The sequence below is a fragment of the Pseudomonas sp. NPDC089569 genome, from assembly GCF_050280625.1.
In the GTDB taxonomy this organism is placed as follows: Bacteria; Pseudomonadota; Gammaproteobacteria; order Pseudomonadales; family Pseudomonadaceae; genus Aquipseudomonas.
On record NZ_JBNNVQ010000012.1, the window covers coordinates 1 to 57,671 of the forward strand.

52 protein-coding genes and 1 pseudogene (1 of these 53 running past the window's edge) are annotated in these 57,671 nt (G+C 51.0%); 9 read left to right on the forward strand and 44 right to left on the reverse strand.

The genetic code is table 11. The features are described 5' to 3' along the window. Positions 1-1,417 (reverse strand): annotated as a pseudogene (locus ACQKP2_RS08105) (PD-(D/E)XK nuclease family protein); the annotation flags it as partial. A 168-nt stretch (positions 1,418-1,585) separates the two neighbouring features. On the opposite strand from ACQKP2_RS08105, the gene ACQKP2_RS08110 reads away from it, so the two are divergent. Then, positions 1,586-2,350 (forward strand): EAL domain-containing protein, encoded by a 765-nt coding sequence (locus ACQKP2_RS08110; RefSeq protein WP_427575746.1) that lies wholly within the window; start codon positions 1,586-1,588, stop codon positions 2,348-2,350. Positions 2,351-2,376: 26 nt separating this feature from the next. Here the strand turns inward: ACQKP2_RS08110 and ACQKP2_RS08115 are convergent, their stop codons facing one another. The 10 genes from ACQKP2_RS08115 to ACQKP2_RS08160 form a co-directional block, all read right to left on the reverse strand. Further along, positions 2,377-3,375, reverse strand: coding sequence for an ATPase, T2SS/T4P/T4SS family (locus ACQKP2_RS08115; protein WP_427575747.1), 999 nt, complete (start codon positions 3,373-3,375; stop codon positions 2,377-2,379). Positions 3,376-3,509: 134 nt separating this feature from the next. After that, entirely contained in the window at positions 3,510-4,025 is a 516-nt protein-coding gene (locus ACQKP2_RS08120) for a type II secretion system protein (RefSeq protein ID WP_427575748.1), read from the reverse strand. Continuing rightward, a complete protein-coding gene (locus ACQKP2_RS08125; protein WP_427575749.1) occupies positions 4,022-5,194 on the reverse strand; it encodes a type II secretion system F family protein in 1,173 nt (390 codons plus the stop codon). The genes ACQKP2_RS08120 and ACQKP2_RS08125 overlap by 4 nt, the downstream gene beginning before the upstream one ends. A 15-nt stretch (positions 5,195-5,209) precedes the next feature. Beyond that, positions 5,210-5,677 (reverse strand): type II secretion system protein, encoded by a 468-nt coding sequence (locus tag ACQKP2_RS08130; protein WP_427575750.1) that lies wholly within the window; start codon positions 5,675-5,677, stop codon positions 5,210-5,212. Positions 5,678-5,692: 15 nt separating this feature from the next. Further along, on the reverse strand, positions 5,693-7,447 hold the full coding sequence (locus ACQKP2_RS08135; RefSeq protein ID WP_427575751.1) for a GspE/PulE family protein: 1,755 nt from the start codon (positions 7,445-7,447) through the stop codon (positions 5,693-5,695). A gap of 14 nt (positions 7,448-7,461) precedes the next feature. Beyond that, a complete protein-coding gene (locus ACQKP2_RS08140; protein WP_427575752.1) occupies positions 7,462-8,121 on the reverse strand; it encodes a hypothetical protein in 660 nt (219 codons plus the stop codon). A gap of 1 nt (position 8,122) precedes the next feature. Next, entirely contained in the window at positions 8,123-8,599 is a 477-nt protein-coding gene (locus ACQKP2_RS08145; RefSeq protein ID WP_427575753.1) for a hypothetical protein, read from the reverse strand. A 19-nt stretch (positions 8,600-8,618) separates the two neighbouring features. After that, positions 8,619-9,551: a hypothetical protein gene (locus tag ACQKP2_RS08150; RefSeq protein WP_427575754.1), complete on the reverse strand. Its 933-nt coding sequence runs from the start codon at positions 9,549-9,551 to the stop codon at positions 8,619-8,621. Next, positions 9,551-11,191, reverse strand: a complete 1,641-nt coding sequence (locus ACQKP2_RS08155) for a type II secretion system protein GspD (RefSeq protein ID WP_427575755.1) — start codon at positions 11,189-11,191, stop codon at positions 9,551-9,553. The genes ACQKP2_RS08150 and ACQKP2_RS08155 overlap by 1 nt, the downstream gene beginning before the upstream one ends. 9 nt (positions 11,192-11,200) lie before the next feature. Continuing rightward, positions 11,201-12,082 (reverse strand): hypothetical protein, encoded by an 882-nt coding sequence (locus tag ACQKP2_RS08160; RefSeq protein ID WP_427575756.1) that lies wholly within the window; start codon positions 12,080-12,082, stop codon positions 11,201-11,203. Positions 12,083-12,210: 128 nt separating this feature from the next. Between ACQKP2_RS08160 and ACQKP2_RS08165 the strand changes: the two genes are divergently transcribed. After that, complete coding sequence (locus tag ACQKP2_RS08165) at positions 12,211-13,716, forward strand: HD domain-containing protein (RefSeq protein WP_427575757.1); 1,506 nt, start codon at positions 12,211-12,213, stop codon at positions 13,714-13,716. Between the two features lie 46 nt (positions 13,717-13,762). Here the strand turns inward: ACQKP2_RS08165 and ACQKP2_RS08170 are convergent, their stop codons facing one another. From ACQKP2_RS08170 to ACQKP2_RS08290, 25 genes are all read right to left on the reverse strand, one after another. Beyond that, entirely contained in the window at positions 13,763-14,227 is a 465-nt protein-coding gene (locus ACQKP2_RS08170) for a hypothetical protein (RefSeq protein WP_427575758.1), read from the reverse strand. A gap of 3 nt (positions 14,228-14,230) precedes the next feature. Next, positions 14,231-15,625 carry a hypothetical protein gene (locus ACQKP2_RS08175; RefSeq protein WP_427575759.1) on the reverse strand — a complete coding sequence of 465 codons (1,395 nt, stop codon included), beginning with the start codon at positions 15,623-15,625 and terminating at the stop codon, positions 14,231-14,233. Continuing rightward, a complete protein-coding gene (locus ACQKP2_RS08180) occupies positions 15,589-16,278 on the reverse strand; it encodes a hypothetical protein (protein ID WP_427575760.1) in 690 nt (229 codons plus the stop codon). Before ACQKP2_RS08180 ends, ACQKP2_RS08175 begins: the two co-directional genes overlap by 37 nt. Before the next feature lie 39 nt (positions 16,279-16,317). Next, entirely contained in the window at positions 16,318-17,232 is a 915-nt protein-coding gene (locus ACQKP2_RS08185) for a hypothetical protein (protein WP_427575761.1), read from the reverse strand. Positions 17,233-17,610: 378 nt separating this feature from the next. After that, on the reverse strand, positions 17,611-17,979 hold the full coding sequence (locus ACQKP2_RS08190) for a hypothetical protein (protein ID WP_427575762.1): 369 nt from the start codon (positions 17,977-17,979) through the stop codon (positions 17,611-17,613). Positions 17,980-18,098: 119 nt separating this feature from the next. Next, entirely contained in the window at positions 18,099-18,716 is a 618-nt protein-coding gene (locus ACQKP2_RS08195) for a hypothetical protein (RefSeq protein ID WP_427575763.1), read from the reverse strand. 98 nt (positions 18,717-18,814) lie between these two features. Next, positions 18,815-19,528, reverse strand: coding sequence for a hypothetical protein (locus tag ACQKP2_RS08200; RefSeq protein WP_427575764.1), 714 nt, complete (start codon positions 19,526-19,528; stop codon positions 18,815-18,817). A 72-nt stretch (positions 19,529-19,600) separates the two neighbouring features. Then, positions 19,601-20,854 carry a DUF3150 domain-containing protein gene (locus tag ACQKP2_RS08205; RefSeq protein ID WP_427575765.1) on the reverse strand — a complete coding sequence of 418 codons (1,254 nt, stop codon included), beginning with the start codon at positions 20,852-20,854 and terminating at the stop codon, positions 19,601-19,603. A 582-nt stretch (positions 20,855-21,436) separates the two neighbouring features. Further along, positions 21,437-23,440 (reverse strand): hypothetical protein, encoded by a 2,004-nt coding sequence (locus ACQKP2_RS08210; protein WP_427575766.1) that lies wholly within the window; start codon positions 23,438-23,440, stop codon positions 21,437-21,439. A 390-nt stretch (positions 23,441-23,830) separates the two neighbouring features. After that, positions 23,831-24,052, reverse strand: coding sequence for a hypothetical protein (locus ACQKP2_RS08215; RefSeq protein WP_427575767.1), 222 nt, complete (start codon positions 24,050-24,052; stop codon positions 23,831-23,833). Between the two features lie 158 nt (positions 24,053-24,210). Then, entirely contained in the window at positions 24,211-25,029 is an 819-nt protein-coding gene (locus ACQKP2_RS08220; protein ID WP_427575768.1) for a hypothetical protein, read from the reverse strand. An 11-nt stretch (positions 25,030-25,040) separates the two neighbouring features. Then, positions 25,041-26,198, reverse strand: coding sequence for an AAA family ATPase (locus ACQKP2_RS08225; RefSeq protein WP_427575769.1), 1,158 nt, complete (start codon positions 26,196-26,198; stop codon positions 25,041-25,043). Positions 26,199-26,412: 214 nt separating this feature from the next. Further along, on the reverse strand, positions 26,413-26,865 hold the full coding sequence (locus ACQKP2_RS08230) for a hypothetical protein (RefSeq protein WP_427575770.1): 453 nt from the start codon (positions 26,863-26,865) through the stop codon (positions 26,413-26,415). A gap of 70 nt (positions 26,866-26,935) precedes the next feature. Further along, positions 26,936-27,124 (reverse strand): hypothetical protein, encoded by a 189-nt coding sequence (locus tag ACQKP2_RS08235; protein WP_427575771.1) that lies wholly within the window; start codon positions 27,122-27,124, stop codon positions 26,936-26,938. Between the two features lie 83 nt (positions 27,125-27,207). Next, positions 27,208-27,579 carry a hypothetical protein gene (locus ACQKP2_RS08240; RefSeq protein WP_427575772.1) on the reverse strand — a complete coding sequence of 124 codons (372 nt, stop codon included), beginning with the start codon at positions 27,577-27,579 and terminating at the stop codon, positions 27,208-27,210. Positions 27,580-28,206: 627 nt separating this feature from the next. After that, the gene (locus ACQKP2_RS08245) at positions 28,207-28,692 is read right to left on the reverse strand and encodes a hypothetical protein (RefSeq protein ID WP_427575773.1); all 486 of its coding nucleotides are present in this window, start codon (positions 28,690-28,692) and stop codon (positions 28,207-28,209) included. Between the two features lie 62 nt (positions 28,693-28,754). Further along, the gene (locus ACQKP2_RS08250; protein ID WP_427575774.1) at positions 28,755-29,708 is read right to left on the reverse strand and encodes a PD-(D/E)XK nuclease family protein; all 954 of its coding nucleotides are present in this window, start codon (positions 29,706-29,708) and stop codon (positions 28,755-28,757) included. A 71-nt stretch (positions 29,709-29,779) separates the two neighbouring features. Continuing rightward, complete coding sequence (locus ACQKP2_RS08255; protein ID WP_427575775.1) at positions 29,780-29,932, reverse strand: hypothetical protein; 153 nt, start codon at positions 29,930-29,932, stop codon at positions 29,780-29,782. 404 nt (positions 29,933-30,336) lie between these two features. After that, complete coding sequence (locus tag ACQKP2_RS08260; protein ID WP_427575776.1) at positions 30,337-31,038, reverse strand: hypothetical protein; 702 nt, start codon at positions 31,036-31,038, stop codon at positions 30,337-30,339. 391 nt (positions 31,039-31,429) lie between these two features. Further along, entirely contained in the window at positions 31,430-32,674 is a 1,245-nt protein-coding gene (locus ACQKP2_RS08265) for a DUF7146 domain-containing protein (RefSeq protein ID WP_427575777.1), read from the reverse strand. 1,117 nt (positions 32,675-33,791) lie between these two features. Continuing rightward, positions 33,792-35,039 (reverse strand): ParB/RepB/Spo0J family partition protein, encoded by a 1,248-nt coding sequence (locus ACQKP2_RS08270; RefSeq protein ID WP_427575778.1) that lies wholly within the window; start codon positions 35,037-35,039, stop codon positions 33,792-33,794. Continuing rightward, the gene (locus ACQKP2_RS08275; protein WP_427575779.1) at positions 35,036-35,869 is read right to left on the reverse strand and encodes a ParA family protein; all 834 of its coding nucleotides are present in this window, start codon (positions 35,867-35,869) and stop codon (positions 35,036-35,038) included. Before ACQKP2_RS08275 ends, ACQKP2_RS08270 begins: the two co-directional genes overlap by 4 nt. Positions 35,870-36,116: 247 nt before the next feature. After that, positions 36,117-37,826 carry a hypothetical protein gene (locus ACQKP2_RS08280; RefSeq protein ID WP_427575780.1) on the reverse strand — a complete coding sequence of 570 codons (1,710 nt, stop codon included), beginning with the start codon at positions 37,824-37,826 and terminating at the stop codon, positions 36,117-36,119. Positions 37,827-37,892: 66 nt separating this feature from the next. Next, on the reverse strand, positions 37,893-38,750 hold the full coding sequence (locus tag ACQKP2_RS08285; protein ID WP_427575781.1) for a ParB/RepB/Spo0J family partition protein: 858 nt from the start codon (positions 38,748-38,750) through the stop codon (positions 37,893-37,895). Positions 38,751-38,809: 59 nt separating this feature from the next. Then, entirely contained in the window at positions 38,810-39,472 is a 663-nt protein-coding gene (locus ACQKP2_RS08290; protein ID WP_427575782.1) for a hypothetical protein, read from the reverse strand. Between the two features lie 126 nt (positions 39,473-39,598). On the opposite strand from ACQKP2_RS08290, the gene ACQKP2_RS08295 reads away from it, so the two are divergent. Genes ACQKP2_RS08295 through ACQKP2_RS08320 form a run of 6 tightly spaced genes read left to right on the forward strand, consistent with a single transcriptional unit; the run spans position 39,599 to position 50,477 of the window. After that, a complete protein-coding gene (locus ACQKP2_RS08295) occupies positions 39,599-39,982 on the forward strand; it encodes a response regulator (RefSeq protein ID WP_427575783.1) in 384 nt (127 codons plus the stop codon). Further along, on the forward strand, positions 39,975-40,454 hold the full coding sequence (locus tag ACQKP2_RS08300) for a chemotaxis protein CheW (RefSeq protein WP_427575784.1): 480 nt from the start codon (positions 39,975-39,977) through the stop codon (positions 40,452-40,454). Before ACQKP2_RS08295 ends, ACQKP2_RS08300 begins: the two co-directional genes overlap by 8 nt. Positions 40,455-40,475: 21 nt before the next feature. Beyond that, a complete protein-coding gene (locus tag ACQKP2_RS08305; RefSeq protein WP_427575785.1) occupies positions 40,476-42,467 on the forward strand; it encodes a methyl-accepting chemotaxis protein in 1,992 nt (663 codons plus the stop codon). A gap of 2 nt (positions 42,468-42,469) precedes the next feature. After that, positions 42,470-43,255 carry a CheR family methyltransferase gene (locus ACQKP2_RS08310; RefSeq protein ID WP_427575786.1) on the forward strand — a complete coding sequence of 262 codons (786 nt, stop codon included), beginning with the start codon at positions 42,470-42,472 and terminating at the stop codon, positions 43,253-43,255. Beyond that, entirely contained in the window at positions 43,255-49,551 is a 6,297-nt protein-coding gene (locus ACQKP2_RS08315) for an Hpt domain-containing protein (RefSeq protein ID WP_427575787.1), read from the forward strand. Before ACQKP2_RS08310 ends, ACQKP2_RS08315 begins: the two co-directional genes overlap by 1 nt. Further along, positions 49,548-50,477, forward strand: a complete 930-nt coding sequence (locus ACQKP2_RS08320) for a chemotaxis protein CheB (protein ID WP_427575788.1) — start codon at positions 49,548-49,550, stop codon at positions 50,475-50,477. Before ACQKP2_RS08315 ends, ACQKP2_RS08320 begins: the two co-directional genes overlap by 4 nt. 53 nt (positions 50,478-50,530) lie before the next feature. On the opposite strand, the gene recA is transcribed toward ACQKP2_RS08320, so the two are convergent. Genes recA through ACQKP2_RS08340 form a run of 4 tightly spaced genes read right to left on the reverse strand, consistent with a single transcriptional unit; the run spans position 50,531 to position 53,583 of the window. Further along, the gene (recA, locus tag ACQKP2_RS08325) at positions 50,531-51,580 is read right to left on the reverse strand and encodes a recombinase RecA (protein WP_427575789.1); all 1,050 of its coding nucleotides are present in this window, start codon (positions 51,578-51,580) and stop codon (positions 50,531-50,533) included. Between the two features lie 47 nt (positions 51,581-51,627). After that, positions 51,628-51,930 carry a hypothetical protein gene (locus ACQKP2_RS08330; RefSeq protein WP_427575790.1) on the reverse strand — a complete coding sequence of 101 codons (303 nt, stop codon included), beginning with the start codon at positions 51,928-51,930 and terminating at the stop codon, positions 51,628-51,630. A gap of 59 nt (positions 51,931-51,989) precedes the next feature. Beyond that, on the reverse strand, positions 51,990-52,982 hold the full coding sequence (locus tag ACQKP2_RS08335) for a twin-arginine translocation signal domain-containing protein (protein WP_427575791.1): 993 nt from the start codon (positions 52,980-52,982) through the stop codon (positions 51,990-51,992). A gap of 55 nt (positions 52,983-53,037) precedes the next feature. Further along, on the reverse strand, positions 53,038-53,583 hold the full coding sequence (locus ACQKP2_RS08340) for a hypothetical protein (protein WP_427575792.1): 546 nt from the start codon (positions 53,581-53,583) through the stop codon (positions 53,038-53,040). A 125-nt stretch (positions 53,584-53,708) separates the two neighbouring features. Here ACQKP2_RS08340 and ACQKP2_RS08345 point away from each other — a divergent pair, with 125 nt between their 5' ends. Continuing rightward, positions 53,709-54,173: a hypothetical protein gene (locus tag ACQKP2_RS08345; RefSeq protein WP_427575793.1), complete on the forward strand. Its 465-nt coding sequence runs from the start codon at positions 53,709-53,711 to the stop codon at positions 54,171-54,173. On the opposite strand, the gene ACQKP2_RS08350 is transcribed toward ACQKP2_RS08345, so the two are convergent. The 4 genes from ACQKP2_RS08350 to ACQKP2_RS08365 all read right to left on the reverse strand — a co-directional run. Beyond that, positions 54,140-54,484: a hypothetical protein gene (locus ACQKP2_RS08350; protein ID WP_427575794.1), complete on the reverse strand. Its 345-nt coding sequence runs from the start codon at positions 54,482-54,484 to the stop codon at positions 54,140-54,142. The two genes, ACQKP2_RS08345 and ACQKP2_RS08350, sit on opposite strands and share 34 nt — an antisense overlap. Positions 54,485-54,488: 4 nt before the next feature. Beyond that, the gene (locus ACQKP2_RS08355; protein WP_427575795.1) at positions 54,489-56,036 is read right to left on the reverse strand and encodes a sigma factor-like helix-turn-helix DNA-binding protein; all 1,548 of its coding nucleotides are present in this window, start codon (positions 56,034-56,036) and stop codon (positions 54,489-54,491) included. A 20-nt stretch (positions 56,037-56,056) separates the two neighbouring features. Then, complete coding sequence (gene dnaN / locus ACQKP2_RS08360) at positions 56,057-57,163, reverse strand: DNA polymerase III subunit beta (RefSeq protein WP_427575796.1); 1,107 nt, start codon at positions 57,161-57,163, stop codon at positions 56,057-56,059. Positions 57,164-57,321: 158 nt separating this feature from the next. After that, on the reverse strand, positions 57,322-57,671 hold the end of the coding sequence (locus tag ACQKP2_RS08365; RefSeq protein WP_427575797.1) for a hypothetical protein. It continues 634 nt past the right edge of the window; 350 of the gene's 984 nt are visible here — the last part of the coding sequence; its start codon lies off the right edge, out of view; it ends in the stop codon at positions 57,322-57,324.

Consider the following 57,671-nt stretch of genomic DNA (forward strand, 5'->3'; position numbering starts at 1 on the left):
TGGACACCGGTGCGACATGAGAGATACGAGGCTGGAACTGACGGGTGTCTACGATTTCGCGGAGCCACATGAACGCACGTGCATAAGCCACCGTACCGAGCTGGCCATCAAGGGTGCGGAACAGAGCTAAAGCCTCTTCCCATGCCTTCAATGTCTGAAATGCCGCGCTGTCAAGTTCGCGCTGGCCTGGCCACCCCATGCCTTCAAGAGCCAAATTGAAGTGTTCTGCCCACTCGGATGGATATCGTTCAGGGGCTCCGGTGATCTGCGCTTCCAGGTGACCGGCAAAGCGAGCACGAAAATCAGGTGCGGCCCCCCCTTTGTACGCAGCAATAGCGCGCAGAAAGTCGTTGCCGCCCATATTCAGGCCCATGTTTTGGCGTAACCAAACATCCAACAAAGCTCGGGACGCCCCTTCCGCCAAAGAGCCGCTAATCCAACGCGAACGCAGTACACGACTTAAAGACTCAAGTTCTGCCTTTTGCGGAGTAAGCGACAGGATGTCCATCGCCGCGCGAATCATCGGCTTGCTCCCAAGCGTCGCACCGCTTGAAATATCCCAAGGCGCACGAACCTCACCAGTATCACCTGCCGGCAACAGCGAGCCAGGGCTGGCATGGAGACTCAATGCCTCCAGCAAAGGAGTTTGCTGAGTGCGCAGGTCCGCAACTAGAATGGCAATCGTAGGCGCGGCCAGTGGTGTTTCAACGTATGGAGCCAGCTGTTCGCCAACCCACTTGGCAAGCTCTGAATATTCGGCCACAGCGTTATGAGCGCGAACCATTCGAGGTGTTGCTTGCTCTCCTTCGGTGGAAACCTCGATCAGTTCTGAGCCGCGGCTTTGAAGAGCCTGAAAAACTGCACGCTCAGCAGGATTCATGTCGATCATGCCGACAATTACAATCTTTTCCGGCACGTCCAGAAGGCCAGACTCGATAGCCTGGAGTAGGCGGGCAGGCAAATGAGCGCGGAACACAAACTGTTTTGCCGCGCAGACGGCATCAAGCTGCTCCTTCCATTTGAAGAACGCTTCATACTCATCCTTGAACGCGAAACGCTCACTATCCATCTGGATTTGGTACTTGTAGACCAAGGAGTACGCTTGGCTAATACGCCGCGCTGCGTTCGTGGAGGAGATCATGTTTGCTGGAAGCAGACCTGACTGGTCGATGACCGACTTGACAACGGCCAACTCCTGCACGGGATAGAGCAACTGTTCGTCAGGCATCAGGTCATGCCAAGCCGACTCCAACCAGGAGGTGATGGTTAGGATTTTGCCTTTGGCAAACCATGCCTTATTACCATCCACAGACTGCAATAACGAGGATTGCATTTTCAAATGGCGAGCAACGCGCTCGGTGGATGCGAGGATGAGGGTGCCATCAGTCAGTGCAGCCAAGTGTGTCAAGAAATTCATATAGATTTGCCTCCCTGTTCGATAAGCCCAGCATAACGACGGGTTGCTGTGCCACCAGGCCCAGGGAAGGCCGAGCTTTTATTTTGCAGAACTCAGGAAAAACGGCCAGAAAAGGATCACTCACTACCCACTATTAAGGGTGAATGCATCCATTTTGGATTTCCCAACATGAAGCCGAGTTCTGCTACACCGTTGGTGTCCCAACAGCCGGGTCTGGGGTCACCTTACTGGCTAGCTTATCAGCCAATATTTCACATCACGCCCAAGAGGCGGAACGTTATCGCGTTCGAATCCCTCCTTCGGGTGCAAATCGATGGTACCTCTCATAGCCCCGCTGAGGTGGTAGCTGCCGCAGAATTGGATGGAAGCATCGTGTCGATTGACCGCTGGGTTTTGCACGATGTAATTCGGCTCGCCATCACACGCCCCTCCCTGCATGTTTGGGTCAATGCGTCCCAGATATCCATTGGCCACCCTTCGTTTCTAGAAGATGCGATTCAATCCCTGACCGAAAGCAGGACAATCACGCGCGTGGCGTTTGAGATCACAGAGACAGCCGATATCGATGCCTCACTTCTAGCCAAGCGCCTGGCTTCGCTAAAAGTGAAGACGCTGACACTCATGGTTGATGATATTCGCGACGGGTACGCAAAGCGTTCACTACTCCAAAACGACGCCGTTGCAGGGTGCAAGCTATCGCGAGAAACAACAGTAGAGTTGCAAACATCAGAGAGGGTCCGTGCGGAGGTTCAGCGTTTGGTGAACCACTGCCGGGTCATTGGGAAGAAAGTTGTACTGGAGGGGATCGAAAACGAAACTGACTTGGCCTTAGCTACGAGTTTGGGTATTGAGTTCTGCCAGGGATATCACTTCGGATATCCCTCCGCGCCGGCGAAGCTACAGATCTATCCCGAGATGCAGCAACCAAAATAAAGGGCTACTCGAGTAGCCCTGAAGTATCACAAGCGAACGTCGCTATCATTAAGCCGGCCGCGGCGGTTGACCCACTCGGCAACCTCATCCTTTTTCAGCTTCCGAGCCCGAACCATGTCCAAAGCGACCTGGGTCATGTTCTTGCGTCCCTGACGCTGCATTTCAGACATCAATTGATTGAGACGCTCTGGTCCATCCTGAATTATCGCTTTGACCTGCGATGTCACGTAAAGAGACTCGTAGATAGGAACAGGAGGTCTTTCCTGATCGCCGTGCCGAACGATATGTTGCCACCACAACCCCCGCAACGTGCTCGGTAAAATTCGAAGGTATTTACTGTCGACCAACGCCTGCATGCGCAGAATAATATCTATCGCACTGTCAGCATGAAGCGTTGCATAGACACTGTGGCCAGTTGATGCAGCAAGGATGGCTGCGTTCGCCGTTTCAGGATCTCGGATCTCACCGACCATAATGGTCTTGCGGTTCTGACGTACAAAATCCTTGATGGCGTCAGCAAATGACTCAACATCAGTACCCACTTCACGCTGAATGACCCCAGAGCCAGGAAAAATGAACTCGATTGGCTCCTCAACGGTACCTAGTCCGCCACGTGTACGACGCCCCATTTTCTCCATCGCAGCAATCATGGTCGTCGACTTACCAGAGCCCATTTGCCCAGCAAATATTGTAAGACCGGTACCTTCGGTGAGTTGTTGAAGGATACTCCAGTCGAGGTTTAAGTCTTCCCGGAATCTCGGGACTGTAGACATCAGACGACGCATACTTACGCCCATACCAGCTACAGAACTCGCTAAAATGCATCGATAGCGGTGGCCGAGGAAAGGTTGTGTGAAGTTTGCTGAGATGGTTTTCTTTGCCTTCACCTTTTCAGCGCACATCTGATCAAAAAAATCTTGCCAGGCACCAGGCGGTGGGGTTATTGATGAGAAAAACCCTGAATTGTCCTCCATTTCAAGTGTTTTTTTGGTTAGATAGATATTGGTCGCATTCTCTGGCGACATTCTAACAACCTGCTCTTCACTTGCACTTGTGACCGCCCCCATTAAAGCCCCCTATCCAACTTAGCTCATCAAGTAAATGACGATTTGAAATTTATAATAGTATTTGTGGTAAATGTGTAATGAGTAAATGGTGCCTACCTGGTGGTTTCACCGTTCAAGTTGAGCTTTTGCGAGGTAACCCAAATCGGGCTAACAGATCTCACGGGTTTGGAAGAAACAACAACCCTAGTCTTCCCATTAATAGTGACTGTTTCCAAGCCGCCATAGTTGTCTTGTAGGAAAGGCAGATCAACGGCAACGTAACAGCGAGCAGAATCAAACTTGACAAGAATGTCAGTATTAACGGCGTTCTTAGCCGGAAGATCATAATTCTGACTAAGTAATCCTTGTAGGTCCTGAGTAGGCGACCAGTTAGGGAGAGATGGATAAGTGTGTATCATCACTCCCTGAGCATTGATGGCGCTGGACAGAACCGTTTTCCTAGCAACCTCACATACCTGCAGAACCGACCGCGCCTGTTCAATGGCTGCATCAGCTCGTCCTTGCTGCATGCGATCAAATACATCAGACATGATCACCATTGAAAGCATCCCAAGAATAGCAAGGACTACTGCAAGCTCTACAAGAGTAAAACCAGCGGATCGTCTCATGACATATGCTTTAGAGCTTGATTCAAGTTTACGATTGGCATGTAAAATCCAATCGCGAGCATGGCGATGCTAATCAGCATCAATAGAAAGCCTACAAACGAACAGGTGCTGGTAATTTTCTCAGAATAGCTGAAATAGTAAGCTTTTAGAGCATCTGTTAAGTTCTGCAAAACAACATCACGGCCATCGGGATTTTGGTCTTCAAACCCTTGGAGATTCTGGTGAATAAGATCGGGCCACTCAGGGTTTGCAAAGGCATCACTTAATTTGCGCCCCTCTGTCAATCTCTCGCTAACTTCAAGATATAAACTATGAGTCATACCCTTTGAGCGTAACTCTAAAAATTTGAAAATCTGCGGATTATTAAATCCACTTTGCTGGAGCAAATGATATGCAGTTACAAATTCCATTCCACGACTGATTTTGATTCGGTCGTTAATAAACCTTAAAAGTGGCAGATCCCTTACATTGTTCCAGATCTTATCTCTGAAGATGTAACAGGCTCCAATGGCACCACCAATCAATACAAAATACTGCGTATACAATCGGTACAAAAACATGACTAGATCACTAAGACCATTCAGTTGTAGCGGGATTCTCTGAACTACTAAAAAATCATTGATCGCACTTCCTGCAAAAAGTGGAATTGCAATAATGAATGCAAGGCCAAGAACAGAGTAAATCAAGCCCTGGCGTAAAGCCTTACTAAATTCTTTAGTCACCGCTACGCGATCTGAAAGCGACTTTGCAGCCCGGTAGAGTGCACCAGGGAGCTTACCTACCTTGTCTCCTGCATCTGCAATTTGGATCGCAGTACCATCAAAACGCAATAACTCAAAATAGTCCTTAGGTGTTTCACAAATCTCCAGTTGAGCATCTGATATTTTTAAACGCTTATAAGGCACTGATTCCTTGACAGCTTTACCGATCGTTTTTCCAGAGTTTAATTTTGAGGCAATGGTCGTCAGAAACAGCACCTGTTCAACCAATGGAAACTGACGACCTTTAAACAATGCCTTAAGGCCACCCAAATGGTCGATCGAAACCTGCTGAATGATATGAGCAGGTTGACCACATTTGATAATCGCTTGCTCGCGAGTTTGCGCATTGATCGACTCCGAACCAATAGATCCGGATTGACCGATATAGCGTACTTGCCAGTAAGGCATTGTCATTCCCCTCGATCAGTTGCAGCGATAGGCCACGTTAATACTACCGGTGCCGCTTGCAGTTGCCGACACGACGTTGTTGCTGCTTGCGAGAGCCGCTGCCATATCACCTGCTACCTTGGTGTCGGCCGAGTCAATTGTGTAGTTAACGGTTACAGTGTTCGAAGTAACAGAAGAAACCGACCAGGCGGTGTTCCAAACCGTCAGCGGAGGCAGACCACGGTCTTGTAGCAGCGCTTTCGTAATAGTTGTCGTACTGCACACGTTAGTACGCGCAACCTGTTTCGTAATTGCTGAAGGAAAATCCTTTCCCAGCAAACTGAGTGCTGTGCTGTACTTGGCGTCTTCCTTGTTCTGGAGCAAACCTGGGATAGCGTAGTAAATCAGCATTGCCAAAATTGCGAGAACAATCGCAAGTTCAACCAAAGTGAAACCACTTTGTTTTTTAATTGACTTGACAATCTTTACGTTCGGAATTTTCATCTCGACTTCCTTTGTTTATAAAATTGCTTTAAGAGTGTTTTGGTTGTTTCCTAGCGCAGGCACATCTTTCACTCCCTGCGCGCCACGAATTCGATCCGTCAAATATGGGCGAAGTGGCTTTTCAAGTTGTTCAAATCCAAGAATACCGTCTCGTACAAGGCGTAATCCGTCATCCCAGAGATCATGGAAGGAACCATTAGCAATCCCCGTACGCCGAATTACGCTCGGAGGGACACCATTCAATATCGCCTCTTGAATATCTGTGGTGATTTCCAATATTTCGAGCACCGCGTGCCGGCCTTTAAGCCCACCCGAATCAGGCCCGCACTTTTCACAACCATTGGGATTGGCCTTATAAAGACAGATATCTTTGTCCCCAGGCAATTTTGAAAATGCTGCATTACCTGAATAAAGTTCGTATCGGGATTTATCTGAATTAAAGAGATACTGTTTTTTGCAACCATCGCAAAGCTTTTTGACTAATCGTTGAGCAACAATTGCCGTAGTATTAGCTGCCAGAATATCCCGCGCAATATCCATTCTTTCCAATCGACCGATACTGTCATGTGCATTGTTCGTATGGAGAGTTGATAACAGCAAGTGTCCAGTCATGGCACCGCGAAACGCTAGATCGGCAGTTTCGTTGTCACGAATCTCACCTACTAGAATCACATCGGGATCTTGACGAAGAATCGCACGCAACCCCATTGCGAACGTCAGAAATGGCGTCACTTCTGTATGCGACATACCCTCATGTTGAATTTCAACCGGATCTTCAAGGGTTTGATAGTTCTGGTTTGGATTGTGACGATAAATATCTAAAATAATTGCGTTCAACAACGTTGTCTTGCCAGACCCTGTCGGGCCCGTCACAAGAATCATTCCATTAGGCTGATTACCAACGCGCTGTAAGATTTCGAGATTTCTTAAGCTAAGTCCAAGTTTATTGATACTCGCAAGCGAGGTGTTTGTTCCAAGCAAACGAAGTACTAATTTTGGTGTTTTTTCTGAACCGCGGGTTACCGGGTTTGAGCTGACACGAATGCCAATTTTTTTACCTTTATTAAATTCGAAGTCAAACTTTCCGTCTTGAGGTATACCTGTCTCAAGGGTCAGTTGGCTTTTTGTTTCCATTACAACTCGAACAATTGAGTCGTGGAGACTAACTGGATATGAGCGCTGCGAGAGAAGATCACCATCGATTCGATAGCGAATACTTACGCGATCACTTTGGGATGGCTGCAAATGAATATCTGAAGCATCTTTCTTTGCTGCCTCAAGTAGCATGTCTTCAATTCGTTGAAGCGCAAGCAACTTCTGCGCTTCCTTGTCAACCGGGGTCGTGTCATCGTCGTCTATATTAATCGTGCGCAGCGCTTCGAGCTTTATAGCCGAAATAACGCCTACAGCGATACCAGTACGATCAATCCCTGAGCGTCGAACAAAATCCATTGCTTGCTCGTTAACTTTCGAGTCAAGTGGGTTTGTCATGTAAACGGTATTATCATAGATAAGCCAACTATCCATGTTTGGCGGCAATGTAGCTTGCCGCCCTTCTTCTACCTCTTGAAAAACCTTCCTGTTAAGCACTTTTCCAACGGCGCTCGCAACAGCATTTTCATCATTCGCGAGCCGATTGATGTCAGGAATGATACTTTCGATGTTCTCTGCAACCGCCATAGCAGCAGCCTGGGCCGCACTAACCTTGCCTTCTTCAACAAGAACTTGAAGAATTTGCTTCTGACGCCTTAGTATCGATTCAGTTGTCATTATTTAATCTTCTATTACTTAGAAGCCCAGTTGATCGAAATTGTTTGCAACCCTTTTGGTCCCTTTAGGAATGCCTGATCAACATTAAATTTAATCAAAGTAAGGTCATTAACCTTTTCACCAATTCGAACAATGTGATCGCCCTCATTGGTACGAATAGTTACTGTCGACGCTTCAACTTTAATAAGCTGCAGGATTTGCTTCTCTTCCTCAGCTGGGGCTTTCTTCTCCGGTTCTACCGGTGCCTGAAGTTGCGGTGCACGCGCGCCGAGAGGTGGTTGGGGCCCCTGAAATGCTTGAGGTGGCAACATGCCCTGCTGATCTGACAAGAACGGCATCCCATTCGGAGCTGTCGTGGGCTGTCCAGGTCCATTACTGCCAGGCTCAAAAGGATTTGCTTCTGATGTACGGCCTTTGCTCCGAACTTCAATTGCCAGTGTCTGGATGCTCTTTACACCTAGTGGCAAGCCATCTTCATCGACAATTACGCTCGCATCAGACATTTTCTTCCATGATTCCGCCATATCGCTCTGGAGCTTTAGCTGATCGCGTCTGAAGCGCATTGTTTCGAGCTTTGACTCACGCTCTAATATCTTGTCAGCTTCGTCAGCCAACACCGAAAATGCCGCTGACAGCGTAACCAAACAAATAGCCACCTTGAATAAGTGTTTCATTTCAGGTTCCTACAACTGTTATGTTCAACTTCATGATTCCACCTGAGATCGTATAGTCGTACAGGAATGTCGGAACCTGGCTTTGGATTTCTTTTACAACTGAAAGAACTAATTGAGGCTTACCAGATATTGTCGCTGACCAGTTACGCAGTGGACCCGAGTAAGAGTGCTGCAACTCGGCTTTACCTGATTCATCCAGTGGTTTGAACTCGAGACCTACTACCTCTGCAATTGCAGTCGCTTTACGCCAAGAGCCCTCAAGCTTAGGGAGTACCTGAACCTTGTTAATTTCGTCGATATCGTGTTGGTACTGGCTATTAATGGAATCCAAACCGGCATAGTCATTCGGCAGTTTTCTAGACTCCCCAAGCACCATTGTGAGCTTCATTCCGCCCATAACTACGACTGCCAATGCAATGAGCATTGGTCCGGTAAACACAGGTTTTGAGCCAGACTTTCTTTGGTTTTTTTTGCGCACGAATCGCTGTAGCTGAAATTTAATAGCCCACCCCCTTCAACACTGGGCTGACATTAAATTGATACTCAAGGTTTGCTGTTAGCTGGGAAGACACGCCTTCGACCTTCCTCGCAAGGTCTGTTGGAAATTTTTTCCGTGAAATAAATACATGACCGGAGGTAAAGCTATTTTGCTGCCCAGTCAATGTTGGCGAACGCATTAATGGATCATACGCAAGTAGTTGCCTAATACGCGATATGGTCCCGGAGTCATCAGGTATTACTAAAAGGCGCTCTTTAAGCAGCTCAGCTGTTCTTTGTTCAAGATCTCTAGCCTGAGCCTTTTTTGACTCATATTCCGACATATTGATTTTGTAAACAGTTTGCATCGCATAGTTGTACACACCAAAAGCGGCTGCCATGACAATACAGATGGACGCTGCGACGTACCAACGCTTGGTATGTTCATGCTTTTGCTTCTCGTATAACTCGATGCGTGTGAAAGCAGGTGACGACGGTAGCTGTAAACTAGAAACATCAACCTTGATTAAGGACGCTTTATCGATTTCGTCATCGTATGCATCTGGAATGTTATTGTCGAAGAACTCAGATGACTTCAAAATGTTGGCCGGATCGGACCAATCACTTTGCGGCGTCATCCGTAAATATTGCCCACTCCCCGGGTCGGTTTGAAGTATTACAACTTCCGAAAGGCCCAATGTGACCAAATTGTTCGCAAACAATATCTGCCAAAGACCATACACCGTGATACCTGGATAGGACTCACGGAGTTTATAGAGCGCGTTTTCATCAATATAAATCGGCGGCCGCCCGTCAACGCCTCTTGGCTCGATCTCAGTGAAGATCTGGTCCTCAGAAGTGGCCGCAAGAGCATCAGAACCGATGGTATCTCGGAGAATGATGATTTCTTGGCCATCAACTTCAATCGGTACGCTAAGCTGTAACTGAGTCATTAGTTGACACCCTCAACCAATGTTGGGGTGACAACAAGAACCAGCTCACGACGCTCCAGGCTGTTGTTGACACTTTGAGTCAGCGGGTTCAGCACTGCCTTAGTAACAAGGTTCTGCCATGGCAATTGTCGCAGGGCTTCGTTCATGCGCTTGGTGATCAGACCACCGAGGTGAACCGCTTTCCCCGAAGACGTAATGAGCTGCGTGCTGAACTCTTTTAGGTTCACGCGAGGTGTTTGAAAGGAGAAGTCGCCGATCGCGATAGTGTCTGGGGCATTGAGGTTCGAAATGACGGGCCAAACATCGACCAGCAATTTGTCATCCTCCAATACTCGTACAGTCACACTGAGCGTTACACCGACCTTCAGTCGAGAAAGCTTCGGCGTTACCGTCGCATTGCCGTTCTGGTCCTGGGACTGTTCTACGTCGACGATGTAGGTCAGTTCCTCACCAGCATATATCTGCGCCGGCACACCGTTGCGCACAGTAATGTTTGGCTGATCTTTCAGCTCAACACGCCCAAACTCTTCAAGAAATCGCACAAGCACCGACGCATCAACATGATCGGAGGCATATGTGCCTTTTACGTTCCAGAACGGATCTGAGGTTGCCGGCGAGGTGTTAAACAGTTGCAAACCCAATGGGTTGCCATTGACCGTGGACTTAACCAGCAGATTCCAATCGATACCCTTTTGACGACCGTCATCAAGAACAACGTCATAGGCCTCAATTTGGACATTCACTACCTTGGTAGCTTCTGCGATAGCGCGTTTGAAGTAGCGATCCAGTACCTTCATTTTCGAAGGTTTGCCACCCGCAGTCACGATCCCGACCGACCGGATGCCCTCGATATATGCCGGCACATCACTAGGGTCACTTGCCCCGGAAACTGGAGTAGGGGTCTGCACGTCAAAATTCAGACCAGCGTTTGGAATGCCTGGTGGCAGCGCTGCTCCAGGCCGGCTGCTGATACCCAATGGTGAATTGCCCGTAAGCTGTACACCACGGTTTTGACCGACAGTGACACCGAGAATCGATTTGGCGCCATCCATGATCTTCATCCACTCATCTTCCGACAGTGTGAAGCCAATGGTGTTGCCGGTAGTTTGGCCACCGGTTTCTTCGTCCCGGGCGTTTGTATCGCCCGCTTTCGCACCGCGGGTCTGTGAGGACGCAATGACGTTGTTCACATTGCGGGTGGAAGCGAACGTGGCCAAATTCCATTCGTGGGTTTGGAAGTTGGTTACCGTGATTCGATTCCCATCAATCGTGATATCAAGATCCAGTGTCCCTTCGATGTACTCTATGAAATCAGCAACGCTCATTCCTTGGGCTGCAACGTCAATAGGGGTTTTTAGATCCACTTTTCCCTTCGGGATGATCGAATACCCAGGCAGCGTTTGTTGAAGCACCTCACGCAGAGTGATGCCTTTCTGGGTCAAGAAGATCTGCTTCGATCTAGCCTCGTCCTCACTCCGGATTTCTCGGACGTATGTGTTTCCACGGAGCGCCTGCATTTTGTCGGTGGCGCCTGGGCGCAATGAGGAGTGCTGCTCCTCCTTCGAGAACTCATACGAGCTTTGGCAGCCGATCAGCCCAGTGGCCAGGGTGATTGCGAGGGCAAGATGCTTGATCTTCATGTACTGGCCTTAGTCGGGACGATCGGTTAACAGGATCATTGGCTGAGGGTTCCCCTGAGGGTCCTTCAAATCCCAGAAGTATTTGAACCGCACGCGTGCATCGCGAATCTCGGACGTAAGCGCCCGCAGTGCGATGTCGCGCGATTCTGTGGAGATGAACTGGTAGCGACGGGTTTCGAGCTCCGGACGCTTTTTGAAGTCGGTTTCTACATCCCAGCCAACTGGCATGATTCCGCTAACGATCTCTTTAATCGTTGCGCCCTCATACTTGACGGCAACTGGCTCGTTCAGCACGAAGGTCGGATCGATGCGCTCGAGGATCACGCGCTTGTGCGCTGCGGATTCGATCACCTCGGCGTTGTTCTCAGCCAACATCAGCAGTTGGTCGCTGTGAGCCTTGATGCTCGCGATATCAGCCACCTGCTCTACTTTCACGCGCTCGGCTTGAGCTTGAGCTTGACGATTCAGTTCAAGGGCACGCTGGATCTCTGCTTGCTGTGCAACAAGATCTTCGCGGCGCTTGGCTGCAGCACTCACGGCGGTTTGCGTGGCAGCATTCAGTTGACGCTCGGTTTCAGCACGAGCAGCCGTCAAGGCTTGCTTGTTCTGATCTAACTCCTGAAGTGTCTGGCGATATTTCCGCTCGGTGTCGGTTTCTTTGATCGTTGCCACTGGGTCGTCAATCGACAGATCGATCTGCAGTCCCTTGTTCGGCTTGGTCTGCTGATAGTCGACTGGCTGGTTTATGTTCTGCGCACGTCCAGCTTCGAAGGACCGATCGAACGGGGACATGGCTTGATTGCGAGCTAGGGCGCTATCGCTATACGCATTCGCTGCAAACACCGATTGGCAACCGATCATCAGTGCCAGGATTGACAGTGCATGCTTCAAAACAAAATCCTTCAGGAGTGACTGTTACCCTAATAGTGGGTAGGCAGTGATCCAAATTCGTCGTTTTGAATGGCAACTTTCCTAAAAAACCTGCATCTTTTTTAGGTCCCTTCTCAGGTGAGTCAAATATGGCCTCCAGCAGCACCATAAAATTGTCTTCGGGCTTGATCGCCCTCTTCACGATGCTCTGTGTTTTGGTGGGGGTGTATGCGTTCTACCTTGAAGAGGTTGGTGCTGCGCTCGATTACCAAGCGGATGCATTGGCACCCTCATGGTTCATGATCAAGCCGCAGTTCGTGATCGATGAAATTTCGAGCGGTGGCCTGGTAGGCACGCTCACCGCGATCGCGGTGAATATCGTCTACGCCGTTTTTTACGCTGGGTTTGTGTACTCGCTCGTAACGTTGTTACTCGCTCGGTTCTTCAAGCCACGAAATAAGAAATTCCCGTCGGCTAATCAAGCCGAATTGAGCCCGGCAACAACCGGCCTCTATCCGTGCTCGATTGAGGGCTCGACAATGATGGTGATGATTCCCGAGGCTCGGAACCCAAAGACTGGGGAGGTAATTCCTGGGGTGCAGGACGAGGACCCGTTCACACAGGTATTCATGCGATGTGATCGCAAGCCGATTGTGACTGCCAGAGCACCGGCCACTCCCATCGAAAACCTTCAGATCGCGCTGTACGAATTACTCGAGGCTCACCCAAATACACCGGCCAGTGTTGGACATCACCACGCTGACGCGACCTTGAAAGATCATTCGATTGATCTGTCCAAAGTCGTTGTCTCTTACATGAAGGAACGGAGTTGGGAGGAGCCTTTGGCGCGCGTGGCTGGCCTGGCTCACGACCTGGACAAACTGCTCGCTTACCAGGAGAAGAAGCCGGGCGTGTGGGTAAAACGCAAGGATGCTACTCACCACAACACCTACAGTGCGTACCTGGTCGCACAACAGCCTGAATTCTCGCTGCTACCTCCTGAAGATCGATTCACACTGACAATGGCCCTGCGGTACTACCACCATCCGAAGTTCCTTCCTATCAACGCCGGCGAACGCGTGGAACGCTTGATTAGCGCAATCAGACATGCCGACGGCGCTGTAATCCAGACCGAAAAAATCAACGGCATCGTGAATGCGCAGGGTGCGGAAAACACCACAAGCATCCTTGAGAGCGCGATGGAGCAGTTCTTCGTCAGAGCGGACATCAACGGCTATCAGGGCACACATAACGCTGCAGGCTGGACAAAGGACGCCCTGGAGTTCGTGATTATTCCGATGTCCCGAATCATAGAAAGCATCGGTGAGTTTGTTCCTAACGAGCTGAGTCGGCAGCTTCAACTGAATGTTGATTCCCGGAACTTCAGTCACCCTGCTATCCCCGTCATTCTTGACCTGTTGACCAAGATGGATCTTCTGCAGACGACGAACAAACAGGCCGAAAGCCCGACCGGTCGATGGGACGTGAAGGTCGGGATGAAGCTGTTCAAGGCGTGTGTGCTTCTCGACAAGGATCGGATTTCGGAGATGGTTCCGGCGATTGTTCCGAAGTGGGGAATGACTGCTTACGACATCAAAGTTGTGCGCCCGACACTCGATAAAATGCAGAGTGATCCAGCCGCGGACGGGGAATAAGTTTTAGCATGCGAAAACTTTTCCCCGAATCACATCGGGGAAAATTTCACTCAGTACCCAGTATTCTCAGCGCCGCCTCTGTACGAATGACCCGCTCTGCACGCTCACCCTCCCCCATCTTGTTCCAGCACTGGTACGCCTCTTCATACATCGCCTGGCGCTCAGTTATCCGGCAGATGGTGGCTTTGTACTCATCCCCCGACAGATAGTCGTCAGCGAATTGCTTGAGCGTATCATCGCGCCCGGTTTCCCAGAGCAGTGACACTACAGTGTCGATTGCCTGCTTTCGGTTATCGCTGCTGATGCCCATGTACTTCAGCTTCAGATGACCTCGATCATCCCGGTAAACGTACTGGCCGAGAATCTTCTCGGCGCTGTCATATTTCCCGATATGAACTGCCTGGTCAGCGCCGGACAGTTGGCTTTGAGCTTGGAGATCCTTAACCGATGGACCAGTGCATGCCCCTAAGGACATACACGCCAACACAATGAATGCGGATGCCTTACGCATGAGTCACCCTCGGAAATGATTCACTAATGAATAGGAACCCCCGGTTCCGAAGAGTAGGTTTTCCCGGGCGACCAGCTGTTTCAACTGAGCCGGGCGGGTACCGAACAACTTCGCAACTTCTGGGTAAGACGCTTCCGGTACCTTCAACAGGAAATAGGTAGCGATGTTCTTCAGCAGGTCCTTCGTGACCTGATCTGGTGATTGAACACCGCACCACACTCCCACACCGTACCCGCGCCCTTCGGTACCAATGCGGTTGAACGGATCGATAGGGGAACCCGAGATCTCTTTGATGTGCTTCCCTTCGTCCGCAATCAAAATGTGGCTTGGGGAATCCGGGTTGTAAGAGTTCCGTTTTTTGGTCTCCATGATCCCCATAGCAAACACCTGGGACGCAATGATCCGCATGATGACTTGCTGGTGTCTCGCGTTGAGGTCGGTCAGGACATAACGATTTATCTTGCCGGCCCGTGGCCGAGATGGGTTGCCAGTGAACAGACGGCAATCCACCATTTCCTGGATGATGCTTTTCAGTCCGTACAGCGTTTCTTTGGACCAATGCTCCCACTCTGCGCTTGGCCCCTTTTTACGAACACCAAGGGTTTCATACGAGATCAATTTACGAGCGTGCCCGATCAATGTCGATTCGAGATTCTCACAGATTTCGACAACCTTCTCGTTAATTGCTGCATCGCCCTCTTCAGCGATTTTCATTTTATCGATGGTAGTCTTCGCCTGCTTTTTTGCGGCTCCAAGCGCCTTGTAGATGTCCTGGACGGTGACCGTATCTGTCCCCGCAGTAAGCGCATTGAAGATAAGATCGATTTGATTGAGAACGTCCTTGAAAGTGGGGCAAGGATTGGCCCACGTTTCGATATCGTCGTGGTCAATCTTGGCGTTGGCAAAGACGTCCTTGAGGATATGTGTCAGGTAGTTGAGCTGCTTGACGCCCGCGTTGGGGTTGAAGATTTTGACCAGGTCCCTTACAACACCAATTGTCCCCAAAACGCCGCCACCGTCCTCCGTTCTTGGTACTTGAAGCGGATTCAATGCACATCCGTCTAAGGTGTAGTTGAACACGATATCGTTAAAGTCATCGGGGGTTAGCTTGTCCGCTAAGCCGGTTGCCGCAAAGTTTTCATAACCGAAGTCACCTTTGATGTCGATTACGTGCAGCGTGGTTCCGCGGATGTGTACCTCGGCTGCCATGTTATGGAGTGTATGCGTCTTGCCGGCACCAGACCCACCCAGAAAGATGATGTTGAAATTCGAGACTGATGGAAACGACCAGTCAATCGATTCGCCGCGGGTGTCGATGCCAATGTGGATAAGATCAGCATGGGACAGCCGTATGGCTTGGCTTAGCGTTGAAGGTGCGGATGCTGAAACTTGATGCATTGGATTCTCTCTAGAAATGCCAGGTCATCCTTGATGCGCTGTGGCAACAAGGTTTGCCCGTCTACCCGGTGATAAGGAAATTTGCAGGTTCCACATTTGTGGTCTTCGGTTCGCAACTTGGCGGAGTTACCAGCGGTGTTGGCGATCACAGCAAACGATTCATCTTCCCCACATTCGCACTGGATCAAAATTCCGCCCTTGCTAAGGCGAACTGCACGGTCGTCAAACTCACCCTTCACCTTGGGCAACGGCTCGGCATCGGGCTGGAGTTTGAACACGAGGTGCTGCCAAATATCATCGTGCACCTTCTCGATGGTGAAACCGTCCACCTTGGCTTTTACGCCGTGCAATACATGGGCGAGTTCGTGCGGGATGACTTCCATCAGCATCGATTCGAAGTCCTGCATTAAGTACAACGCTTGAAGATTTATCCGCACGATGCCATGTGGTTGTCCGCGAATTAGCATCACGTCCACGTTGGAGGATGAGTGCTCGACCAGCGCGTAATCGAACCGCAGATCGACCCAAACGTCTTGGCTTGGAAACTCGACCTTGGTCAGCAGACGGCTGACCTCCTTCGCGGCTTGAACTTCGCGGGGGTACTCAGCGTTATGCTGAGTGATGAGGGGGAATTTGAGGTTTTCTGTCGTCATACCCTAATAGTGGGTAGGGACTGACCCAAAAAAGCAGTTTTAGCCTCGGCCGGATCGAACCAAGGAGTAAATCCGGTTCCATTCTGTGAAATCTCCCGAGTTACCAGCCTTTATCAGACGATCCATTGCTTCAATTGTGGAGTTTTCCTGGATGTACTGAATCGTCTGAATGTCCTTTGCCGGCCACTGATTTTTACCAACCCCGAATACAGCCTTTTTGGTCTTTGCAATGTCAGGGAGTGCGGCTAATGCGGGGGGTTCAACTGTTGCCGGCGAGTCTGTTGGCTCTGGACCTTTTTGAGATGGCTGATGGTCAAGCGCTTCAACTTCTGTGGGTTCGTTCACCACCGCGCGCGCCGCTGTGGTCCGGGGAAGCATGTGGTGCACAAGTGCCGTGTCGGACATCGACGGATAGAGAAGCTTTGCCAAGGCTACACAGTGCATCTGTATGTGAAAAATATCGGTATCTGAAAGGCCAACATCAATTTTTCGATGGCCATCATTCGGCGAGAATTCAGTGGCTCGCAACGTCAGCGGAAATGCTCTGCCCGTTTCAAACCCGGAGATTTGCCTTGGATTAACCCCCGAACGAACGAGGTCATACATGAACCCGGGCTGGGCGCCGGCCAGCCAAGCGTATAAGTGCCGGCACGCACCGATATCGAGGGTCAAGCTGATCCTGTTCTCGTCCTTCGCCAAAACGTAACGACCGTTGACCTTATGACTGAAGAGCAACTTCAAACCGGAGTGGACCTTCACGGCCCGGCCCGCCTCATCAAATTCGTTTCGGATGTACAGGGCAACACCAAGCCCTCCATTGCTGAAGACTTGATACGTGCTGAGGTGGATGCCAGAGGTTGGGTTAGAACCATTCACTGCGTTGAACACCCACACGCCGCCCTCAAGTTTCCCCTTGAGGTAACGCTCGTGTTCCGCAGCAAAATCAATCAGCAACTCGGTACTCCTGAATGTTAGGCCAGCGCAGCCTAATGCGATGCTTAGCAGGATAACGGGATTTACACCGGTTGAAAGATGCTTCCGCATGCGGGAGCTTTGTGCGGTCTGCTGGCATAGGAATCGAGCCCACAGGGTTACCAAACACCAGGCAGCCGGAAGCCCACCGAGTCCGTTTTTAGGCGGTCAGTGTCTGAAGGAATCATTGGGGTGGGTGTAATAGATACGCAGTTCAGAACGGCCTTGGCGGCCCCTGTAACCTGATCTGCTAGGAAGAAGTGGGATGGCGAAGGGGCGGCGTAAATACCGCCCCACAATGCGTGCCAGGTACACGCTCGCCGTCTGAGGATGTAGTGCAAGGGATCATAGGAAATAACCTCAACCCCTGAACTGCCGCTGCATCATGCCACCAAACGAGGGCGGCAGTGTCTCAGTTGCGACGACGCCTAGAAATTTGCTGCAGAAGTCCTCATCCGAAAAGAGCACCAGTACATGGTACCCAGGGTGGGCCATCTCCTCAGCCTGGCTGAAAGCGTAGTAGCCCTTGCCGGGACAGATCCCCCCCAGCAGTGCATTCCAAAGCTCGATGGTGTCGCGAACGGATTCAAGCGGCATCGAGTCGGGGAAGCAAAGCTTTGGGGCGTCATGGCGGGCAATGATGCCTTCTGCGCCGTTACGGAAATGGCTCTCGTACGAGAAACCTTTATCTGCAACTGTCTGGGTCATTCTGTTGCTCGGAATGCTCATCATGCGACACCTCTAATCTGATGGACGGGGCGGACGCCACCTCCAAACGCCCTTTGAGAAAGGTGCTTGGAGGTGACGCCCGCCTCTCCCACCAGGGAGAAGCGGTGTCACACGATCACTTACAGCAACAGCCCGATCGCTATCTCAATGCCGTTAAACAGCATTTGCGACACGGAGTAGACCACACCAGCGATCAAGAGATACCAACCGAGCGCGCGAGCGGCTCGACTGGACATGTCTGGATCGAGGTGCATGAAGAAGAACTCTGAGTCATTGACGTTGGCTGGGCCAACAACAAGATTCAGCTCATCTTCCTGATTTTTTGGGATTCCCAACTGCTTGCGCGCGTCATAGTTCAACGCGATGCCATCTTTCGGGATTCCTTTTTCGCCAGCTTGAACAGAGGAGCCCTGAGCACGGATGACTAAAACTTTTCCGTTATCCGCGTTGTAGATCTTTATCAGGCCTTTACGACCGACAAGCCCTCGACGCGTGGACATATTTCCAACGCTCACAATATGGTAATTGCATAGCCGGGCGAATGACTCTTTCGCATCTTCCCCTTTGAGGGAGAATAGTTTGGTCACCGTATGATTAACCACCGGTGGTCGCGCAACAAAATGGTGCTGAATGGGATACGGATCAAACATCTTGATCAGCGCCCAAACACCCTTAGCCGCAGCAATTACAACAGCATCAACCAGACCAATTACTTTAGATTTCAGCGTAGTAGTCATTGTTTCTCCAGAATGGGGGCCGGACCCCATCTCGCACACCATCTAGGTGGCTGTTTAATGATTTCAGTAACCGCCGGCAGCGTTACTGGATACATCCGTTAGATATCTTCAAACGAGTCGCTGTCATCACCCATCAAAGAATCCATTAGATCCTCAGACACAGGTGCTTCAGCTTCAAGTTCAGCTTTCTTTATTCGAGCAGCAGCTCTCAGATCACGCATCTGATCCCTCTTAGTGAGGAATCGGATTGTCTCGCCCTTACGGGAATTGTCGATAAAGTCATGTTGCGCTACAACTTGCAAAAACGCCTGCAAGCAGGAGTGCGCATCTTCATCGTCGTCCATCAATTTCAACCGCGCATGAAGCACCGCGACTGAATTGACGACAAGCCAGGAACATGGATCTGTAAACAACGGTTCAATCGAATCCCTTGCGGAGTTCAATATCAGCTGCCGAGTTAAGTCTCGAAGGAGACTGCCCTTAGGTCCGAAAGGTCGTGCCCCCTTGAATGGCTTTCCAACGCGTCGGTAAACAAACCCCAACTCGTTAGTAACCCATTGACCATCTTTCACGACTGGAGCTAGCCCAAGAGCTACTTCCAAACGTTCAATAGTCGCATTGTCAGAGCGTGTATCCGAAGTTGAGGTAGCTTCAGCTACTTCTCTCTCAGCCACTTCTTTAATGCCAAGTAGGTACCCCGAAGAGGACCAAAGTGCCTTGCGGTCAAACACCACTCTCGTGGTGATTTTCCGCTCGGTTTGATTTCTAACAGGTGCTTGACGAATTTCTTCGCCAAAGAGATCGACTTGCATAGTGCGCTCCTTAGGCGCACCACTCCCCTGACGGGGTGTGGTGGCCCGTCAGGGGTGGGATCAGGAAGTGGCTTAAACCCAGTCGAACAGCGACACAGTAGGGGTCGGTTCTACATAGGCTGGTGTGCTCGAATTGACGGCCGGGACCGTTTCCTCTTGCTGACTTTCAACTACAGGACTTACTGGGACCGAGGTCTCGATAACTTCCGCTTCCACCGGTGCCGAAGCACAGGTGGTTGCAGCTACAGTCTCTGCGGGGGCAGAAATTGCAGCCTGTGGTTGGGTCATTTCCAAAGATTGTTGCGACGACGCGAGTGGCTGAGCTGCATTTGCCATGTGGGCATTTGCGGTTTGTGTTGCAACCACTTGCACAGGGTTTACCTCAATCAGCGGCAAGCCTTTCTCCAAGCGCTCCCAAACCATCGTCTGGTCACGCAGAGCGGTGAGACACTGTTCAAAGTTCCTGAACTCAGAACCAGTCAACGCCCCAGATGCCGGCAGCTTGTCCATTTGCGCCTTGATGGCGTCATGGAGCGGACGGATCAGCTTATGGATGAAAGCCAGGGACTCCAGCTTTCCAACCATCTGCTGCGCACGACGAATCGTGCGAGGGTTGAGTTGAATCTGACCAGTACTGGTCGTGCGATCTTTCTTTGCCACGAGTTTGAGGATCTCAAACGCCTCCTTGCAGACATTCTGCACAAGTGCGCCCATCACCCCATCACGCAAAGCAACAACGCTATCGCGCTGTGCATTCATCAGTTCAGGATCGAAATCACCTTCATCCAACGAGATGATAGTGACGACATAACCGAACTTCAGGCTTGCGGATACCTGCTCCCAGGAAGGTTGACGCTTCATCAAATGCTCAGTCAGTTTCCCAACCAGCACAGGATCGGCGCCCGCCTTGATTGCAGCAGCCCCAATTTTCAACAAGTGCGCTTTGCACATATCTACGTATTTGGGGGCATCTACTTCCAACTGGTGATTCCAAGCAGCCTTGAGTTTTTCCAATTCTGCAATCTTGGAGATTGCCGAAGAGCGACTGTTGATCCCACCCATGGTGGTTTTAATCGAACCGTCTTTATCAAGTTCACCTTCTGCTTGCTCACGGATGCGGTGGTAAGAACGGAGGAAGTCCCGAGGGAAAATCTTCTCGCTCATCATCTTCCGAGTTGCCTCTGGAAGCTCACCAACCACGATTCCGATTTCACTTAAGTCGATCTGACGATCTTCCGAAATGCACGAGATCAGGAGGTTAATAACTGCCACTTTGGTTTCTTCAGTTTTTGCAACAATTTCTACAGCGCTGTTTACGTTAGTCATGATTTGTTTCCTCGCACCCGCCGTGCACGGGGCTAATTAATAAACACCCGGGCACGGAGCCGGGTGTGTTTCGAGACCAGTGATCTCGAGCAAACACCCGGCGTGAGCCGGATGTTTGATCCAGCTCACTAGGAGAGGTAAGTCCCATTTCTGGGACTCTGAAGAATGGAGCTGTTTACTGACTGCCCAAGACTTCTAACTTTTCACGATTGATATAGGATGCGGCCCGCTGACCTATTACGAACCACTCATGTAGCAGTGGAACTTCACAGATTTCAACAGGTGGACTCTCTTGCGATGACGCATTGAATCCGGCATTACACGCCGCCTGAATATCGGTCAAATAACCGATTCCATAAAACGTACTGCGCTTGATATGAACATCTAGAACATGACTCATGCTTTATCTCGCACCCGCCGTGTCGGGGCTTTAAGTTTCAAAGACCTGGTCACGGAGCCAGGTTTAGTAAGGCTCGAAGAACCTGACAAAACACCCGGCCTGAGCCGGGGGTTTAGTCCAGCTCACGAGGAGATGTGCTACGGCTCTTGCGAGCCGTTGAGTTAGTTTTAGTGTTTAAGGGTTTACATCAATAGACGTTTGGCTTCAGCAATAAGCACTGGGCCCACTTCGTCAGCTGTTTTGGCACAAGAAAATGGAATATTGGCGTTAATAAGCCAGCCCGTACGGACTTTCTCACCAATCACCAGGTACACCACACGGATGCCTGCACCTTCACAGAAACGCGTCATTTCCACGGCTTTATCAACGCTGCTAGGTGCTCCATCAGTCAGTACAAATTGCACCTTCTTCTGAGCCTCATGCGCCATCAATCGACGGCCAGCGTGGAACACTGCTTCGCCGATAGGGGTGTGACCCCCACCAGCAATGCGGCGCAACCCACCGATACGTTTCACTGCTTTCAGATGGTCATCCCCGAAGGAGCGAACCATCGTCATCAATGCTCCCTTTTTAGGAGCAAAACCGAGGATTTCACGTGGGGTTCCGATCTGGTTTAAAACCTTCTCGAAGATCAGTGCTGCATGGACGATTGAACGGGCAATGCTTGGTGGTTGCCCCCCACTGAACTGAGGGTTTTCACCATTCGCAAATGCCTTGTCTACCTCATCCTGGGTAGAACTCGAAAGATCGAGCACTACCGAAACAGCAGCGGTAGGACGTTCCACCTCTTCCTTTTGAACGAAGATGCGGGTATCGCCCAGACCGAGGCGGTAGAGATGGTTTTGACCCAAGCCACCGCGGTGAGATGAAGCCTCCTCCGCCTCTTCCTGGTTCATCAGGTAAGACTGCAATTTCGTCGCAAGCACCTGGACCTTCCGATCCAACTTGCTTTCGACTGCACGAGCTTCAGTCGCGTCTTCCGGGCATACAGCTATCCCATCGACAACTTCCTGCTTACCAGCACCACCACCAAAACCTTTTCCTGATGGCTTACCACTTGCTTTACCGTCGATGACGCACTTTGGCGCCAACGTTTGACCTTTGTAGTCAGGGTTCGTCTTTGCTGCAACAGAGTCGGAAATGCCTTGGATCACAGCACGCTTGTCAAAGATTTCGCGTTCGCCAAGACCATTGGCATTGATGATTCCGTCAACGATGTCTTTCAGTGAAGTGCCAGGGGCACCAGCACCTTGTCCACCGTCATTTTTTCCGCCTGCAGCGTTGTCCTTCCCGTTGCCTGTTTCGGCTCCCTTACCAGGTTGGTCGCCGCCCTGAGGCTGCGATTTGCCTTGTTGGTCACCTTTGCCACCCTTTTCACCAGGCTTTCCGTCAGAGTTGCTGCCGGATTGCTCGGGCTTCTTCTCTTCAGGCTGGCCACCACCTTGGCCTTTACCAGAATCGCCATTCGGTGATTTCTCACCATTTGGGTCCTTCGGTTGCTGGCCATCCTTCCCTTCCTTTTTCTTCTGCTCGTCTTCGTCACTCAGCGCTTTCAGCATCGCCATGATTCGGAGCGTAAGCGCACCGGCATGTGGTGTTGATTGAACACTGGGGAACTCATTGAAGAGAATCTGATCCAGGTTGTTCCGAACGTTCTCGGCGTGCTCACCGAAGTGTTTGTCGAAGTTGACAGTCACCATCGCAAGCGCGGGGGTGTACTCACTCCATGCACGAGAAAACAGGTAGCAGAGCGTATAGCAGGCCACAGCTTCAGCAGGTGACGCACTTCCGTCGCGGAACTGCTTACGCTCATACATGATTTCAGCAGATTGCCGGAAATAGCCCTCTGCTTCACGGGTCATACGGGATTGTTTATTTTCCATAAAAACGTCGTCTACTGCGTTCAGCAAAAACCCAGCGAACTCGCCATGCTGTGCAGAAAACTCCTGGTAGTACGGAATATCGGACCAACGAATATGACCAATCTCATGCAAGCCATCGGACTTGAACAAGATCAGGTCTTCTTTCGTGAGGTTTACCGGCAAGCTCGGCATCCAAATGGTTTTACCATCCGTTTGCGCCGGTTCATTTTCACCGATGATGAACTTGATTCCTGTGTTGCTGGCTTGAAGCCTCAGGAATGACATCCAACCTTCGGTTAGTGCTTGAGCACTGTGCATAGTCATGGCTCCCATAATCATTCTCCAACCCGGATCGCACTGGCGGCCTGGGAGTGCATTTGCGCTTTGCCACGAAGCATCCGAAGAGTCTCCGTAGGTACACGGTGTTGCGCGTGAATGACGATGTCGGCATGAGTTGCTGCAGCCTTCCGGTACCAGGTTGCCATTTGACGGTGGTAGCGTTTGAGGACTGCGTTAGAGATTGCTTTGATCAAAGTGGTAGCTGCGTTCATGGTGTTTCCTCGCACCCGCCGTGCCGGGGCATGAAAATCTACACCCGGGCACGGAGCCGGGTGGTGTGAGTTCGAAGAACTCGACAAACACCCAGCGTGAGCTGGATTTTTGTCCAACTCTCAGAGCAAGGATGCTGCCCCCGAAAGGGCAGCATTTTTCACGTCACAACATGCCACCAATCAACTCAGCTTCGAGCTGATGCCGAGCAGCCTGATGGCGTACTACAGCATAAGCAGGCTGGGCTACGGAGATACTTGCAAGTCGTCTCGCCTTACGGCTGTAACTCGCTGCCTGTACCTGGTGGTAGCCGCGCAAAACGGTGCCAATCCAGAACTTGTTCAGGGCAGCATCGGTGCGAGCAATTACGTTTGTCAGTGCTTTCATTTCAGACAACCTCTCCCCTGCCGTGCACAGGGCAATTGAGAAACAACCCCGGGCACGGTGCCGGGATGTGAGTTCCAAGAAACTGGATCAAACAACCCGGCGTAAGCTGGGTTATTGCCCAGCTCAAGGAAAGGATGTGGCTCAGAAGAGACTCGTGATTAGAGAAAGAGGAACAGCTCGTTATCTTCGGTTACTACGACTGGAGCGGCTTGAGGCTTTATTCCATGGACCAAGTCCAGAAATTTTGGGTTTTCCCGGTACCACTGAAGTGTTGCCACATCAGAGGAGTGAAACGCACGCTGTGCGGAAAACTTCCATTCTTGATCTGCTGAAAAGCCGATCACTGCACCAGCCTCTATCGCACCAGCTAAAAAAGCCCGGACGTAAAGGTCCAATACAGATTCATGGGTCTGCATGCGCCACAGTCCCTTACCGCTTGGAAGCAGTCGGGTGCTGTTTAACATGCCACGTTCCTCACACAACTCCTTAGCCTTGAGAGACATGGTTTCCCACATCCTCAGATCGGCCAGGCCGAAGCTGATGTCTCTTTCCTTAGAGGAAAGCAACACGCTTCGATCCGTCACCTTGAGTTCTACCCCAGCCCCACCTTTCGACAACACATCGTGAACAATCTTCAGTTGGTCAAGACCTGCATGAAAATGCTCTTCAGTGCACTCCTTTACGTGGGCATAAATCCCTCGCAGCGTTTCAGGAATCGCTCCCTGATACACGTTGGTTGGAGCCTCAATATTCGAGCTGTCGTAAGGCGCGAGAAGATAGCCATCGGCGCGAGCGTAGACGATCTCCTCACAAAGACGCTCCCAGGCGTCATCAACACTGAGAGCAACACAGTCCAATTTCTTGGTTATTTTTACTATGCCGGCACTTTTAATGCCTTCATAGAGACGTACAGACCTCTCCCCCGCCAGCACGAAGCCGGCGAGGAAGTTACCTCTCGCGTTCACTACGTAGAACATTGCTGCTCTCCTTACGCGGCCGCATTCTGGTTTTCGATGTTGCGCTTGATGAACGCGTCTGCCTGAGAAGCAACCGAAATGGAGTACTCCTCAGGAAGAATGAGATCACGACCAAAAGTGGCCTTGAACTCATTCATAGCAGCAACCTGATCAGACTCTTCCAGGTTGGTGTAGATCGCATCAACGAACGAATCATCGAGGTCGCCGTACATCATCAGCTTGATTGCCCAACGCTTAATTTCGCGGAATGAGATGTTGTCGTTTACCTCATATGACGCGAAGGCTTTGCGGAAACGGAAAGCAAATTCAACCATCGATTGAATATTGAAATCACTCACCGAGGTCTCCAGCTTCCGCTTGTGCGCAAAAGCAACCGATGCTCCTTTCAGAGCCTTCATTTCTTTTTCAGGTGTCATAAAGCCCACCTTAAGGGAAGTGAATCGACTGCGCACTGCAGCATTCTGCGTGTTCAGACCGACATAGCGGGGATCACGAGATTGCTTGCCACCAGTGTTGTCCGTTGCGAACAAACGGAACTGGGGGTGGCGAACGATATTCATCCCACCTTGAATCGAAAGAAGATCTTTCGGGTCCAGTGTCGGGTCGATACCGTGGTGCTTGAGCGAAACCAGATCGTCACCCTGAAGGATGTCGTTGATTCCGACTAGAACACCTGGGCGCAGTGTGCAGATTTCATCGATCAGGCAGGTCAAACCATGCCGGTAGGCATAGCTCAGAACACCATCAACAGCCTTAACGTCACCGTCCTGAATGGTCTTGCAACCAAGCAGGTAGCTATCGTCAACACCGTTGCTGCCAGTGATGCCAATCATCGGTTTATTCAAACGTGCATGCAGTTGGGTAGCAAAGGAGGTTTTACCTGTCCCTTTCTCGCCAACCAACATAATGCTGTCACCACAAGCCATGCTCAGAAGAGTCCGGCGAACCAGAGCTTCGCTGAACACGAAATCGTCCTGAGTGGCCGGAGTCAGTGGGTGACGATCGATGGCGATTGGAAGCTTTCCTACACCTACGATTTCATCCGAGAAACCGAACAGCTCATGAGCAAGCACCACTTCCTTTTTTACATCGCGGATAGCAGAAAGGTGTGCAGCTTGGATTTCAGCAACAGTAGTGAATTGAGCTTGAGCTTGAGTGTTGTTAGTCATGGGGTATTTCCTCGCACCCGCCGTGCCGGGGCATTAAATAGTTAACACCCGGGCACGGAGCCGGGTGTGATTCGAGACCAGTGATCTCGAGCAAACACCCGGCGTGAGCCGGAGGTTTGATCCAGCTCACTAGGAGGAGATGCGCCCACATGGAGCGCATCCGGACTACAACATCTGATCCATGCACCGGGTAGGTGACATGAACCGTTGATTTTTAATTGGCCACGCGAATACCAAGCGGTATCGCGTCCTCATCATAAAACTGATGAGCAACCATGCTCCTTTGGACTATTTGAACATCGACCCCCAGCCGGCCAGCAAGCTGGTCGACTGAGAGGTGCTGATCAAGCTGCATGTCATTGGCAGCAGCCCAGAACGAACGCTCAGTCAGGGGCTCAACAGGATAAGCAAGGGGTGTTTCCACCACCGCTACTGTCTCGATATCCGTCCCTTTCTGATTGTCATAACGACGCCCATGCTCAAAGCCGCGGGCCCACTCATCATGGTCCCACGAACCCGAAGGCCAGGGGTTGTTATCGAGGCCACCATTGGAAAGCGAAGCCTTACGACCAAGCTCCCAGGCGGTAACCTCATGGTTTAAGCCAAAGATCACAACGATATAACCGGTCAGGTCGACCATCGCTGTATTCGATTTGATACTCGACATAGCAAAACTCCTAACCCGCGCCGGCGGGTTCAAATTAATGACCCGCCACCGCCAGGCGAACCTGGTGGTTTTAGTGTTTCTCGGTTTGGGTTTCGGTTTCGGTGTAACGGGCTTCGAGGTCGCCCCAATTCTCTGGATCTTTACCAACTAACCAGCCGTTCGCCCATGCGTGCCCCTCTTGCGAGAAGTACGGATATGGATTCACGTCGTGGTTGGTTCCCTCTTGCGCCGCCTTTTTACCGTCTTGAAATGCCAGCATGATGGTTCTCCTACCCGCTGCAGTCGGGAGATAAATAAATAACGCCCGTCTGCAGACCGGGCGTGGAATTGCCCGGCACCAGCTTATTTGCTGGATAGGTAACCGTGGTGTTGGAACTCCATCTTGGCAGCAGCCAGTGCGACCACGAGCAGAACACTCGTCAACAGACTTAAAGCCGTAAGCCAAAATGGCATGTGAATCCCACGGAAGAACAACAGATACAACGCATAGCCAGTGATACCCCACTTGATCTTGGACGCGACCTGCAGCGATGGATACATCACGACAGCAAGCCACTTCCTCGCAGGGGCACCCATACCGATAGTCTCTAGCAGCAAAGCAAACAAGAGGCTACGGAAATACCTTTTGAAAGGCCCAGCAATAACGTTGAAGATTTTCGGCACAGAGGTCACATGGGACTTCAATTTGATACCGAGAATAGAATTTTTAAACATGGTGTTTCACCTCTTATAGTTAGATTTTATTTTTATAGAACCAGCGAACTGGAAACCACAAAGGAACCTAACAACCCAAGGGTTGATTAGGCCCTTGGTGGGTGAAGCAAAGAAGCATGCCCTATTTCTAGGGTGTCAAAGGAAGAAAGGTTTCTTCTCCTTTTTTTCGCAGTAGTCGCAGTACATGAATAACCCGAAGGCCACGCATAACACTAGAAGAATGACTGTGAATGACATAGCTATATCCTTAAAAGTAATGGGCTTCTTTCGACTCCATACTACTCATTTAAGGGCTACGGCCTCTTCTTTTACCACGTCGAGACTTTCGTTTAACCGGAGGCCTCTTATTCATAGATTTTTTCCTGCTTTTTCTCCTTGGGGAAGATTTAGCCATCATCACGGCTATCATCAACACTGACACAACAAATACAATTCGTTGCTCGGTTATTGACCACCCTTCAAACAAGGAGGCAGAAGCTGTACCCATGATTGCTGAAATGATAACCAGCATCAGGTTTTTAATGTACGTCATACAGACCTCCATTAGTTACGCCGTCGCGTGTTAAGTGAATAACACTCCCAGGGCGTCCCGCCGGAAGTATTAACTTCCGGCCCGAGGGGCTGGATTTAGCCCTTCGCTTGAAGGAACTGCGGAACGCTGCGATCTTCTTCTTCGAAGATGATTGCAAGCTGATTTTGTTTTAGGACTCGCTCTTGAACCCGCTTTTCCAAGCGGGCCACGAGCTCCTCTCTCAACGTATCACGTTGGAAAGGCGCAACGTTGCGAACCCAACTGCCCAAATAATGCGGCCTACCCTCGAAACTTTTTCGCATACTCTCGGAAAGGAGACGATGGGTTAGCACTTGAGAATTGGGGCACCACACAATATTTATACCCTCCACACCATCCGAGCTGATAATCAACTCAGAGTTTGCAGCGATGTATTTCATCCGATCAATGAACCGAAGTCTTTTGAGTTCGTCAGACAGGTACTCGCCCTCTGCCAAATAGGACGCGACGGCCCTATTTGCAAGCGCACGGCTAGCATCTACGACTTTCCTCGAATCAACAGCTCGTTGAGCATACCGCTCCATCAGATAAGACTCTCGCATAAGGTCTCCAATGGGCAGCACTCTCCCATAGGGCAAGTGGTGCCCTACAAGTTAGGAAATGATTAGACCAGGTCAGCAATTGTGTACCCGGTTGGAATTCTAAAGCCACGCAATGAACCTTCGAGACAAACACCTGCAAAGTCGCACCTTCCGGATTGACTGTCACACGGTGAGTTGTATGCCGCACCCGACTCGCGAGGAAATTCCCCGCGGCGTATACGAGCAGCCACACCTCTTGCAATATCGAAAGCCTCTTCGATATCACTAGGAGTTCTGGATGTCCATTGAATAGGCGTCCACACAGCGTTAGCTAAGGATTCAGATTCAAGCTTCGTCATGTTTGGCTTCAACCCGGAGGCGAATCCACACAATTTTGGCTCCCTGAGTCCAAGCTGCTGACAGGCCAACCTCACTGCCTCCCAGTAGTACGTGAGTTGCAAGGAATACCGAGCGAACAAACGTCCTTCTTTAGTGGCGGCCGTCTTCCAGTCAAGGATGATGGTGTCACCGATGTCAGCTAATAACTTCCCTGTTTCAGGGCAGATGATTTGCTTTTCGGCTATTCCAACAAAGTCTATAACCAGATTGATAAAGGTATTTGGACCTATCTCAAGCTTAAACGCCCCCTCAATGATCACAGGCCGAAGCCAAAGATTATTGAAGAAGGCTGGGAACTGCAAAGCCAGCTTCTTACCAATGACCTCAGTTACTTCTCGAGATTTGGATTTGGCCATACTGATCAGTTTGCCAACGGATAGATCGTGAAACTTCCGGGCGAACAGACCCTCCATATCCGCTTCATCGATGTACCCCTTAATGAAACCTTCAATCACCCAGTGCAAGGCAGAGCCAAACACAAGATTCTGAGGTGTCGCTTGGGGTTTAACTTTGGCGCGGTAGTATCCAAGTGAACGCATGCAAACCTGAGACTTCAGGATTTGCGATGGCGAAAGATTAATTACGAAATCATCCGCAACGGAGTTGAAGATGTACGCAGGATTTAGAAATGAAGTCATGCTCTCACCTATACTGGGCGCGCACGACTAACCCGGAGGCAGTGTGTTTGCCCCCGAAGGAATTCTTTGATTTAGAAGACTGGGTCTTCGGATTGTTGTTCTTCAGCTTTGAACTGATCGTCATCTTCGCCTGCTAAAAAGTTCGCTTTCGCGGTCTCAAAAGCTTCAGAAGAAGGCCTTTCCCAAACAGGAGGGGCTGAAACAATCTTAATTTCGTAAGTCATGAAGATCCTCCTATATCCCTGACTGCACCAGGGATAAGCTCAAAAAGAGTACCCGTGCAGGGGATGGCTATTAGCCGGAGGTGCCTTGATCGAGAGATATGAAAAAGCAGTCGATATGGCGGAGATACACGATCCTGGGGCAAATCTACTGGAACGCGAACGTAACAGGAAATGCCTGGTATCTCAGATGCGGAACGGTCAAAAAACGACGATTCCAAAATGGTTCCAACAATGTCTGTGCTCATCAAATCCTGCAGTAGCAGTGACTCGAATTACACCCCGAAAAACACCGAAGAAAGACAACGACGTAGTTCAGGTCTGCTCTCATAGAGGGCAAATGGGACATGTCCTTTCTACAGTATGCCAGAACGGCCGTCAAGCGAGACAATACTCAGGTTCTTCGACTATGCGCCCATGGCGTGCGAGTTCATCTGGATAGAAATTAGAGGCAGCCCGGGATGACCAGGTTGGTACCTCAGAGAGCTGAACAATACGCTGCGCTCTTTGGAGTTTTCTGTTGCAGCTATTTGAAAAGGCACTTCATCAACCTCCTGCGGAAGGTTGTACACCATCCCAAATACGTGGACTCGTCGTTCGTCACAGCTGAACGTCACACACTCAACCTGATTACGTGCAACGAGCACGGATCGGTTGAGACGCATCAGGCCCGGCAACATCCGCTCGAGGTGAGTGAGCCTTACCCTTACTGGAAGGCTCCACATCACGCGGCTTCTTGAAATAGCCATCACTCGATTCTGCTCGACGAGAAATACTTGAGCATTCTCAATAGCCGCTGACTCAAAACGTTCAGAAAGCTCTTCCCGTGAAAGCTTGTAGTGTTTCCCTGCGACATGGACGCACCGTTCATGCCCAGTTCCTGCCACCATTTCAACATGCCGGCGAGCAACCAGGACGGAGCGGCTCACCCGCATCAATCCCGGCACAGAACTCAACAGCTGTTTGAGACTCAGTCGGTCCGGCAGCAGCAAATACTCATCCCCATTTACTGAGACGCCCATGACGTATTTTGACTCTGCCCTGAAGACGGCAAACTCAGCAGCATCCACTAAGGAGTGAAACTGATTTCGATAGCAGCGTAGTTGCATCATCCCTCCAAATTTTTTGCACAACTGTGCACGCGGCAAATTTCGACTCACTGGAATCTATCGCATACCCGTCGTGCCAGAAGCACCTTCAGTTGGCTGGTACTGGAATCCAAGTTTGGGGACCGGGTTGACATTGGATATTGCGAGCCAGGACGACGACGGACGACCACCGGCATACCTTGAAGTGCCACTGTGCTGCCCTCCCCTCCCGTTCGATTTAACCCGAACGCGAGTACCCTTAATCAAATCGTCACGTATGCAACACCATGGGGCAAGTCAAAATAGAGCTCAAAAATTTCAGCCAGGCCTAGCAACTGTTCTGTTCTATGACATGAAAACTGGCGAAAAAAAACCCGGCGAGCAAATATGCTCGTCGGGTCTTTCTCAGCATTCACGCCACCTCAGAAACAGCTTGGATGCACTCATTCGAGCGCTTCTTCACATGTCCCATAGGTGTGAACACACCGCCACTGATGGCACGGGTACGCAGGTAATCAAAACGGTCATCAATGGGCATATCAAGCACACCTTCGGCGACGATTATGTCTTCCCAATCAGGACCCTTTGCTTCCTTCGTGGGGTTCGTATCCGGCACCATGAGGCACACTCGCTTACCTTGACGCATGAGCTCAAGAAAGAGCTTATACATGTAGGTTTGCCCGTCTCCAGCCTTATCACGAGCTTCGTTGAAGGGGTCATGATCTGACCACAACACGATGTCGTCGTACTTAGCTGAGTCCACCAGCATTCCAGGTAACGTGGTGCAGCTGTTGCCAGCTTGCACCGATTCCTCGAATGCCAAATGAATTCCCCAGCCTTTCTCAACACCTTCGCAGACATGCAGTGTTTTGCAGCCTTCGACTGTAGCGATATGCATAGAGGACCCCCTCCAACCTGGCACTGGTGCACAGATCTTCTTGGGTTTGCTTACGACATCAAGCTTACGTCCGTCCTCAGTGATGTAGATTCGATGGAGGTTAACCACCCTACCTGCAGCATTGCGGAACGCCGTTACAATCGCTGGGAAGGTCCCAACGAGCTCCAGCACAATCTCCCCATTAACCGTCTTGCGTTGGTTATAGGGAAGGCATGGATGGAACTTAACATCGTTGATACGACTATTGAGAGGAATGCCGCGGCGCTTGAAATACAAACGAGCAGCTCGTGCATCAGGGTGATTCAGCGGTAGAAGATCCTTGACTATCTTCATCAGCTGTTTTCTTGCCCTATTCGCGTCTTCCAGGGTCATGTTCGGGCGAGCCCGCCTAACCACTGGTGCAGCTTTGGACTCGTATTTGGCAGTACCCTTGTAGGCCTTTTTGATTTCGCGGAAAACTGCAGAGAAATTACTGCCGACTCCGGCTTCGATCAACAAGTCTACTGGCGCCCATCCGTCCTGGTTACAGGAGCAAATCGACCTTCCCTCATAGTCTGCATCAGCCGAAAACCGAAAATCTTCCCGACCACCACCATTACGATGACGATTAGGAAACGGGCAGTCGACGAGATGACCTAGGTTGGCAATTGCCGGGCCAAACATGGGTGCCAAACGCTCAATGACGTTTAACCAACCATGCTGCTCGATCATTGGATCAACCTCTTCCCTCAATGAAGGACGTTCATCTTTACCTGACATAGCTTTCTCCTTCGGAAAAAAGAGGCAGCCATGTCCCGTAGGGCTTTGGCGTGCCCTAGTGGGTTGTGTGTTACGTGAATGCAAGTTGTTAAAGAGCCCTCAAGCAGAAAAGCTGCGCAAGGAATCTTCGTCAGCGTTCGATGCGAAAAGCGCATGCGAAAACTGGCGGATAGATCACCTTTGACGCTACTGAGGTTTTCTAAAAGATTCAAGGACACGATGTCCACAAATGCAAAAAGCCCGGCACATGCGATGCGCCGGGCTTTCTGGAGTTTCGTGTCAAGGACACCCTTCCTAAAGCCTGCAAGCAAGCTTTACGAGGGTGCCCTAGACAGTTGTCAGGGGCTAACACGGGCGGTAGCAAAAACTTCATGCGTGCGAGACGCAAATGAGGTTACGCGACGATGAAACTTAAACCTGCGCATCATGTACCAAAAGGTACAGAGCAGCGGCGATTTAGGAGGCAAGGTCAGTGGCTTCAGCCTATGTTGAGTGATTCTCGAAGAGAACCACAAAACCGCACAAACATGAATTGATTTCACGTTTGTGCTCAGTAGGAGTAATACCAAGGACGTCGAACTGCAACAAGTTGATGACGAATGATGAGTGCAAAGGGCGCACAACAAACACCAAAAACACGCAGACCGGACACGGACAAAAGACAAACTGAACGTAGGCGAACAGCGAGATAGTGAATGATGTAAACATCAAACGCGAGGTCGCAGGAAGAAATCCATAGGGAAGACAACCTAAAGAACAAGACAGTTTTTAAAGAGCGGGTGAAGCCTGGAGATCAAAACCGGTGGTTATGAAATCCAGAAGGAAATCACGACCAAGGGTCATGAAATCCATGAAACGAAACACAGTGGTCCATCTCATGGGTGAAGTGTCACCGATGAAAAAAACCCCTTAACTATCTGACGAAAAGCGTCGAGTAGAAAAGGTTGTGATCAGCAACAGAGAAAGGCTCTGATGCAGGAAGATCACGAAGTACAGTTCAAAGGTAGCTGTAGAAAACGTTCAATTCAAGAACGTCATGTCCTAAAAACAGCCAAAAATACAAATAAAAAAGCCGCAGTGATCACTGCGGCTTGGATTTTTTAGCATGCGAAATCTTTCAGTCGTCACGTGCGATCTTTGCGAGGCTCATGATCGTGATGTCGTCAACCGCAACAATTTTTTCGATTTGCTTACCACCATCGATTACAGAAACCCAGGCCTTGCTTGGGTCACCAAGTACCTTGTGCGTTAGCAGTTCGCCACACAGGACTTTCTGGGGGAAGGAAACGGAAATGCCAATAACGAGATCTGCTGGCACGATTTCCATCGTCTCGTTCTTCCCAAGCCGCCGCTCCCTAGGTTGTGTACCTGCAGGATCGACAGAGGGAGTTGCAGGTTTTTTACCATTTACAATGGAAGTGACGTTTGAAGCTGGCTGATCGGAAACCCCATTATTTTGCTGATCACCTGAAGTTTTCGCATGCGAAATGTTTTCAGTATTCCCCGCCTGAGTAGTCCCTGAGCTTGGCTGCTGAATCTGCACAGCCGATGACTGAGTTGCAGTGTTGTTTTCACCAGCTGTTTGGACCTCTTTTTGCTCTCGCTGTTTAGCTGCCAGCACTTCAGGTGAAAGAATTACCTCGGCCTGACCCTTAGCAATTTTCAGGTGTTCACGTACCACCTGGCGCGTAACACCGCCCTCCTCCTCACTTCGAGCTCGCGCGATCAACTCCCTATAGATCACAGGTGAGCGAACATATATCTGTTTTAGCCCGTGAATGAGATCGCTATCTGTGGTGATATCGTCTTCGATCAACTCAGCGAGGTCATCAGGTATGTCGGCAATTTCGAGGTATTTGGAAATATAGCTTTCCGGTACCCCCAACTTTTCAGCCAGCGCCCGGCCAGTAGCCTTTTCGCCTTCCTCAATCATGTCTTGCTTTATTTCAAGGATAGCTTGACCGAGCTCATGAGGAAGTAAGTCATCACGCTGGATGTTTTCAATTACCTGAGATGCTTTATGATCCGAGCGTTTTCGTGCCTTTGAGTCGACAATGGCTTTCAGCGTAAACCCTGGAATGAGTTCTGCCGCCTTTACCCGTCGTCCACCCTTCTGGAGTTCATACTTTCCTGTATTGGGGTCTTTCGGCGATACGATAATCGGTGATTGCTGACCTTCGGTTCTGAAGCTCTGTGCAAGCTGCTCGATTTTTCGGAAGCTCCGACGTACCTGCTTCTTAACCAAAATCTGGTCAATTGTTAGTAGAAGGATCTTGTCTTCTTGGGAAGCATTCTGCAAAGTTGCAAGGTCTTTAATACCTTGCATGCCGGTTAGATTCTTCTTACCACTTTTAGCTTCTGTCACTTCGAAGCTCCTTTGCTCGATACTTTAATTCCACACAGGCCCGCCATTTCAGACATAAGGGCTGTCATCTCTTTTGCAGTAGTGCGCTCAGCACCGGAGGTACGCCGGCGCCAAACCGGGGCGCCATCGCGAAGAGCATCATCAACTGCGCCTCGATTCACCAGGTTGGTTTTCAGAATCATATTGCCCACACCTGCTTCATTCCGCATTTCGGTGAGTGCTTGTTGGTGTGAGTTCACATGCCGAAGCTTGTTGCAGATCACGCCAGTGATCTTGATCTCTTCTTGAATCATGGCCCCAATTTCCTTAACCGATTCGACGACGCTCACAACGCCTTCGACGGCAAACGCCGCAAGCTCTACCGGTACAAAGAGAAAATCTTGAACCACACATGCTGCAGCCATCTTGTTTCCATAAGACGGCGGTGTATCGACAACGATGAAATCGTATTCTTCGCAAAGGCCGTCGATTTTGTCGTTGAACGCGCTGACAGCATCGAAAAGCGGGAGCGATTCAACCTGGAACAACTCAACGTCTCGGTTCAACGAATAAATCAGGTCCGGGCCATACGGCGTAACCAGTGGCTTGAATGGGGTTGGTTCAGCATTGAACATGTGAACAGCACGGTAACCGCCAATGCGATCTTCCTTTGACATGAAACGGCTTGAGAAATTGCCCTGACCATCAAGATCAATCCCCAACACCTTGAAACCCGCATCATAAAGAAAGCAGAGCAAATGGTATGCGATCGTTGTTTTGCCAACACCACCCTTTTGGTTGGTGATAACGATGATCTTACCTCGACCCCGGTTACGTCGTTTGCGGCTCATTGTTTGGCTCCTTGAATGGTCCAGCTCACTTTAACTGCATGGCGGAACTTTTCAAGTCAAAACACACGCAATGCGTGTAATTTGAAAATATAAACCCGCATTGCACGTTTTGTTCAGGGCCCCAGAAATTCTGCAAGCGAAAACCCGCCGTGAAATTTCTCTCGCGGCGAGTGGCTAGTAGAAACAGATTGAGATGTTGAAAAGATTTCGCATGCGAAATCTTTTGGTTTCCGCTTAAACGAACACGCTACAAAGGGACCTGGGTTTGGCGAACCTTTGCGTGGTGGGTTGCTGTGGTCTTGTTGAGGAAGGTAATCCGACTGGCCGCTTCGTCTTCATCATAGTAGCGACCACAATAAATGAAAAACTCGCCTGTCTTGTTGCTCCGGGACGGATAGAACTCGGTTATGCCGTATGCTTGGAGGTACTGCTGGAATTTAGTCCAGCTGGACTCATCCTTGTAGACGTAAAACACCTCGTAAACAGATCGAGACTTGGCAGCAACTCGAAGCGGTGCGGCAACCCCCTGCGGAGATGGGGGAGAAATCCCCTCCCCGCCAGCAATCACCGCGCCACCAATTTCGTCGTTGGATAGCTGAGATGAATGCTGATTAATTTTCGGCTCAAAACGAGAAATAGTCAGTACTGGGGCCTTGGCCTGGCTACTTGTTAAAGGGGCTGGCTTACGCTGCGGAGCCAAGCTTGTCGGAGGCGGAGTAGGGGTCTTAACCGCCGTAGCTGAGTAATTGTCGGCATAGACCGCTCGACCAGTCACAACAGGTGCCAGGACGTTCGCTTTTGCCATCTCGGTGCGAGACGAAATAGAGGCAATCTCGGTTCTCGCATGCGAAATTATGTCGTTCTTTTCCTGCGCCAGTCGGGCGTTAACATCCGCGATACTCTGGGTCTTCCGAGACTCTGCATCTGTCCGAACGCGTGAAAGCTCAGATTCTTTGGCCTGGACAAATTCACTGCTTGGCGCAGTAGCAGTGACATTTGCCGCAGCAGTGGAAGACTTGAGCTGACGTGAGATTCCTGCCAAACGTTCGGACTCTGTTGCTGCTCCGGAAACTTTAGATTCCTGAAGTGCAATCGCCCGACCATCGTCTGCCTGGGCTCGCTGGAGCTGAGCCTGTAGGGTTGTAATCTGCCGACTTAAATCGGCGATCCTGCCTTCGGACTCGCTTCGAATTTTTGTTAGTGCATTGGTTTCGGACGTGAGCTTCTCATTGGCCTGCCGCTCAGCGTCAGCATTGGCCAACAAAAGGGTAATTCGTTGTTCATCAAACTTTTTGGATTCCTCTAATCGAGCTGCCGAATCAATACTCTTACGACCGTCAATATCTTGACGCAATCGGTCTTCTGTCTGTTGCAGATCTTTAGAGGACTGGATTTCAATATCTGAGATCCTCTTTGCTGCTCGGCTTTCGGCCTCCAGTATGGCCTTGTCGCGCTTATTCTCAATGAGAGACTGTTGGATGGAGTACTTGGACGCTTCCTCCGCAACGCGTGACTGGGAGGCTCTGGCGGCTTCCTGGTACTCGCGAATCCTGCCAGCCTCCGATGACGATGCAGGAGCCTCAGCACTTCCGCTCTCGTATGCTCGTTGGTTTAATGCCGCGTCGAGGTTCCGCCGCTTTTCTTCAAGCTCGTTAATTTGGCTCTGAAAATCGTTAAACCGGCGCTGATACAACATCTGCGCCTCGGTTGTACGCTGTTCTCCAAGGGAGTCTTGAATCTGCTGGTCATACTGGCTCTGGGGCCCAAGGGTACTCAACTCAACGGGTTTGTTCGTACCGCCAACACAACCGGCAAGGGCCAGGGCTGCTGCCAGTAAGCTGAGCTTGAAAAAATTCCGCATGCTGAATGTGCCTAGAGTCTTTTTGCTAACCCCATCCGCACCAATGGAGTGGTCATGTGCATTGGCATGAAGCTTTGGTGGGTTGGGGAAGGGCATAAAGCAAATCCGTAGATGTTTTACTAATAGTGGGTAAGGAATGGTCCAAAAGTGAGAAAACAACTCTCAGATTTTCAAATCCATATCAGTTTCAACGCCAAGCTTCTCGAGAAGGCCAATGAACTGGTCATCGCCCCCGGGTTGTAACGCAATCTGCCACTCGCCCTTGGGGGATTTCAGCACCTTGCATGGATGCCCTGTCGCCTCTGAAATAGCCCGTTCTAGTCGCTTGATATCAGCATCAGTCCTAACTGAGACCTTGACCTTTGGTTTAGAGATGATCTTGGACACAGCGTCGCTGATCTGACGCGCACTCCAATCCTTCTGAAGAGCTTCTAAAGCGATATTCCTTTGCTGCGAATGATGTTGAAGCGTGCATAGCGGGCGAGCTTGGGAAAAAGAAAGCCTGCCATGAATTAGGGCATCCTTAACCTGGAAATCAAGTGACAGTAGGCGAATGTAATTGGATACATGGGACCTGCTTTTCCCAAAATGGGCAGCGATCTCCTCATCCAACAGTCCGGTGTGTTGCTTCAACGCCAGATATGAGGTCGCTTCCTCAATAGGATTCAAATCTTCGCGTTGGAGATTCTCTGCAGCTGCAATGTAGGTAGCCTGCTCAAAATTGTAACCACCTACAAGAGCTTTGAGGGTGTCGTCGCCATTCATCTGTGCTGCACGCCAACGGCGCTCACCAGAGATGATGCTGTAGCTTCCGTCATGGTTAGGTGCGAGAACTATGGGCGTAATATTTCCACCAGACTGCTTCATACTGGAAGCGAGCTCAATAAGAGCCTGCTCAGCGAAATAAGTACGTTGCTGCCAAATTCCCGGGCGGATCAGATCCACCGGGACCTGACGCAATTCCGTTTTCACCTTGTTGATTCCCAAGGTGGCCTGCTTGGCCAGGTCTGAATGATACATGTGTATCCTCGCTTAAAACGTGTATCCGATACACATGTATACCCGAGCGCTTGGATAATTCAAGAAACCATGGTTCTTGCATGCGAAATTGTTTCGTCCTGAATCAACCCCCATGGCCTTGGGGATGGACGAAAACGGATGAGTAATCCAGCTGAAGGGCCGCGTTCGGTATAGGGAATTGGGTGAGCAACATACTCAGGGGAATCATCGGGGAGGAAACCGTTCTTCACGAAGGCATCGATAATTGGCTTACACCCCGCCGAAACAGCTTCCTGGTCGAGCAGGCTTGATTCTGCGGTGATGTAGATTTCTTCGATCACTAGTGGGAAGGTGGCTGCAGCTCGCCATTGGTCAAAAGTTGCCTTGTGCTCATACATCAACGCCTCAATCCGCTTCTGCCAGGTCCTTTTCAACCCCGTGCCTTGAGCATCATGAAGCCGCAGCATTATGTTGAGACTTAGCAACATCGCCACCGGGAAGAGGGCACTTAGGCTATTGGTCTCCGGGTTGTAGACCAGGCTATCCAGCCGGCTCTCTTTGTTCGCTTCCTGAACCTTTTGCAACCTCTTAGTGGAATTGCTGGGAGCCTTCAGTGGGGCTTTCTCAGTTGCCGTAGCAGATACCTCAGGCTCTCCGCCCAGCGTTATCCCTTGTTTTGCAAGTCGTTCAAGGAAGCGGGGGTCATTCCCGAATGCGTTCCTGTGGTTATTTCGCGGTGCCATCAAAACCCTCCATCAGACGGCAACCAACATAACCACGGACAAAATAATTCCACCCCCTTGATGTCAACTCCGCAGATTTGGACCACCAGCGACCCACTATTAGTGGCATACGACTGGAGTTTCTAAATGTCCAAAATCCGTTCTGTATGCATCGTTGATGACTCAGCGGGCATGCGAAGTTTCGGCACAAGCATCCTTTCAAAGATCGGGATTGAGGTTTTTACCGCGGTCGACGGTTATGAGGCGCTCGCGGTTATCCGCGCAAACAGCCCAGATGCATGTTTCATTGATATCGAGATGCCAAACCTTGATGGCTTGAAGCTTGTAAGCATCCTGCGTGCATGGCCGGATTGGGGTAAGAAGCCGATTGCCATGCTATCGAGCGCAAGCAGCCCCTTCGATTTGGAAAAAGGCCTGCTGTACGGCGTCGACATCTATCTGACTAAGCCTTTCACCCTCGAAACCATCAAGAAAGCTCTCGAAGATCTGGAGAACCTACTTGATGAATGACATTGAAAGTGGTCGTCTCAAATTCGCCGGTTACCGAATTGGCGAAACCTACTGCCTAAGCCCTTCCTCAGTCCTTCTCGCCGTGGATGAGGTACCTAAAGAACTAGTTCAAGTACCTGGTACAAAACCCTGGCTCCTGGGCGTTGGCAAACTTGGTCGAGAGCTGATCCCCTTCATCAACATTGCACGCCTGCTTTCAATACCGCGGTCGGACACCCCACGGGTGCGCAGCTCCGCACTTTTTGTTAAAGGCGATGCAACAGTAGGAAACCTGGCAATAGTCGTCGATGAGCTGGTGTGCTTCGTTCCTTCTGGAGAGCTGGAGGATGTCGCAGACGCTGAAATAAAGATCCCTCCCGGCCTCGGTGCGTGCTTTTGCGGAGCAGTCACAGATGGCTCCAGAGCATGGGCTTTGATTGATATCCAAGCGCTGGCATCCGATTCGAAAATTCAAAAGATCGATCTCACGTGATCACACCAGAGATAGGAAAGCATGAGCAATAATTTCTCCCTAGTTCCCCTGACCGCAGCTCTGTTGCTTCTTTCCGGTGCCGGCGCAGCCTACACCGGCTACCACTTCATTAAGGACAGTGAGCACAATGATTATCTGCTCACGCAAGCATACGACGCCCAAACCAAAGGCATGCAAACCGTTTACTTGGCTGAACGCGCAGCAGCCGACAGTGCATATACAAATGAAATGGAAAGCCTGGATTCATCTGTTGAACGGGCTTTATCGGCAATACGGAACGGTGATCCTGTGCGAGGCTTCCCAGCAGCACCAGATAGCGTTCTGCGTAACCTTGAAGCCTTTCAGAAAAACTGGGATGAACTCGCACCATCTATATCCCAAATCCTGAGCCAACGCGGAGCCACTGGCGAGTTCTCACGAAACCTTTCGGAAACCCGGAGTGTCGCCAAAGAAGCGCTCAGCGCAGCGAAAATGGCTCTGGCTGAATTGCCAAGCTCTTCTGCAAGCCCGGCACTAAAGGCACAACTGACAAAAGCAGTAGCGGTACTGGAAGACGGCGTCAGCGCAATCTCAATGGACTCTGGAATCAACACCGACATATTGAGTGCGGCCCAAAGCAGTTTTGGTGAGTACGTGTCGAGTTTGTCCGCCATGGGAGCATCACTTCCTAAAGAACAAGCTCTGATGTCGCAACTGAGTAAGAGCTTCACTGACGCAAAGTCGGTGCAAAGGCTGATGGTGAAAACCATAAATAGCTCGAGTAGCGCCAGCGAAAACATTCCGCATGCGAAAACTATTTGGGCCGCTCGGGAAAAGCTTTCGTCAGCAGCGTCCACATTGGTTGCCTCGGTACAAGCCCTTCCGGAAAGCCGCCCATACGGCGCGACCGCAGTGGCTGGGTTGGGCGCGATTACAATCCTATTGGCGTTTGCTGCCATGATGATGATGCGCACAATTACCAACAGCCAGACTTCACGGATTCAGATTCAGGGGCGAAATCTCGAAGTACTCACCCAGAAAAAATCCAGGGAGTTGCAAACGTTACTCGATGAAATTCACCGTGTTTACTCCGGCGAGTTGAGTACCGTACTGACCGAAGACAACGACTCCACGAGAGAAATCGCCAAGGCCCTAAACATCGTATTCAGTAAGTTCAATTCGATCCTGAATGAGGTCCGTGAAACTATCTTGGATCTATCGACTGCCACGGAGCAGGCGATGGTTACGGACAGGAACGTTGGCCAGAACCGAGATGCCCAAGGCAAAGCCGTTGACCACATCACCTCCCTGATCACTGGAATGCTCAGGTTCATCAACCAGATCGAGAGGCTGACAATCGACACGGAAATCACTTCAGGTGACGTGTTGGAGCGTGTGCGCTCGGGAACTGATGCCGTAAGCCGAGTACACGACAGCATCGTTTCACTTCAGCAGCAGACAACGGCTATTCAACACAGCTCGAAAAACCTCATCGAAAGCTTCCAAAACCTGGAGAAAATTTCGGATGTAGTAAGCGACGTTTCGCAGAAGTCAGCCCTTCTTTCTTACAACGCAGAAATCATTGCCGGCAACATTGGCGACAAGAAAGTCTCAAGTGGTATCTCGCAATCCGCCGATGCTATGGGTCGCCTTGCATCTGAGGCCAAAAAGGCAGTGATCGAGATCGGGATGCTCCTGAAGCAGATGAACGAGGCTGCTCGTGAAACGCAATCGGCGGTCGACCTTTTGCAACGGGAAGCAGAATCGCTTCGTAATCGCTCAAACACCGCACAAGACGCGCTGGGTGATATCAACGAAATGACGACCCACTTGGCACAGGGTATGAGCAGGGTGAAGGAGGAGACACATTCCCTCCAATCCAAGTCGGATGAGGTCAACGAGACTATGGGCTCAATCCAACACTATAGCTCCGAAAGCGGTGCAGCAAGCGAGCAAACCGCAAACGCAATCCATAACGTGAATACAAAAGCTCAAGATCTGCAGCAGACCATTGTTCAATTTGCTAAGGCCTGATGATGGAAAACCTCGATGCGGAAATAGGCCTCTCCGCCCTGCATGAATGGCTGGCTTCCATCGAGTCCCGATTTTCAATTGAGATCGATCAATGCCGGCAGATTGCCTTTGAGCATGCGCTAACCGGGTACGCCGAGTCTTTGGGTGAAACCCTTGAAACGCTCGCGACTCGGGCTAAAAGAGGGCTGTTGGACTCAGAGCACTGGTCCATGATCCTGCACCTGGCCACAAACCATGAAACCCGATTTTTCCGCTCACCAGCTGCTCTGAAGCAAATTGGTCAGATCTGTCAAAATTTATCCCACCCTAAAGTCCTCTCCGTCGGATGTTCGACAGGGGAGGAGCCGTACAGTATCGCTGCCGCGCTTTATGCAGCAGGCCACGACACTTTTGAGATCCTTGGCACCGATATTTCGGCTGTCTGCATCAAGACGGCAAAGCTCGGCATTTACAAGCAACATCCAAACATCAGCTCGCTCTTAGCAGGACTCCTGCCAGAACAGCGGATGCGGTTCCATCCCTGGGTTAAAGGCATGGTCAAGTTCGAGCAGCACAACATCCTACAGGACCGACCCGTACAGCTATTGAAACCTAACGTGGTGATCACGCAGAACATGCTGATTTATTACCGCGAGGAAACGCGCTACGAGATCTTAAATCGTCTCGCCTCAATGCTCGGCGTCGGGGGCTATCTCATCACTGCTCCCGCGGAAACACTTGGCTGGAAAACACCAGCTATGACACGTGTCCACCACAGCCAAATAAACGTATTTGTTAGGTCCTCATAATGTCCAAGAATCTTCGAACAGCCCACCTTTCATGGTTGCGTCCACCGATTCAAAAGGGGGTGGATGTATCGAAATCAGCCCTGGACATCTATCACCAAAAGATGAAGGAGCTTGCATGCCCTCCGTCTGACGCACAGCGGCCATGGTTTGAGAAGCAAGAATCAATCAAAGCTGAGGCATTCAATACCCTCACTCGTGAGGTAACCCTGATTCATTCTTCGCTGGCTGTTGTGGGATGCATTGGAGCGGCTGCTCTCGCGCTCGAAATAAAAGTCATACTGAACAACATCAGCCAAGATCAATTGGACGCGGTGAAGATTGAGCAGGCCTTGCTCTCAGTCTTGAGCGGGTTACTCACAATTCCGAACTACGTCAAAATGATTATTGACGGTGCACCTGATAGCGCAGGCATTCTCTCCAAGCCAATCAACGAATTGAGAGAAATGCGCAACGTGCCACTACTGGAGGAGGACAATTTGCTCCCTCCAGACATTGAGTTTGTGTTCGTTGACCCACCTCTCAAGGATCGCGACTGCACCCAGGCCACGCGTAACGAGGTGTTCAATCGCGCACCAAAGAAATTTCGAGAAGCCTTCAGCACCTACATAAGTAACCACAGCAAGCTCGCCTTGACCTCAATGAAAGCGACATTGCGCGAACTTCAAGAAGTCACCAATGATCCAGAGGTTGGGTGTTTTTGGTGGATAGGCGAGTGCCTCACCGACGCGCTCGGGTCCGGTGCAATTCGCAGTGCCGGCAATACGCTTTCCCAGCTCCGAATGCTCTCTGTAGCCATTCAACGTGCCGAGTCCGATGGGGAGGAGGGCGCAAAGCAAACGCTCGGCGTCAATCGCTTCAAGTCGTTATTGTCGGTGCTTAGCATGTCTACGAAGCTCTCGACTGAAGTTGCTGACGCACTTGCTGTTTTCAATGTCCGCAAAACTGTCGACTTCGGCTCCCTGGCTGAATTGCAAAGCCGGATAGAAAGCTCTCAAGCAACCACCCTTGCCGACATATCCGGAGAGCTGAAACCATTGCTCGAAACAGCAATGGTTTCACTGGGGCGTGCGCGCTCTAGTAAGAACCAGGACATCTTCGAAACCCAGTTTGAAAACTACCGAACAGCCATTAGGCACGTGACCAGTGTGCTCTACATGGTCAACGAAAACGAACTGGCAGGTGTGGCGACCAAGGCGCTGACAAGAGTTGAGCATATCCATAGCTCCAGTTGCTTCGACGACCCTGGAATGGTCGAGCATTTGTTGACCGACATCCTTTTCCTGGATGAACGAATCAACGGCGTTGAATCCAATGAGGCAATCCGTGCACTGAATATTGTTGGGGTCAAACCTGATGTAATTACGATAGTGATCTCAGAAGGGCTCGCTGCCCTCGCTCAGACGCGCAAGCTGATCACACAACACGTTGATGGCGGTACGGGACCTGATGACCTTCAGGCTGGCTTGCAGAGCTTGCAACAAGCATCTGCAGCGTTGGCATTTGTAGGTGCAGAGCAGGTCAGCATATTGATGAATGGGGCCTGCCAGGCATTCATCAATCTTTTGGACCAAGGATCGATTCAGCACTCACCAAGCCTGTCTCTTGCCGCCAGGGCTATGGTTGCGATCGAGATCTACCTGACCTCAATCAAAGACAACCTCGAGCCGTCGCCGGAGCTGTTGACGAAGTCTGAGCACTCACTTTATGAGTTGGGCATCAAGATCGCGCATGTTGAGACAGTCAACAAAAACGAGCTGATTCAAAAGTTTGAAGCCCAGGCCGGGCATCTGATTGAAGAGGAAAACCCGTTCCTATCTGAGATCAATGAACTCAGGTCAACGATGGAAAGGGCGCATGCCTCACCTGAAATCAGAAAGCGTGCAGCAATGGATTCGCTCTTCAAGTCAGCTGACAGACTATCTATCGCGGCCAAGATGAACGGCTTTGACGGTTTCTCACGTATCGCCAGGGCACTAGCGACCTATGCCGACAAGGTAACTAGCCTTTCCTCAGCTGAAGGTTTCGATTTCGTAGGCTCGCAGGATCTCCTCAAACAAGGGATTGAGGTTTGCCTGCAATGTATGGATGAGTATTCCGCTCGTGGAAAAGTCGCGCTCTTTACCAAGGATTTGGAAACCACCCTCCTTGAGAATGCAGATCCTTCGATCATCCCTCCTACTGTTGAAAACACACCACAAGAACTGTCCTCGGCCTTGAAAGATACCTCCATCATTCTTGAAGGTGAATTGGATAGCGAAAGTCCGGAGCGTGCTATCCCGGATACTTTTGATGCCGGTCTGATCGAACTCTTCAGAGAGGAGTTCCAGACCTACCAGGCAGTACTCGTTGACTTCACGGCCTCCTCGAGTCGTATCGTCACCCGTGATGTATGTCGGGCTGCCCACACGATCCATGGCATATCTGGTTCAGCAGATTGTGCACTTCTACACGAGCTCTACGGCATCATTGAATCGCGTCTTGAGATTCTCCTGGACAAAGGGGAACCAATGGCAGAGGCAGACCTTGAGAACCTTAACCTGCTGCTCATTGACCTCGGCGACTTCGAAAAGGACTTCCCTTGGGTTATCGATTCGCCACTGCATGAGAACTGGAAAGAGATTGCTGCAGCCATTGGCACTGGATATGTGCACGCCGATTACCAAGAAATTGAAGTCATCGAAACTTCGGCAAACCCATCCCGTTCCCAAAAGGATGGTGAGAGTGTTCAAAATGCGGTGAACCATCATTCGTCAAACCCAGAAGAGATTTCGCATGCGAAATCTTTTGAAGGTCCGGTCGTTGAGTCGTCCGACGTATCCAACAGTTCTCAGGTCGTGCCTAGCCAAACAATCGCTGCGTCGCTGGAATGTGAGTACAGCGACGAAATGGCTGACTTCTATATTGAAGAGGCCGACGACGTGCTTCCAGAACTCCAGGCCAACGTGACCGCCTGGCTTGGAAACATGAATGATCCAGAGCTTGTTGCAACCATCAAACGGCAAATGCACACATTGAAGGGTGCTGCGCTGATGGCTGAAGCCAATGCCATCGCCGCAATTACCCATTCAATGGAAAGTTTCTTTGAAAGCATTTCGCTAAGCATCATCAAACCAGATGCAAAATGTGCTGAATTGGTGCAAATCGTACTGAATGCCATCCACGACCTAACCAGTGTGATGCGGCAGGGGATTGCATATGAAACACCAATTGCACTGATCCACTGCCTGCAGCACGCCGTGGACTCCAATGAAGTCGACTTGGGGTATTTGCATGGTCCCGTATCAACCGTGGCTCCAGTGGGTACCACAGCAGCAGCTCCGGTTGACGTGCTGGTCGATCGGGAGGCGGTGGAAGTATCACCATCCGTTCCAGAAAACATTTCGCATGCGAAAACTTCTGAAACTGGAATTGTCGATCTTAACGCAACGTTTACAGAGACCCCTTCTCCGTTGATGCATACCGAGCCGGAGAATCTGGAGCCTGAATATAGCTCAACTGCAGCCGAGTTCTACATTGACGAGGCCGACGACGTCCTCCCAGAACTCCAGGCCAACGTGACCGCCTGGCTGGGGAGAATGAACGACCCGGAATTGGTTGCTACCATCAAACGGCAGATGCACACCCTGAAGGGTGCGGCTCTGATGGCAGAGGCAAATTCCATTGGAGCAATAACCCACTCCATGGAAACTCTGTTTGAGAGCATCTCATTCAACCTTATCGAACCAGATCAGAAATGTGCTGAACTGGTAAGAATTGTATTGAGCACGATCCTTGAAATGACCAGCGTCATGCGTCAAGGAATTGCGTACGAAACTCCAACAGCATTGATTGAATGCTTGAAGCACGCAGAAGATTCAAACGAGATCGATCTTTCATACCTATTTAGCCCTGACCACCGGCGTAACGCGCAACAGGAACACCAAATCGAAACACCGGTTGGTGGGCATGTTGAAACAACAGGCGGCGATGCACTTGTGGCGGACGCAACTCCTACCGCCAATGCTTCGACTCTCCATGAAACCGAAAGCCCAAAACCCGGACGAAAAAGGGCAAGAGGCGGCCGAGGTAAGGGTGGCGCAAAAAGGCTTCCAGCACATATGGAGCAAGCAGACGCTGGAAACCACGAGATCGCGTCCGTTGTCGAAATACCAGAAATTTCGTCTGAGGCGAATGCCCAAGACGTGCGTGAGTCCGAGACTTCCACGCCCGAAAAAATTTCGCATGCTGAAACTTTCAATGATGTAGCCGAGGTCGCTGACTCGCCAGAGCCGGCATCCATCGCGGCGGAACCGCAAATCCATGGGGCAATAGAATCCTTCGAACGCCGTTTCTCAATTGAGAGCCTCGATGACGCTAGGGTGTATCAGAAGGTGCAGAGTCGGTCCGTGCTCGACATGCTTCAGCGCTGTATACAGCCAATTGTTACAGACACTAAAAAACAAGTAGTCGCCCCTACTGAAAAAATGAAAGTTGATCTTCGGCTCCTGGAGAACGCAGGAGAGTCAGCGAGCGAATTGACCGCGGTAAGACATCGAGTTGACGCTTTGAATGAAGATCAGATCCTGGGCATCACTGCGATACGTGAAATGCTGGAAGTTCACAGTCTTCAGCACGGTCAATTCACAACGGCGTTGCGTGGTCACTTCAATCAGCAGCCTACGACTCGGAACAACTCAGCCGGCAATGAAGACGTTTACCTTGAACGCTTCACAAACCTTTCGGCTATGCACGTAGCACTCGGTGCTCAAATTGACGAAATTCTTGGCGCCGTTGCTGAGGTTTTTGGGTTAGCGCTTCAGAAACGAAATGCTTTGCGGGACCAGGGCCTGCTCATCAGTGGACTGCAACGCGATCTACTCGACTCTCGCTTGGTACCGTTCGTAAACGTTAAGCCCAGGCTTACACAAGCTATCCAGCAGGTCTGCATCGAAACCAAGAAAGTCGTCAACACCAATTTTGTCGGTGGAGACGTAATTATGGACAAAATGATCCAAGACAATATTTCGGAACCACTGACTCACATCCTTCGGAATGCAATTGACCACGGGATTGAGACTGAAGCCGAACGTGTTTCGCTAGGTAAACCAGCATCTGGAACTATCGAGATCACGGTTTACCGTAGGGCCAAACATGTCGTGATTACGGTCAAGGACGACGGCCGAGGTATCGACATTGACGCTGTTCGCAAAAAGGCAATTGAGAAGCAAATCATCAGTGAACACGAAGATCTCACTGATAAACAAATCATGCACCTGATTACAAGCAGTGGGTTCTCAACCAAAACTGTTGTAACGAACATGTCGGGCCGGGGGGTGGGAATGAACATCGTAGCCGCCGCGGTAGACAACCTCGGGGGCCAATTAATCATCGACAGTGTGCTGGGGAAGGGAACCACCTTCACCGTTGAATTGCCATTCACCATCGGATCGAACCGAGCAATGATGTGCAGTTCCGGTTCTCAATGGTTCGCTATCCCAAGCTACTTCATGACGCAAGTCATCATGAGCGATACCGCCGCGATTAATCGCGAACGAGCGAAATATGGTAGAGCGACTGTTGAGTACGAGAAAGTGCGTTACGAAGTAGTGAATCTGGCGGATCTGATCGCAATGCCTGACCTGCGGACGCCAAGTGATCGTGAAACAGACTCAACCCTCATCCTTTGCGAGCAAGGGGATATTCGATTCGCAATTGAAGTCGAAAAGGTTGAGTCAATGCCCGAGATCCACATTCGGAAACTCGAGGGCATTCTCTCGCAAGCCAGGGGGATTGTTGGTGAGACAGAGAAGCAAGATGGCACACCGGTATTTGTTCTGGATGTAATGGAACTGGCCAGACTCAATCTAAAGTCTGGTCCAAACGGCTACCAGGTACGGCAGAACCGCGTGCGGTCAGTGAAGCGCGAGCAGAAACCTATTGCTCTAGTAATTGATGACGCACGTCAATACCGGACACTGCTTGAACGGTACCTCACCGAGATGGGCTACATCGTCGTCACCGCTAGAGATGGTGAAGATGCGATGCAGCAACTGCCGCTAGAGCGCATGCCAGAATTGATAATCGTCGACGTTGAAATGCCTCGAATGAACGGCTTCGAATTCACAGAAGAAATCCGGCGCCGGAAAGAATACAACGACGTTCCGATAATCATGGTTACCACTCGTACCGGGCTAGAGGAAAAAGCGTATCAGGCCGGCGTCAACGTGTACGTCAACAAGCCATGCAATTTCGAAAAAGTAGAACAGGCAGTCTTGAAAGTTAAGCCGCAAACTGTTCGTAAAGAGGTCGCCGTATGAGAGTCGGAATCGTAAGTACCAATGAAGTCCAGAAGGCCTTGATCACAGAGTTGCTGGGCCCTCTGGTAGGTCCGTTGAAAGAGTACGACCTCACCACCATCAGAAATGGCACCTTGCATTCGACCGATGCTCACATCCTTATCATCGATATGAGCGATCCGGCGATCGTCGACTGCGCTGACGTAATGGACATGATGGGCCGGGATGAACCTATCTGCCTCATGCATGAGAAAGATCTGTTTGCAATGAGCCAGGCCGATCGCATTTCCTGGCGAAATCGCACCGTCGAAGAAATACGAAAGTCACTTCCTGACCTGACAAGTGAGTTGGATTCCAAGAGAGATGAAGCCGACAATAAACATGTACCCGACGCATGGATCATCGGCTCGAGTGCTGGCGGCCCTCAGGCACTTCGGGAATTCTTTGGGGCCCTTCCCCCCCTACCAATTACAATTTTTGTGGCTCAACACATCTCAGAAAATGCTTTTGGGCAGATGCTCGCGCGCCTGGCAGACAATGCTAAGGAATGGGATGTCCAGACGGCAGCCGACGGAGCGAAGGTCAGGCCCAATACCGTCTTTTTAGTCCCCCGGGACAAGACCGTCGACATCCGCGGGGGGATCATCGAACTTAAACCGCATGTCACCCCAGAGTTGAGCTTCAACCCCTCCATTGACGCAGTGATACGTTCGATCTTCGCCTGCCATCCAGGGAAAATTGGTGTGATCATATTTTCGGGAATGGGGTTCGACGGCTCCGCCGGCATTAGAGCTGTCAAGGGTAGAGCGAAAATGATCATGGCACAGGATCAGGAGTCCTGCGGGGCGAAGGGCATGCCTGACTCGGCACGTTTGACAGGTGCTGTTCAGATATCGGCAGAACCGGCAGCGTTGGCCGCAGAGTTGAAAAACTTATACCCTCAGTGATGGAATCACGGCAGCATAAAAAGGCCACTTCAAGTAGAAGTGGCCTTTCTCCTTTAAGCAGTAGTTTCGATTTCCTTTTCTTCGTCTTCTGCTAACTCGGCTGAAGGGGCTGGAACCAAGTTCAGTGCGTTGGCCCGAATCGCGGCTTCAAGCGACTGCGCCGCCTCGGGATTATCCTCAAGGTACTTCGCGGAGTTCGCTTTACCTTGACCGATTTTCTCGCCGTTGTAGCTGTACCAGGCCCCCGCCTTTTCCACGAACCCCTGAGCCACGCCGAGGTCGATCAGTTCACCGGCTTTGTTGAACCCTTTGCCGTAGATGATCTGCAACTCAGCCTGACGGAATGGTGAAGCGACCTTGTTTTTCACCACCTTAATACGGGTTTCGCTACCGATGACTTCGTCGCCTTCCTTCACAGCGCCAGTACGTCGGATGTCCAAACGAACCGATGCATAGAACTTCAGCGCATTACCACCGGTAGTGGTTTCCGGGCTCCCAAACATCACACCGATCTTCATACGGATTTGGTTGATGAAGATAACCAAGCAGTTTGCGTTCTTGATGTTGCCGGTGATTTTGCGCAGGGCTTGGGACATCAGACGGGCCTGCAAGCCGACGTGCATGTCACCCATCTCGCCTTCGATTTCAGCCTTAGGCACGAGAGCGGCAACAGAGTCGACGATGATGACGTCTACGGCATTGGAACGAACGAGAAGGTCTGTGATTTCCAACGCCTGCTCGCCAGTGTCAGGCTGGGACACAAGGAGATCGTCGACATTTACACCCAGCTTGCCGGCGTACTCCGGGTCAAGTGCGTGCTCAGCGTCGACGAACGCACAGGTGCAGCCGGCCTTTTGCGCTTGGGCAATAACCGAAAGCGTCAGTGTGGTCTTGCCCGAACTCTCCGGCCCGTAGATTTCAACGATTCGGCCCTTCGGTAAACCGCCGATGCCTAAAGCGAGATCCAGCCCCATGGAACCAGTCGAGATTGACGGAATAGCCACGCGTTCCTGGTCGCCCATTCGCATAACGGCGCCTTTACCAAACTGCTTTTCGATCTGGCCCATGGCTGCACTCAGGGCTTTTTTCTTTTGGTCGTCCATCGTTCTATCCTCGGAATGAAAGGCGCTTATTTGCGCTGAGCACATCTTCAATTTGAAAGTTGCGTGCCAGAACCGTCGTCGAGAATCTTCCGGACAGCCGTGGCTTGAGCGTCAATACAGCGATCAGCCATGTCCTTCAGAATGCCGATCGCACCTGGGTTCGTTCGAAGAGCCAAATCCCTCAAAAAGTCATGCTGCAAATTGGCATCGGACGGAAATAACGCTGGAATGAAATCAGCACGAACGACAGTTTGCGAACCGAGCTTGGTGGTCACTTGAATCCGGGTATCGTCCAATCTGGTCGCAAAATTTCGAAGCAGTGGAGAGGTACGAACTTGAGAGCTTTGCATGAGAGGGTCCTCGTAAATACAAGGACCACTCTATAAAGAAGGGGCCGTGCCAGAAGCCGTCAGCAAATTTTCGGAGTACACATACCCATGATTTCATCCCAGTCCTTACAGCAGGTAACAGGAACCCACCAGACGAAGGTGTAAATCTGCTCAAGCGACACAGGGTAGAGGCGCATTTGCGTATCGAGCATCAAGCTGCCTGGCTGGAATCCGACGGTCACACCTGGTGAGGTTTGTTGCAGTTTCCCCACTTGCATAGATGCATTGAAAGGAAAGGACCCAACAGCAAACCCACTTACATGAATTGCCCGATAAGCGGCGATCCCCGCCGCAATTGCAGCATTGTCCTGAGGCGTAGCCATCTGCCGCGGATATAGCGGGCCCCACTGGGTGCCGATACACATCTCGGTGCCGAAGATTGGGACATTGGAAGTGAAAGTGTTGCAGGCCAACGCGCCTGCGGCTGAAGCGATACCAATGTCACGACAACCGGTGTTCCAAGTTGGATCAAACTCAGTGTCGTAGAGCAGCTTTGGAAAGCAGCCTGGTAGTGCTGCGTTGAATTTGCTCAGTGCCTGGGAAAGCAGGACATTCGCACCAGCACCACAAACATCAAGCATGCCCACTGCGGTAGCATTCGATGACTTGGCTTTCTCAACACCACACAGCTTGCAACTCTGATAGGCCATGGCCATGTCGATTGCCCATTCCGGCAGTTGCCAGATCCGGACATGCATCGACGTGTAGTCGTTGTTGTCCACGCCGACGCTAAGCAGACCACCAATGGGTTGCCCAAGGGCGGAGTCCCCGCCACCTTTAATCACCTCACACAGTGCCACAGGCTGGTAATGGCTAACGATCAGCTTATTCGGACAGAAATGGCAACATGGACCATAGACCATGTACGACAGGGTGACCGGATCAATAACGAGCAGCGTCGCAAGTGAGGCGGTAATTGCTTGTGCCTCCTCGGTATGTAAGCCCAGACCTGTAGCAGTCGCGGCAGCAACGACGGTCGACAGCTTCACAAATTCCCGGCGAGATAGATCCACTTTAGGCTCCTGAATGGTTACTACCCTAATAGTGGATGCCAGGTGACCCTTTTTATTAGTTCAGCATGCAAGAGATGCCAGGGAAGGGGACGCTAAAAAGCGGAACAATCTCGGGAGAACCCAACTCATCGTCGGTAGGATTCATTACGTGGACCGTAGGTACCGCTGAATCCATTCGAACCGAAACCAGTACGCGCTCGCTGTCATTTTGTGGGTTGCGAGCCGTGATGTAGACGTCCTCTTCCGTGACATATGCCGCTAGGCGGGAAAAATATCGATTGGCACCGAACTCACCTTTTTTGGGCCGCAGAGCGACCGCCGCGCCGGTTACGTTCAGGTTCAAGTCGTGCTGAACATCAAAGAGCAAATCAGCAACATTCGCCTGCCCGTCGGTGCTCCAGATATCGGCTTCAAAACTGAATGTTGCCTCACCCGATTCCCCCATACCTACCTGGCTGTTTAGCATCTGAGTGAATTGCTGCAGCGCCAGCGTGCGAAACTCCTCTGCGTTAAGATGCGTAGGCACATTTACGCGGAGGACTCCGTTTAGATTGACCGGGATCTCAAAAGTCTGAGTTGTTTCTTGCGGTTTAGATGTCATGGGTTGTTCCTCCAGTTGATGGGCTCAGTATCCGCATCGCTGGATGTGCCACTAGCACTCAAACCCCTCAAATTGGGGCAGTCACCACCCACTATTAGTAGCATCAGCTTCTGGAGAATTGACGCGTGTTTTCCAACTACATCTGGCTTCTTGGTCTATTTCTATCCGTCGTTGCGGGGGCCATCCTCTGGATCACCCACATGAACACCTTTGCAGTTCACAGGGAACCTGCCGATGGGCGCGATATCGACCAACACGCAGCGGCAAAACCGGTTGAAGCAGAACACCGCTACAAAGCAATGCCGGCGCTTTCGCCAACACGCCCAGCGGAAGTCCTCGTTGCTTTGGAGGTTGCACAACCTGACATGAACGAGGATGCCCCCGCGGTGGAGTTGGAAACGATGGAGGTTCCGAATCTTCCTGACAACGAGGATGTTGAATTGAACTTGAAACTCGCTGACCAACTCCAGGTCGTCGGCGACTTCGAGGGTGTTTCGGAATACGCCCAACTGGTTTTGGATGACTCAAAAGCCTCTAAACGCCAAAAAGAGCGAGCTCAAACTTTGCTGCGTCGCGACAAAAGCTTTTGAAAGTCGCGAGCATCAACCGAGGCTTTCAAATGATCTACTGTCTGGCCGAGCATCATGTTTTCATCGTATAGCGCAGCGGCGGTGCAATTGCGCCAGATACAAACCTGAGCTGAGATTTGAACGATCTCGGTGCCTACCAGGACGCAAACTTTTCCTGACGCCTCCGCCTTGGTCTTGATCAATCGAACATTCGAAGCACACGCTCGGACCGTGAACTGCACATCTCCATCGGACATGTTCGCGCCGGCGATGAAGGTGGTGAGAACTCCGAAAATCTCTACATCTGCGCCGTGTTGAGGCATACGTTTCATCAGGTCATTCCTCCCACAATTCAAAAAGGTCTTCACCGAACTCGCTGTCACGCAGCTTCGCCAAAGCCTGGCATTGGATCTGGCGAACACGCTCTTTAGACAGAGTCATAATCACCGACATCTCTTCTAGGGTCTTGGCTTCGACGTCGCCAATTCCGAAACGGTTGACCACAACAAACAGCTCACGCTCCCCCAGGACACCGGCCAGCACGCCTGTGATGTAGTTACTCGCGTTTTCCTCCAGTACCTCCTCGACGAAACAGTTGTTGGTGTCCGCCAGCATCTCATGCATGCCATCAGATTCCGCCGAACCACCCTCCTGGAAGGTGCTATCGAGGGAGATCGGCTTCCCGATGCCGACATGGAACATCAGGTTGCGGACGTCATCTTCTTTCAATCCAGTGATTTCAATCAGGGACTCAAGCGAAGCGTTAGGGTTCTCTCCCAGCGCGGCCTTAAGCTTCGACAGAACCTCGTACGTCCCTTCAGGCAGACGGATCATTTCCTGCTGGTTCAGATCGCGAAGAATCGATTGCTGAATCCAGGAGACCGCGATGGTCGAAAACTTGAACCCCTTATCCGGAGCGAAGCGATAGATCGCCCGAACAAGCCCCATATTCGCTGCAGAACGAACAACCTCGAGGTCAGAAAATTTGTACTGATAGACCATGCGTTCGACCAAACGGAAGTTGGCCTTAACGAACAGTTCAACACACGCCTTAATCTGGCGGTCAAATCGCCCGAACGCAGACCAGGAGGCAAGCAACTCCGCCGCCGGGGCCTGGCCCGTACTTGCGGATTCCATGATCTTGTTCTGACGGTCGATGATGCCCGTGCGCAGGCGGCGCATCTCCACTGGTGGGTAGAACTTCAACTCATATCCGCCGGACTGCAGTAATGAGGAGATGAGCTTGGGTGAAGTCCAATTACCGGAAACGATCCCTTCAACCTTCTTGCGCGGGATGCGAACCTCTGCTGCGATGTACTCGACCAGGTCTTTACACAGAAGGTTGAGGCTTTTGCACTTGGCCCGAAATTGGTCTGCTGCACGATTTAGGATGTAGTCATAGGGAACGATTTCAGAAAGCTTCTGACGCAATTCTTCACGCACTACCGCCGCGAACAACGTCCCGTCCATCCCATCCTTCGAGTAGGTGTTCAACTCAGCAACCAGAGTCTGAATGGCGTTCAATTTTTTACGGGTGAGGGCAGCAAAGTCCTTATTGTCGATCTCATCAACGCGCACCCAGACGCCGTCAGTAAAAATTAGGGTGACGGCTTTGCTGACCGCATCTTTGTCCCCCATCGCTGCCCAGATCTCGTCGAGCATGAGCAAGACAATCTCCGTATCCACCGCCAGGGCACGCAGGAGATCGAGTTGGCCCATGATGATGCCAAACCCAAGGTCTTGTTCCTGTTCAGCCGTCAGCAGTCCCTTGGGATCACTCAGCTGCGGGAGAGAAGGCATCGTTGCCGGGAGGCGAAAGCCAACGGCCGTTGTTTTCGCAGCGGCGCTGGAGACCACTTCGGTTTTCAAAACTGCGTTGTTCATGGATTACCCCTCGTGTCGGCTTAGAGCCGAACTGGCATCAATACGAAACTGTGTGAGGGATAGTTTTTCGTCGTGAACAGTGTGCCAGAACCATCGTTCCTGAAATAAAGATCGACTTCCTCAGAGCCAAGCGCCCGGAGCAACTCAGTGGTCATTGCGCCATTCATGCCGATCTCCAACGGCTCCGATTTGTAGGAGCAGGGGAGGACATCATTTGCTTCGTTCAGGACGTCTGCCGAGATGGACTGGATTGAAATTTCATCATTGGTTAGGGTCAGCTTCACCGCAGGAATCTTGCTATCTGAGAGCAACGTCACTCGAGCCACAGCGCTAGCGATTTCATTCCGGTCAACACGAGCGATCATGCCCTGCGCCGCGTTGGTCAGGAGGTTCTTATATTTCGGGAACGTCCCATCAATCAGTCGGGAGAACAAAACACCAGAATGGGTGGTGTAACGGACCATCTGCTTGCTGAAAGACACTTCGACATCACCGGTACCGCAAAAAACCGCGACATCCTCGATACAGGTGCTTGGCAGAATGAACTGGCCAGAAAGACAGGAGTTGACTGGAACCTCGGTGACACCAAGGCGATGACCATCAGTCGCGGCAAGCGTCAAGCTGTCTGGTGCTAGGTCAAACAAAACGCCATTGAGGTAGTACCGAACGTCGTTACGACCAGCGCAGAACCCAACTTGCCTCAGCCCAGTGGTAAGCGCGCCACCGGCGACCTTCAGTGATCCTATGACATCCTGAACCGGGAAATCGACTGATGGGAAATTCACTGCAGCAGTAGTGACCAGATTGAAGCGCGAGCGACCAGAGGAAATCTGGAGCTTATCGTCCTTCAAAACGATACTGACGGGTTTGTCCTTGGGAAGGGAGAGAATGACCTGATCTAGCTTCGCAGCATTCACGCAAATCGCCCCAGGAACTTCCACTGTCAGCGCCGAGGCATTGGGCGACATAGTCATTTGCTGCTTGCCGTTTTGAGCCGAAATAGTCAAACCGGTTGCCGTCGCATCCAACAGAACTTGGCCGAGGATATCGCCTGAACTCCGAAGAGCAACACGGCACACCTGCTTGAGGACATTGGCAAAATCGGTGACTGAGATAGTTAGTTTCATGGACCGTTCCAGATAGTGAGGATTGGTCCATTTTTGAGGGGGAGAGGGTGTGCCAGAAGCAGGTCATCTGGTCATAATTTGATCAAGGCTTGCGCGCCGCTCCGTGGCTAGAATCAGTGAACTTATCCTCCGAGTTTTCCACAGAGACTGGGGATAAGTTACATCGCTTCAATCAGCACTCTACTCATGGCCGCCGCCGATGCTGTACGACTTACTTTATAGGTCGACTTCTGGGTAAACCGCGCCATATCACCAGCGATTTTCTTTGAATTGCCATCCTGCCCTGAACGCTCATAGAAAATTGCGAGTTGAACGTAGGCTTGCAATCGAACGTTGTCGCTCGAGAAGTCGTAGAAGTCCTGTGGTGCGGGGTAAGTCCCTTGTGCTGCTCTGACAATGAGGTTCAACAATCGCGTCAAATCGTCAGTGCGTAAGTCCGGTACCTTCTCTGCAGCCCGCTGCAGGAAGTCATTGGCATCCATCACATGTCCAGTACTCGCGTAGCTGA

What these genes read in the sequence shown, in the direction of transcription:
- ACQKP2_RS08200 (WP_427575764.1), bottom strand. Translation starts at nt 19,528, where the DNA reads ATGCAAGTCGATCTCTTTGGCGAAGAAATTCGTCAAGCACCTGTTAGA.
- ACQKP2_RS08290 (WP_427575782.1), bottom strand. Translation starts at nt 39,472, where the DNA reads ATGGCACCGCGAAATAACCACAGGAACGCATTCGGGAATGACCCCCGC.
- ACQKP2_RS08155 (WP_427575755.1), bottom strand. Translation starts at nt 11,191, where the DNA reads ATGAAGATCAAGCATCTTGCCCTCGCAATCACCCTGGCCACTGGGCTG.
- ACQKP2_RS08260 (WP_427575776.1), bottom strand. Translation starts at nt 31,038, where the DNA reads ATGCAACTACGCTGCTATCGAAATCAGTTTCACTCCTTAGTGGATGCT.
- ACQKP2_RS08355 (WP_427575795.1), bottom strand. Translation starts at nt 56,036, where the DNA reads ATGAACAACGCAGTTTTGAAAACCGAAGTGGTCTCCAGCGCCGCTGCG.
- ACQKP2_RS08215 (WP_427575767.1), bottom strand. Translation starts at nt 24,052, where the DNA reads ATGAAAGCACTGACAAACGTAATTGCTCGCACCGATGCTGCCCTGAAC.
- ACQKP2_RS08235 (WP_427575771.1), bottom strand. Translation starts at nt 27,124, where the DNA reads ATGCTGGCATTTCAAGACGGTAAAAAGGCGGCGCAAGAGGGAACCAAC.
- ACQKP2_RS08170 (WP_427575758.1), bottom strand. Translation starts at nt 14,227, where the DNA reads ATGCGTAAGGCATCCGCATTCATTGTGTTGGCGTGTATGTCCTTAGGG.
- ACQKP2_RS08115 (WP_427575747.1), bottom strand. Translation starts at nt 3,375, where the DNA reads ATGTCGCCAGAGAATGCGACCAATATCTATCTAACCAAAAAAACACTT.
- ACQKP2_RS08130 (WP_427575750.1), bottom strand. Translation starts at nt 5,677, where the DNA reads ATGAAAATTCCGAACGTAAAGATTGTCAAGTCAATTAAAAAACAAAGT.
- ACQKP2_RS08320 (WP_427575788.1), top strand. Translation starts at nt 49,548, where the DNA reads ATGAGAGTCGGAATCGTAAGTACCAATGAAGTCCAGAAGGCCTTGATC.
- ACQKP2_RS08240 (WP_427575772.1), bottom strand. Translation starts at nt 27,579, where the DNA reads ATGTTTAAAAATTCTATTCTCGGTATCAAATTGAAGTCCCATGTGACC.
- ACQKP2_RS08230 (WP_427575770.1), bottom strand. Translation starts at nt 26,865, where the DNA reads ATGTCGAGTATCAAATCGAATACAGCGATGGTCGACCTGACCGGTTAT.
- ACQKP2_RS08265 (WP_427575777.1), bottom strand. Translation starts at nt 32,674, where the DNA reads ATGTCAGGTAAAGATGAACGTCCTTCATTGAGGGAAGAGGTTGATCCA.
- ACQKP2_RS08135 (WP_427575751.1), bottom strand. Translation starts at nt 7,447, where the DNA reads ATGACAACTGAATCGATACTAAGGCGTCAGAAGCAAATTCTTCAAGTT.
- recA (WP_427575789.1), bottom strand. Translation starts at nt 51,580, where the DNA reads ATGGACGACCAAAAGAAAAAAGCCCTGAGTGCAGCCATGGGCCAGATC.
- dnaN (WP_427575796.1), bottom strand. Translation starts at nt 57,163, where the DNA reads ATGAAACTAACTATCTCAGTCACCGATTTTGCCAATGTCCTCAAGCAG.
- ACQKP2_RS08125 (WP_427575749.1), bottom strand. Translation starts at nt 5,194, where the DNA reads ATGCCTTACTGGCAAGTACGCTATATCGGTCAATCCGGATCTATTGGT.
- ACQKP2_RS08275 (WP_427575779.1), bottom strand. Translation starts at nt 35,869, where the DNA reads ATGAGCCGCAAACGACGTAACCGGGGTCGAGGTAAGATCATCGTTATC.
- ACQKP2_RS08175 (WP_427575759.1), bottom strand. Translation starts at nt 15,625, where the DNA reads ATGCATCAAGTTTCAGCATCCGCACCTTCAACGCTAAGCCAAGCCATA.
- ACQKP2_RS08245 (WP_427575773.1), bottom strand. Translation starts at nt 28,692, where the DNA reads ATGCGAGAGTCTTATCTGATGGAGCGGTATGCTCAACGAGCTGTTGAT.
- ACQKP2_RS08140 (WP_427575752.1), bottom strand. Translation starts at nt 8,121, where the DNA reads ATGAAACACTTATTCAAGGTGGCTATTTGTTTGGTTACGCTGTCAGCG.
- ACQKP2_RS08310 (WP_427575786.1), top strand. Translation starts at nt 42,470, where the DNA reads ATGGAAAACCTCGATGCGGAAATAGGCCTCTCCGCCCTGCATGAATGG.
- ACQKP2_RS08190 (WP_427575762.1), bottom strand. Translation starts at nt 17,979, where the DNA reads ATGAGCATTCCGAGCAACAGAATGACCCAGACAGTTGCAGATAAAGGT.
- ACQKP2_RS08285 (WP_427575781.1), bottom strand. Translation starts at nt 38,750, where the DNA reads ATGTATCATTCAGACCTGGCCAAGCAGGCCACCTTGGGAATCAACAAG.
- ACQKP2_RS08255 (WP_427575775.1), bottom strand. Translation starts at nt 29,932, where the DNA reads ATGACTTACGAAATTAAGATTGTTTCAGCCCCTCCTGTTTGGGAAAGG.
- ACQKP2_RS08315 (WP_427575787.1), top strand. Translation starts at nt 43,255, where the DNA reads ATGTCCAAGAATCTTCGAACAGCCCACCTTTCATGGTTGCGTCCACCG.
- ACQKP2_RS08305 (WP_427575785.1), top strand. Translation starts at nt 40,476, where the DNA reads ATGAGCAATAATTTCTCCCTAGTTCCCCTGACCGCAGCTCTGTTGCTT.
- ACQKP2_RS08195 (WP_427575763.1), bottom strand. Translation starts at nt 18,716, where the DNA reads ATGACTACTACGCTGAAATCTAAAGTAATTGGTCTGGTTGATGCTGTT.
- ACQKP2_RS08295 (WP_427575783.1), top strand. Translation starts at nt 39,599, where the DNA reads ATGTCCAAAATCCGTTCTGTATGCATCGTTGATGACTCAGCGGGCATG.
- ACQKP2_RS08250 (WP_427575774.1), bottom strand. Translation starts at nt 29,708, where the DNA reads ATGACTTCATTTCTAAATCCTGCGTACATCTTCAACTCCGTTGCGGAT.
- ACQKP2_RS08165 (WP_427575757.1), top strand. Translation starts at nt 12,211, where the DNA reads ATGGCCTCCAGCAGCACCATAAAATTGTCTTCGGGCTTGATCGCCCTC.
- ACQKP2_RS08110 (WP_427575746.1), top strand. Translation starts at nt 1,586, where the DNA reads ATGAAGCCGAGTTCTGCTACACCGTTGGTGTCCCAACAGCCGGGTCTG.
- ACQKP2_RS08225 (WP_427575769.1), bottom strand. Translation starts at nt 26,198, where the DNA reads ATGACTAACAACACTCAAGCTCAAGCTCAATTCACTACTGTTGCTGAA.
- ACQKP2_RS08210 (WP_427575766.1), bottom strand. Translation starts at nt 23,440, where the DNA reads ATGACTATGCACAGTGCTCAAGCACTAACCGAAGGTTGGATGTCATTC.
- ACQKP2_RS08220 (WP_427575768.1), bottom strand. Translation starts at nt 25,029, where the DNA reads ATGTTCTACGTAGTGAACGCGAGAGGTAACTTCCTCGCCGGCTTCGTG.
- ACQKP2_RS08280 (WP_427575780.1), bottom strand. Translation starts at nt 37,826, where the DNA reads ATGCCCTTCCCCAACCCACCAAAGCTTCATGCCAATGCACATGACCAC.
- ACQKP2_RS08350 (WP_427575794.1), bottom strand. Translation starts at nt 54,484, where the DNA reads ATGAAACGTATGCCTCAACACGGCGCAGATGTAGAGATTTTCGGAGTT.
- ACQKP2_RS08120 (WP_427575748.1), bottom strand. Translation starts at nt 4,025, where the DNA reads ATGAGACGATCCGCTGGTTTTACTCTTGTAGAGCTTGCAGTAGTCCTT.
- ACQKP2_RS08205 (WP_427575765.1), bottom strand. Translation starts at nt 20,854, where the DNA reads ATGACTAACGTAAACAGCGCTGTAGAAATTGTTGCAAAAACTGAAGAA.
- ACQKP2_RS08330 (WP_427575790.1), bottom strand. Translation starts at nt 51,930, where the DNA reads ATGCAAAGCTCTCAAGTTCGTACCTCTCCACTGCTTCGAAATTTTGCG.
- ACQKP2_RS08150 (WP_427575754.1), bottom strand. Translation starts at nt 9,551, where the DNA reads ATGACTCAGTTACAGCTTAGCGTACCGATTGAAGTTGATGGCCAAGAA.
- ACQKP2_RS08340 (WP_427575792.1), bottom strand. Translation starts at nt 53,583, where the DNA reads ATGACATCTAAACCGCAAGAAACAACTCAGACTTTTGAGATCCCGGTC.
- ACQKP2_RS08180 (WP_427575760.1), bottom strand. Translation starts at nt 16,278, where the DNA reads ATGACGACAGAAAACCTCAAATTCCCCCTCATCACTCAGCATAACGCT.
- ACQKP2_RS08300 (WP_427575784.1), top strand. Translation starts at nt 39,975, where the DNA reads ATGAATGACATTGAAAGTGGTCGTCTCAAATTCGCCGGTTACCGAATT.